Consider the following 56,592-nt stretch of genomic DNA (forward strand, 5'->3'; position numbering starts at 1 on the left):
CCCGGGCCTATGGCGCCGGTGCACTCGCCGTCCACGTCCACCTGCGCGGCGCCGACCCGTTGTATCAGAGCTTTCATTGATGCGGTTCCCGAAAAAGTCCGGATGGTACTGAGGGGAAGTCGATATTGGCAAGACGCAGCCGGGCCTGAATATGCGTAACGCGTTACGCATATTCAGGCCCGGCTGCGGGCGAAGTGGTCGGTTGCCTCGACGAGGTTGCTGATGGTGCCGGGCTCGAAACCCGAGTGGCCGGCATCGCGCACGATATGCAGTTCAGCCTGGGGCAGGGCCCGGTAGAGCGCATAGGCCTGCTCCACCGGACAGACCATGTCGTAGCGACCCTGTACGATGATGGTCGGAATTTCCTGAATCAGGTGGGCGTCGCGCAGGATCTGGTTCGGCTCGAGAAAGGCCCTGTTGACGAAATAGTGGGTCTCGATGCGGGCCATTGCCAGCGCCACATGGGGATCGGCGAAGTGGTCGATCACCTGGTGGTTCGGGTCGAGGGTCGAGCAGTGGCCTTCCCAGACCGACCAGGCCTTGGCGGCGGACATCCGGGCGATCTCGTTGTCGGCGGTCAGGCGGCGGTGATAGGCGCCGAGCATGTCGTCGCGCTCGGCTTCCGGAATCGGCTGCTCGAACTCCTGCCAGTAGTCGGGAAACAGCGCATTGGCGCCGCGCTGATAGAACCAGTGCAGATCCTGGTCGCGGCAGAGGAAAATGCCGCGCAGAATCAGGCCGCTGACGCGCTCGGGATGCGCCTGGGCATAGATCAGACTCAGGGTCGATCCCCAGGAGCCGCCGAACAGCAGCCAGCGGTCGATGCCCAGATGAATGCGGATGCGTTCCATGTCGGCCACCAGGTGCCAGGTGGTGTTGGCGGCGAGGGAGGCATGGGGCGTCGAGCGGCCGCAGCCGCGCTGGTCGAACAGGATGATGCGGTATTTGTTGGGGTCGAAGAAGCCGCGATGGGCCGGGCTGCAGCCGCCGCCCGGGCCGCCATGCACGAACAGCACCGGCATGCCGTTCGGGTTGCCGCTTTCCTCCAGGTACAGGCTGTGGATATCGTCCACCTGAAGTCGCTGTTCGGCGTGGGGCGTCGGTTCCGGGTAAAGAGTGCGCATGCGGATACCTGCTCTGTTGTTGCGGCTTTCAGCTTCATGCTGCTGACTGCCCATTATAGGGCCCGACCACTGTCACTGCATCCCGCCGCAGGCGTTTAGCCGCTCTCGCGCATCCCTGCGCCCACGGCATGACCGACAGGGATGTCGGAAACATTGTCACTGCAGGAGCAAGTGACGATGACCGTTCATCCTGAACATCGCCGTTCTCGCGCATCCCTGCGCCCACGGCATACCGTTCATCCTGAACATAAAAAAACCGGAAGGCCTTTCGGTCTTCCGGTTTCGATAGCCGGTCCCGGTCGGGACGCCATATTACTTCTTCGCGCGCTTGCGCTCGTTTTCCTTGAGCAGCTTCTTGCGGATGCGGATATGCTGCGGCGTCACTTCGACCAGCTCGTCGTCTTCGATGAAATCCAGCGCCTGTTCAAGGGTGAAGCGGACCGGCGGGGTCAGCTGGATGTTCTCGTCGGTGCCGGAGGCGCGGACGTTGGTCAGCTGCTTGCCCTTGGTCGGGTTGACCGCCAGGTCGTTGCTGCGGCTGTGGATACCCAGGATCATGCCTTCGTAGACATCGATGTTCGGGTCGATGCACAGACGGCCGCGTTCCTGCAGGTTCCAGAGTGCATAGCCCAGCGCCTTGCCGGTGACCATCGAGACCAGTACGCCGTTGTTGCGGGATACGACTTCCCCTTCCTTGACCGGACCGTAGTGGTCGAAGATCGAGGTCAGGATGCCGGTGCCGGAGGTCATGGTCAGGAACAGCGAGCGGAAGCCGATCAGGCCGCGGGACGGCATCATGAAGGTCAGGCGCACGCGACCCTTGCCATCCACTTCCATGTTGGTCATGTCGCCGCGGCGCTTGCCGAGCTCCTCGATCACAGAGCCCTGGTGCTGCTCTTCGACATCGAGCATCACCATTTCGTACGGCTCCTGAACCTGGCCGTCGACCACCTTCTGGATAACTTCCGGACGGGAAACGCCGAGCTCGAAGCCTTCGCGACGCATGGTTTCGATCAGGACCGACAGGTGCAGTTCACCGCGGCCGGAGACCTTGAACTTCTCCGGGGTATCGCCCTGCTCGACACGCAGCGCCACGTTGTGGATCAGCTCGCGCTCGAGACGGTCCTTGATGTTGCGGCTGGTGACGAACTTGCCGTCCTGACCGGCGAACGGCGAGTCATTGACCTGGAAGGTCATGGATACGGTCGGCTCGTCGACGCTCAGGGGCGGCAGCGCCTCGACGGCGGTCGGGTCGCAGAGGGTATCGGAGATGTTGAGCTCGTCGATACCGGTGATGCAGATGATATCGCCGGCCTGGGCGTTCGGCACTTCAACGCGCTCGAGGCCCATGTAGCCCATGATCTTGAGCACGCGACCGTTGCGCACCTTGCCTTCGCGGTCGATGACCTTGACCTGGCCGTTGATGGCAATCCTGCCGCGCTTGACGCGGCCGACGCCGATAACGCCGACGTAGCTGTTGTAGTCCAGTGCCGAAATCTGCATCTGGAAGGGACCGTCCAGATCGACCTGGGGCGCGCTGACGTGCTCGACGATCGCTTCGAACAGCGGCGTCATGTCCTCGGCCAGTTCGTCGGCTTCGCGGCCGGCGATGCCGTTCAGGGCGGAGGCGTAGACGATCGGGAAGTCGAGCTGCTCGTCGGTGGCGCCGAGGTTGTCGAACAGGTCGAACACCTGGTCGACAACCCAGTCGGGGCGCGCGCCAGGGCGGTCGACCTTGTTGATGACGACGATCGGGCGCAGGCCCTGGGCGAAGGCTTTCTGGGTCACGAAGCGGGTCTGGGGCATCGGGCCGTCTACGGCATCGACCAGCAGCAATACGGAGTCGACCATGGACAGAACGCGTTCGACCTCGCCACCGAAGTCGGCGTGTCCCGGGGTGTCGACGATATTGATCCGGTAATCGTTCCATGCGATGGCCGTGTTCTTGGCCAGGATGGTAATGCCGCGCTCACGCTCCTGATCGTTGGAGTCCATGATGCGCTCGGCACCCTCATCGCGGCGCCCCAGCGTACCGGACTGCTGCAGCAGCTTGTCGACCAGCGTGGTCTTGCCGTGGTCGACGTGCGCGATGATGGCTATGTTTCTCAGATTCTCGATCACCAGTTCTTACCTTCAAGAAAATCGCAAAGGCGGCATTATACGGGAGCAGGCCCGAACAAGCGATCAGTGATTGATCAGGTCGCACAAGGGCCTGCCTGCCACAAAAAAGGCATTCAGGCTCTTTTTTGTGGCAGACAGCTTTGAAGCCGTTAAAGTATGATGTGGCGGCTGATGTACGGGCAGGCATCAATCTCATCCATGCACAATCTTGGTGCATTCTCTGAGGTCGTGCTCGCTAATGGTGCGGTATGGTGGCGATTTATGGCCCTGTAATGGCCTGAAAACAGGCATCTAGGCCTTTTTCAGTGCTGGCACGGAGATTGCTGTACGTACAGCCAAGAGGTTTCGGCCGAATTTACAGTACTGCAGAACCACAGGTCTGGCAGTTTCAACAGAGTGGAGAAAGGCAAATGTCAGAGAAAACTCTGAACCTGATCAAAGAAAGCGAAGCGCGCTGGATCGATATGCGCTTTACCGATTTCAAAGGTAAAGAGCAGCACGTCACCATTCCGGTTTCCGACATGGGCGACGAATTTTTCGAAGAAGGCAAGATGTTCGATGGTTCCTCCATCGCCGGCTGGAAGGGTATCAACGAATCCGACATGATCCTGATGCCGGACGACAGCGCCTCCGTGCTGGACCCGTTCGCCGAAGACGCCACCGTCATCGTGCGCTGCAACATCGTCGAGCCGTCCACCGGCCAGGGCTATGACCGCGACCCGCGCTCGGTCGCCACTCGCGCCGAAGAGTACCTGAGGTCCACCGGCATCGCCGACAGCGCCATGCTGGGCCCGGAGCCGGAATTCTTCGTATTCGATTCCGTTGAATGGCACGCTGAAATCGGTGGCTGCGGCTACAGCATCGGTTCCGAAGAGGCCGCCTGGTCCTCCAACAAGCAGTTCGAAGGCCGCAATATCGGTCACCGTCCGCGCGTCAAGGGCGGCTACTTCCCGGTTCCGCCGATCGACTCCCTGCACGACCTGCGTGCTGCGATGTGCGACGCCATGGAAGCCATGGGCCTGACCATCGAAGTTCACCACCACGAAGTGGCCACCGCCGGTCAGTGTGAAATCGGCGTACGCGGCAACACCCTGGTGAAGAAGGCCGACGAAGTTCAGATCCTGAAATACTGCGTACACAACGTTGCCCACAGCTACGGCAAGACTGCGACCTTCATGCCGAAGCCGCTGGTTGGCGACAACGGTTCCGGTATGCACGTTCACCTGTCCATGTCCAAGGACGGCGTCAACATCTTCGCCGGTGACGGTTACGGCGGTCTGAGCGACGAAGCGCTGTACTACATTGGCGGTATCGTCAAGCACGCCAAGGCGCTGAATGCGCTGTGCAACCCGGCCACTAACTCCTACAAGCGTCTGGTGCCGGGCTTCGAAGCACCGGTCATGCTGGCATACTCCGCCCGCAACCGTTCCGCTTCGCTGCGTATTCCGTACACCACCAGCCCGAAGGCGCGCCGCGTCGAAGCCCGCTTCCCGGATCCGGCTGCCAACCCGTACCTGTGCTTCGCAGCGCTGCTGATGGCCGGTATCGACGGTATCCAGAACAAAATCCACCCGGGCGACCCGGCCGACAAGGATCTGTACGACCTGCCGCCGGAAGAAGCGAAAGAGATCCCGACCGTGGCCGAGAGCCTGACCGAAGCGCTGAACGCGCTGGAGCAGGATCGCGAGTTCCTGACCAAGGGTGGTGTCTTCTCCGACGACATGCTGGATGCCTACATCCGCCTGAAGCGCGAAGACGTAGCCCGTGTGAACATGACCACTCACCCGGTCGAGTTCGACCTCTATTACTCCGTATAAGGCATCGCGGGCCGCTCTGCGGCCCCATTCCTGCGGAATCGAACCTCCCTTCGGGGAGGTTTTTTTGTACATGGATGTACTTATCCTGCGAGCACAGGGATGTGCTGGAGCAGGGTTTGTTTTGGGGTGACGCGTAACGCGTCACCTGTCACGCCTCCCCTGACAGGTGCTCCTGCATTGTCAGGATTTCCACCATCCATGGCGGTCACGCCTCTTTACGATACATGTGCATTTATTGGTGCAATCTTGTGCACCAAAATAGTGCGACGCTGTCTATCCTTTTAGAGCGTCCCCTGGCGGCCATTTGACGCGAGCCCCGGTATGGCGCACAGAGTCAGGAATTGCTGCGGAAACAGAGAGTTGGCGCCGTTCTTGCAGTATCTTAATTGCGGTCCGGGCCTGTTGCCCGGTGACCAGCCGCATAGCTATCGGATCCCCTATGTTCAGATCGTCACAGTACAAACAGATACTCGACAACCTCACCACGGCGGTGGTCATGCTCGATGGGGCTTTGTGCATCGAGTACATGAATCCGGCCGCGGAGATGCTGTTCGAGGCCAGTATGCGCCGGCTTCAGGGGATGTCGGCCGACGAGTGGCTGGCGGCCAGTCCGGACGAGCTGGCGGTGCTGCGCGAATCGCAGCTCTCCGGTCACCCCTACACCAAGCGCGAAGCCCGGATGGTGACCATGGGCGGACGTGAACTGACGGTCGATTACAGCGTCAACTCGATCCTGCATGCCCACGGCGACCGCAGTCTGCTGGTGGAAGTGGAGGCGCGTGACCGCCTGATGCGCATCGAGCGCGAGGAAGAGTTGCTGACGCGCCATGCCTCCGCCCGCAATCTGGTGCGGGGCCTGGCACACGAGATCAAAAACCCGCTGGGGGGATCCGCGGCGCCGCGCAGTTGCTGGAGCGGGAGCTGAATGATGCCGATCTGCACGAATACACCCGGGTGATCATCGACGAGGCGGACCGGTTGCGCAATCTGGTGGACCGTCTGCTGGGGCCGCGCAGGCTGCCGCAGATGTCCGATGTGAATATCCATGCCATTCTCGAGCGGGTCTGCAGTCTGGTCAGCGCCGAAAGCGGCGGCTGGCTCTCCATTCAGCGCGATTACGACCCCAGCATCCCGGAGTTTACCGGCGATGCCGAGCAGCTGATCCAGGCGGTGCTCAACATCGTGCGCAATGGCATGCAGGCGCTGGAGCGCTCCGCAACGCCGGATCCGACCCTTTCGCTGCGCACCCGTGCTCTGCGCCAGATCACCCTCGGCACCGAGCGTCATCGGCTGGTGTGCTGTGTCTACATCACCGACAACGGCCCCGGTATTCCCGACGATATTCTCAATAACATCTTCTACCCGATGGTCACCGGCCATGCCGACGGCACCGGCCTTGGGCTCTCGATCGCGCAGTCGATCATCAATCAGCATCACGGCCTGATCGAGTGCGCCACCGAACCGGGTGAGACCCAATTCAAACTCTTTATTCCGCTGGAGCATCACGATGAGAATCTCAGGTAACGTCTGGATCGTGGACGACGACCGGTCGATCCGCTGGGTGCTGGAAAAGGCGCTGGGCCAGGCGGGGCTCGATACCCAGTCGTTCGACAGTGCCGACGATCTGCTGCGTCGCCTCAGCCGCGACTGCCCCGATGCGGTCATCAGCGATATTCGCATGCCCGGCACCGACGGGCTGCAGATGCTGGACCAGGTGCAGGAGAGTCATCCGGAACTGCCAATCATCATCATGACGGCGCACTCGGACCTCGAGAGCGCGGTGGCTTCCTACCAGGGCGGTGCCTTCGAATACCTGCCCAAGCCGTTCGATGTCGACGAAGCGGTGGCGCTGGTGCAGCGTGCCGTGGCCCATGCCCGCGAGCAGCAGCAGGGCGTCACCGAGCAGGTAATGGGGCGGGCCACCGAGATCATCGGCGAAGCGCCGGCGATGCAGGAGGTGTTCCGTGCCATCGGCCGGCTCTCCCAGTCCAATATCACCGTGCTGATCAATGGCGAGTCGGGTACCGGCAAAGAGCTGGTGGCCCATGCGCTGCACAAGCACAGCCCAAGGGCCAGCCGGCCCTTTATCCCGCTGAACATGGCGGCGATACCGAAGGATCTGATCGAATCGGAGCTCTTCGGGCATGAAAAGGGTGCCTTTACCGGGGCCGCCGCAGCGAGAAGAGGCCGGTTCGAGCAGGCTGACGGCGGTACCCTTTTTCTTGACGAGATCGGCGACATGCCGGCCGATACCCAGACACGGCTGTTGCGTGTGCTGGCCGATGGCGAATTCTACCGCGTCGGTGGTCATACACCGGTCAAGGTCGATGTGCGGATCATTGCCGCGACCCATCAGAACCTCGAGAAGCTGGTGGCCGACGGACGTTTCCGCGAGGACCTTTTCCATCGCCTCAACGTCATCCGCATCCACATACCGAAGCTGTCGGACCGGCGCGAGGATATCCCGCGTCTGGCGCAGCATTTCCTCGCCACCTCGGCCAAGGAGCTCAACGTCGAACCCAAGATGCTGAAGCCGGACACCGAGAAATTCATCTGTCACCTGCCCTGGCAGGGCAACGTGCGCCAGCTCGAGAACACCTGTCGCTGGCTGACGGTGATGGCGTCGGGACGGGAGGTGCTGATCGAGGATCTGCCGCCGGAACTGCTGGAGCAGCAGGAGCAGGGCGCCACGGTCAGCAGCAACTGGGAGCAGGCGCTGCGCCTCTGGACCGATCAGCAGCTCGGCTGCGGCCGTCAGGGAATCCTGGAGGAGGCGGTGCCGGCCTTCGAGCGCATCATGATCGAGACCGCGCTTAAGCACACCGCCGGGCGCCGCCGCGACGCCGCCCAATTGCTGGGCTGGGGCCGCAACACCCTGACCCGCAAGATCAAGGAGCTCGGCATGGACGGCGACAACGACCAGGACGAGGATGAGTAGGAGCCGCGCCCCGCGGCGAATAGGTCCGGCACGGCGGTGCCGAACATGTAGGGTGGGTTAGACGCGCCTCACGCCTGCTCTCAGACTCCTGCTGAATTCGGGCGCGTCGTAACCCACCCTACATTTCAAGTTGGCTTTTTATAAGCCCTTTTCCCGAACACTCGCCAGTGTCAGGTCGAAGCATTTGCGCACCTTGGCGCAAAGCTCGTCCACTTCGTCGCGGCTGATCACCAGTGGCGGCGACAGCACCATGCGGTCGCCGACGGCGCGCATGATCAGACCATTTTCGAAGCAGTGGTCGCGGCAGAGGGTGCCCACGGTGCCCTCGTTGTCGAAGAACTGTCGGGTCTCGCGATCCTTCACCAGTGCAATGCCGGCGACCAGGCCGGTGCCCTCGATATGACCGGCCAGCGGGTGGTCGGCCAGGGCTGCGCGCAGTCGTTGCTGGAAGTAGGGGCCTATATCGTCGGCGACATAATCCACAACCCCGTCCTGCTTCATCAGGCGGATATTGGCGATCGCCACTGCCGCCGCGACCGGATGGCCGGAGTAGGTGAAACCGTGGAAGAACTCGCCGCCTTTTGCGATAAAGCAGTTGGCGACGCGATCGCCCACGGCAACGGCCGAAATCGGCATATAACCCGACGACAGGCCCTTGGCCATCGACATCAGATCCGGTTCGATACCGAAGGTCTGGGAGCCGAACCAGCTGCCGGTACGACCGAAGCCGCAGATCACCTCGTCGGCGGCCAGCAGGATATCGTACTTGCGGCAGATGCGCTGGATCTCCGGCCAGTAGCTCGCCGGCGGCACGATGACGCCGCCGGCGCCCTGGATGGGTTCGCCGATAAAGGCGGCGACTCTCTCCGGGCCCACTTCCAGAATCTTCTCCTCCAGCGCCATGGCGGTCTTGAGGCCGAAGGCTTCCTCGTCCAGTCCGTCGGCTTCGCCATACCAGTAGGGCTGGTCGATATGCTCGATGTCCGGCAGGAAGGGGCCGCCCTGCTTGTGCATGGCACCCATGCCGCCGATGCTGGTGCCGCCGATGGTGCTGCCGTGGTAGGCATTCCTGCGTCCGATCAGCACGGTTTTCTCCGACTTGCCTTCAAGGCTCCAGTACTGGCGAATCATCCGGATCAGGGTGTCGACGGCTTCGGATCCGGAGTTGGCGAAGAATACATGGTTCAGGTCGCCCGGCGTGACGCTGGCGATCTCCTGGGCCAGCACCGCGGCCGGGGTGGTCGTGGTCTGGAAGAAATGGTTGTAGTAGGGCAGTTCGTCGAGCTGGTGCTTGGCGGCATCGATCAGCTCCCGGCGGCCGTAACCCAGGTTCACGCACCAGAGGCCGGCCATGCCGTCCAGAATGCGGTTGCCCTCCGAATCCCAGACATAGACGCCTTCGCCCCGGACAATGACGCGGGCCCCCTTGCGGTTCAGTGCCGCGGTATCGGTGAACGGATGCCAGTGGTGGCTGGCGTCGATCTGCTGCACCGCTGCGGTGAGGTTTTCGGTCCGGGTAACGACATTTGCAACCATGATGCGCTCCTCTGGTGTCGGCCGGCAGCGCGAACGGTCATCGGGCTGTCGGGCTGCTCTTTGAATTTGCATCATTTTGTGATCACAAAATAATTAAAGTCAATATATATTTGTGATCACGAAATGGAGGCAGCAAGCAACTTGTGGGTGAGGATCCCGTTGTGGGAGCCCGCTCCGCGGGCGAATGGATATGGCGGCATCGGGAGCGAGCTCCTGCGGGATTCCGGTTTCCGACTGTGGGAGCGGCGTCTCGCCGCGAAGATCTGGCTCGAGAGCTAATCGCGGCGGGGCGCCGCTCCCACGGCGGCTTTCGACTCCGTCGCCTCCTCGAGCAGGCCGGAACTGACGACGAAGGCGTTGCCGTCGCGGATGTCGGCGGCGATGGCGCGGCGCAATGCAAAGGCGTCCTTCCTGCGGATGGCGTCGAGGGCCTCGTTGTGGCGGTCGACCTGGTAGTGATCTTCGAGCTGGCGGGTGGCCAGGCGCATGAAGGGACCCAGTTGCAGCCAGAGGCTCTCGATCAGCGGCAGGGTGACCTGATGGGGGTTGGCTTCATAGAGGCGGCGGTGAAACTGCTGGTTTCGGATGCTGACCTGCTCGTGGTCGCCGGCCTCGTAGGCCGCATCGACGCGGGCGTCGATCGCCTCCAGCTCGGCCAGGCGTTCGTTGTCGATATAGGGCAGGGCGCGCTCGGCGGCATGGGACTCCAGCGCGATCCGGGCCTCGTACAGCTCCTGGAACTTCATCGCGCTCATCTTCGGCACCTGAACGCGACGGTTGCCGAGGATCTCCAGGGCGTTTTCCGCCGCCAGCTGACGCAGCGCCTCGCGCACCGGCATCGGGCTGACATCGAGGAGACCGGCCAGCTCGCGGATGGTCAGGGCGCGCCCCGGCGGGATTTCGCCGGTCATCAGCGCCTTGCGCAGGCTCTGGTAGACCTTCTGGTTCACGGTCAGCGCCGGGTCCAGCCCATCGAGGCTCAGTTTCAACGGTGTTTTCTGCTTCATTTCATGCGGCATCGGTCAGTGTTCAAGCAGGCATAGTAATGGCATCCCCGGAACTTGATACCCCTGGCAGCAGGCAGTGGAGGGTTGCAGTCGGCATAATAATGTGATCACATTGCTGTCGCAATTGTGGAGATGTCACCGATTGATGTGATCCTGATGTCATACCCCCGGCGGGGTATTCAGGTCATCGTCGGGTCGGCATTAAGGTGTTGAGCGGGGCGTGAAACGCACTGTCGATCGGCGACGGTTTCGCGTCGGATCCGCAAGCGGGTCCAGACTCCGATAAAAAAATTAGAGGAGATACACAGAAGATGAATATCAGAACACTGGCACTGGGCGTGGCACTTGGCTGCAGTCTTTCGTTCGGCGCGACCGCCGAAGATCGGGTTCTCAATATCTACAACTGGTCGGACTACATCTCGCCCGAGGCGGTCGGTCGCTTCGAAAAGGAGACCGGCATTCGCGTCAATTACGATGTCTACGACTCCAACGAGGTGCTCGAGGCCAAGCTGATGTCCGGACGCAGCGGTTACGACCTGGTGGTTCCGACCGGCGCCTTCATGGAGCGCCAGATCAAGGCCGGTATCTACGCCCGGGTCGATCGCGACCGCCTGAGCAACTATGGCAATCTCGATACGCAGCTGCTGCAGACCGTCGCGCGCCACGATCCCGATAACGCCCATGGCGTGCCCTATACCTGGGGTACCATCGGTATCGGTTACAACCTCGACCTGGTCGAGCAGCGCCTGGGCCAGGTGCCGGTCGATTCCTGGGACCTGATTTTCAAGCCGGAGCTGGCGGCCCGGGTGGCCGACTGCGGTATTGCCGTGCTCGACTCCCCGGCGGAAGTGGTGGCCGTGGCGCTGAACTATCTCGGACTCGATCCGAACAGCGAGGATAAAGCGGATCTGGAACAGGCCGAGGCACTGTTGTCCGGCGTGCAGCCCCATATCAAGTACTTCCACTCGTCGCAGTACATCAGCGATCTGGCCAACGGCGAGGTCTGCGTTGCCCTGGGCTATAACGGTGACGTGCTGCAGTCCCAGGATCGCGCCGCCAGCGCCGGCCAGGGCGTGCGGGTCGGCTACAGCATCCCGCGCGAAGGCAGCCTGGCCTGGTTCGACCTGATGGCGATCCCGGCCGACGCTCCGCACCCGGAAGCCGCCCACAAGTTCATGAACTATGTGCTGCAGCCCGAAGTGGCCGCCGGTATTTCCAATTTCGTCTACTTCGCCGTGGCGAATACCGAAGCCGAACCGCTGCTCGACGAAGCGGTCCGCAGCAACCCCGGGATCTATCCGTCGGCCGACGTGAGGGCCAAGCTGTTCTCGCAGAATGCCCACACCGCCAGGTTCGACCGTCTGCTGACCCGCAGCTGGATCCGCGTCAAGACCGGCCGCTGAGCCCCGACGGTGCCGCCCCGACGGGGCGGCCATCACTGAGGATAGTCCCATGCAATTGTCCGAGAATATTCAGAGTCCGGAGCCCGCCCGTGCCCCGGCCGAGCTGCAGGCGCCCTGGACCCGGCCCGATGCCGAGCCTTTCGTGCGGATCGAGAATGTCAGCAAGTCGTTCGGCGATTTCGTCGCCGTCGACAATATCTCCCTCGACATCTATCAGTCGGAGCTGTTCTGCCTGCTCGGTGGCTCCGGCTCCGGCAAAAGCACGCTGCTGCGCATGCTGGCCGGCTTCGAAACCCCGAGCAGCGGCCGCATTCTGATCGACGGCGTCGATATCTGTGCGATTCCGGCCTGGAAGCGGCCGGTCAACATGATGTTCCAGTCCTATGCGCTCTTCCCGCACCTTTCGGTGGCGGACAACGTCGCCTTCGGCCTGAGACGCGATGGCGTGCCCCGGGCCGAAGTGAAGCAGCGGGTCGCCGAGATGCTGGAACTGGTGCAGCTGGGCCACCTGGGACGGCGCAAGCCCCATCAGCTTTCCGGTGGCCAGCGCCAGCGGGCCGGCGCGGGCGCTGATCAAAAGGCCCAAGCTGCTGCTGCTCGACGAGCCCCTGGGCGCGCTGGACAAGAAACTGCGCGAGGAGACCCAGTTCGAGCTGATCAATATCCAGGAAAACCTCGGCGTCACCTTCATGGTCGTGACCCACGACCAGGAGGAGGCGATGACGCTGTCGACCCGCATCGGGGTGATGAACCAGGGCCGGATCGTTCAGATCGGCGAGCCCCACGATCTCTACGAGTATCCGCAGAACCGTTTCGTGGCCCAGTTCGTCGGCTCGGTGAACCTGTTCGAGGGGCTGGTGACCGAGGACGAACCCGACTACGTGCGCATCCATTCGCCGGAGGCCGGTGCCAGCTTCTACGTCAACCACGGCATCAGCTGTGCTCCGGGGCAGAAGGTCTGGACCGCCGTGCGCCCGGAGAAGATCCGCATCTCCCGCGAGCAGCCCGATTCCGCCGACAACTGTGTCAGCGGCACCGTCGACGAGGTGGCCTACATGGGCAGCCTGTCGGTGTTCCGGGTGCTGCTGCCGGGCGGCAGGCAGGTCAGGGTGACGAAGCCGAACATGGCCCGTCGTTTCGACGAGCGACTGCGTTACCGGGACCGGGTCTATCTGTCCTGGGGCGCCGACAGCTGCGTGGTGCTGACATCATGAATACCCTTTCGGAATCCGTACCGCTGACGCCGGGCCGCCTGCGCCTGTCGCTGGTCTGGCTGCAGGGGCGCCTGCGCGGCGGGCAGGCGCTGGTGGCGTCGGTGCCGACCCTCTGGCTGGGGCTGTTTTTCCTGATCCCCTTCCTGGTGGTGTTCAAGATCTCGCTGGCCGAAACCGCCATCGCGGTGCCGCCCTACAGCGCACTGCTGGATTGGGACGGCGCCATGGCGAACCTGCAGGTCAACTTCGGCAACTACCAGTTCCTGTTCGAGGACTCGCTCTATCTCGACGCCTACCTGAACTCGATCAAGGTGGCCGGCATCTCGACACTGATCGCACTGGTGATCGCCTACCCGATGGCCTACGTGATTGCGCGCGCCAGCCCGGGCCGGCGCCTGGTGCTGCTGTCGCTGGTGATCCTGCCGTTCTGGACCTCCTTCCTGCTGCGGGTCTACGCCTGGATGGGCTTCCTCAAGAAGAACGGCGTGATCAATGACCTGCTGATGTCGCTGGGACTGATCGATCAGCCGCTGACGATGCTGCAGACCGATTTCGCGGTCTATATCGGCATTATCTACACCTATCTGCCGTTCATGATCCTGCCGCTCTACAGCGCCCTGGAAAAGCTCGACGACAGCCTGCTGGAAGCGGCCGAGGATCTCGGCTGCCGGCCGCTGCAGCGTTTCTGGCTGGTGACGGTGCCGCTGTCGCTGCCGGGCATCGTCGCAGGCTGCCTGCTGGTCTTCATTCCGGCGGTCGGCGAGTTCGTGATTCCGGCGCTGCTCGGCGGTTCCGATACGCTGATGATCGGCCGGGTGCTATGGGACGAGTTCTTCCTCAACCGCGACTGGCCGATGGCCTCGGCGGTGGCGATCCTGATGCTGCTGTTCCTGGTGGTGCCGATCATGCTGTTCCGCAACGCCCAGGGCCGCAAGGAGGCTGCATGATGCTGCGCAATCCCGGTTACATGAAGGTGTCGGCCTGGCTGGGCTTCCTGTTCCTCTATGCGCCGATCGTTTCGCTGATCGTCTACAGCTTCAACGCATCGAAGCTGGTCACCGTCTGGGGTGGTTTCTCGCTGAAGTGGTACGGTGCGCTGCTGGAAAACGACCAGATCATCGATGCCGCCCTGGTCAGTCTCAAGGTCGCGGTGACCAGCGCCACCCTGGCGGTGATTCTCGGTACCCTGGCCGGCTTCTGCCTGTCGCGTTTCGGTCGCTTCCGCGGCCGGCTGGCGCTGTCGGGCATGATCACCGCGCCGCTGGTGATGCCAGAAGTCATTACCGGCCTGTCGCTGCTGCTGCTGTTCGTGGCACTGGAGGGGATGTTCGGCTGGCCGGCCGGTCGCGGCACCACTACAGTGATCATTGCCCACACGACCTTTTGCATGGCCTATGTCGCCGTGGTGGTGCAGTCGCGCCTGGCCAGTCTCGACGAGTCGCTGGAAGAGGCGGCGATGGACCTCGGCGCCCATCCGTCGTCGCTGTTTTTCCTGGTCACGCTGCCGCTGATCGCACCGGCACTGATCTCCGGCTGGCTGCTGTCGTTCACGCTGTCCCTCGACGACCTGGTGATCGCCAGTTTCGTCTCGGGGCCGGGCAACAGCACCCTGCCGATGGTGATCTTCTCCAAGGTCCGCCTCGGCGTCACGCCGGAGATCAATGCGCTGGCGACCCTGATGATCGCCGTGGTGGCGCTGGGCGTACTGGCCGCGGCCTGGCAGATGCGCCGCCAGGCCGCCGCACCCCGGCGATGTGATATTCGTCAGTTTGTCTATGTTGTAAAAAACTTAGCTTCGTAGGTTGGGTGTAGCGAAGCGAAACCCAGCACCTTAACAGGAGCCTGCACCAATGTTGGGTTGCGGCCATCGTTGGATTTCGCGCCTTCGGCGCTCCACCCAACCTACGATCTGCCCAAACTGCATTTGGAGTAAGCATGAAATGAAAATAGGTATTCTCGAAACCGGCACCAGCCCGCAGGAGCTGGCGGCCGACTACGGCAGTTACGCCGACCTCTTCGTGCGCCAGCTCGGTGCCATCGATCCGCAGCTGCAGTTCGAGTGCTACCGCGTGGTCGATGACCGTTTCCCGACCTCGGCCGCCGACTGCGACGGCTGGCTGATCACCGGCTCCCGCCACGGCGTCTACGAGGGCCTGCCCTGGATGCGCCGGCTCAAGGATTTCATTCTCGAGCTCTGGCAGGCGGGTCGGCCGCTGGTCGGTATCTGCTTCGGCCACCAGATCGTCGCCGAAGCCCTGGGTGGCCGGGTCGAAAAGTCGCACCGGGGCTGGGGCGTCGGCCTGCATCGCTACCAGCTGGTGGGGGATTGCAACGGCCTCGGCGGGCGTGGCGGGAGCCTGACGCTGAATGCGCTGCACCAGGATCAGATCCTGGACAAGCCGGCCGGGGCGCGGGTATTCGCCTCGTCCGACTTCTGCCCCTACGCCGGGTTGCAGTACGACGACCGTATCCTGACATTCCAGGCCCATCCGGAGTTCAGCGTCGACTACACGGCGGCACTGCTCGAGGTGCGAAAGGGGCAGCCGATCACCCTGGAGCGGGCCGAAGCGGCGATCGCAGGCCTGCGCCAGCCCGGCGTCGCCACCGATGCCGAGCGCACGCTGCGGGCGATGATCGACTTCCTGCGCGGGCCTGCAGTCGAGGTGCCGGCAGCGGCCGGACTCTGAGGAGCAAACCATGTGCCGGGACGACAGCGGGGCGGGCAACTGGCAACGGGAGATTGCGACCCTGATCGACCATATTCGCCAGCCCGGCTTTCCCCGCCTGCTGGCCGGGGTGCTCGGGCGGTTGGTGCACAACGATACCATGCTGCTGGCGGTCTACCGCGAAGGCGAGCGGCCGGTCGTGCTCTATTCCGAGAGCGACGATGACCAGAGCCCGGCGATGCAGCGCTATCTCAGCGAAGCCTATATGCTGGACCCGCTGTTCAACGCCGTGCGCCGCGAGATCCGCCCCGGCGTCCAGCGCCTGGCCGAGATCGCGCCGGACTCCTTCGAGCAGAGCGAGTACTACCGCAGCTGCTACCGCGAGTTCAATCTTGCCGACGAGGTGATCCTCTTCATCTATCCCGAGCCCGGTGTCGCCTTCACCGTCTCGATCGGTCGCGGCCCGGAACTGGGCTCGGTGACCCGGGCCGAACGCCAGGCGCTGCAGGGGCTCTTCCCGATCATCGAGGCGCTGGTCAACCAGTTCTGGCTGGTGCAGTCCGCCAGCTATCTGCCGGAGCGGCGTGCCGGCGGCGCCCTGACCCAGGCGCTGGACACCTTCGGCAGCGGCGTCCTGACCGCCCGCGAGCGGCAGATCGCGGGTCTGGTGCTGCGCGGCTTCTCGACCGAGGCGATCGCGGCGGAGCTCAGTATCAGCACCGGCACCGTCAAGGTCCACCGGCGCAACATGCACGGCCGCTTCAACACCTCGACCCAGTCCGAGCTGTTCGCACTCTTTCTCGATCATCTCGGCACCCTGGCGCCGTTATAGCAGGGTGTGCCTCTAAAGGATGGCTCTGGGGGCTGAACCGTTCTGGCGTAGAAGAGTGTTCTGGTCGATCATATATTCCGTCGATATTTGGTGAGCCGCAGCACCGAGCGCCCGGGCGATGCTGCCGAAATGGCCCGGCTTGATCTCGGGTCGAACGATCCCCTGCATGTCCAGTCGATCGAGCTGTCTTTCTACCTCGCCAACAAGGCGATCCCGGATGTTGGGTGGAAAGGCTCCATCGATTATCACGGCCTCGAAGTCGATGACCGCCAGGGTGGAGATTATGGCATGGGCCAGGCTTCGCCCCGCCCGGCTCATCCAGGTCTGTACAAGCGGTTCAATTGCGCCCCAGTCGCTGTCTTCGGAGTAGATTTGCAGCAATGGATCGCCGCCACTATCGGCTATCATGCGTTCGAGGACGACGAGAGAGGCGTGGTCGACCAGGCGGTCACCGCCGGGTTCGTCTGGCACGCGCAGCGGGCCGAAGCCTCCCGAGCTTCCGCGTCGTCCGGGAAAGACGCTGCCGTTCAAGACGACACCGCCACCTATGAAGGTGCCCACGAAAAAATAGACCAGGTCCTGTGCATCAATAGGGGGGCGAAAACGAGCTCGGCTCTGCACGCGGCGGTGCCGTCGTTTTCGACGGTGATCGGCCAGGGAACGAGGTGTTTTAGCTCAGCCTCCAGGTCGAAATTCCGCCATCTATCCATTTCGCTCTTCGGTGCTCCAATTTCGGCAGTCCAGCTCCACAGCTCGAACGGCATGGCCACATTCAGGCCGGCGATATCGTTCTGAGAGGTTCCGGCCGATTTCAGAAGAGATGGCAACGTCTCTTTTACGAAACGCAACGTGTCGGCTGGCGTTGGATACGAATGTAGTTCAGTTTGCCGAGCGAGCACTTCGCCCACGAAGTTGACAACGATAAGGTCGAAGGTATGTCGGCCGATCTTGAGCCCCAAATAATACCGGGCATCCGGGTTCAGCTTCATGGGGACAGAGGGCTGTCCGATACGCCCGCGAATCGGATTACACCTGAGAAGGAGTCCCTCTGCTTCCAGTGCCCGGAAGATGACTGATACTGCGTTTGGCGACAGTCCCGTTATCCTTGTCGCCTCCGCCTTAGTGAGCTTGCCATGGGTGCGGACCAGATGCAGGATCAAGCGTTCGTTGATCCCTCTTACTGTCGTCAGGTTGGATCCCTTCAGCGGATGAGCACGCAGGGAGCCTTTTTCATTACTAGCCATCTTCTTCACTCTGAACGCTGCAACTGTCGGGAACCGACACCAATTGTCACCGCTTTCACCGTTGCAGATAAGAGGGCCTGCGAACAATTTTCAGAGGCCTGCTTGGACCTGGCCCTGATGTGCCCCTCTGCTGTGTTGCAGGGCTTGGAAAGGGCTGCGGCCTAGTACTCATCCAGCTTTTTAAAGCTTCGTTTGGCATCGTTTCCAGCGTAATGACATGGAAGATGGTAGCAGAGTGACTGGATCCGACCAATACTTAATTCATTTGAAAGTACTTATTGACGGTCTATCGACTCATGTCTATGATGCGAATGGCGTGAAGTTGAAGACGAAATCGCGGTATGGCTGCTCGACCTGACGTGCGAACTGTCTGTTATGCCGCCTGGGGTAAAGTCGCGTCCCTGATGACTTCTTCTGATTGTCCATTTAATTACTTCAAAATGAATTAATTATATGGCTGGTGAAAAGACCTGTATTCCACAAGGAGAATAATAATGACCACAGTCAACGCCGGTGTTGCCGCACTGGTCACCGCTACCGCATTGATGGGCGCTGCGCTCACGGGTACCGCAATGGCAGACGAGCATAAAACAAGTGCTTGCCTGATCACCAAGACCGATACCAATCCTTTCTTCGTCAAGATGCGGGAGGGTGCCGCTGCCAAGGCCGAAGAACTTGGTATTGAGCTTAAGGCATTCGCAGGAAAGATCGACGGCGACCATGAGACTCAGGTTCAAGCCATTGAAACCTGCATTGCCGACGGCGCCAAGGGTATTCTACTCACCGCCTCGGATACTTCCTCGATAGTATCTGCCGTCCAGCAAGCCCGTGACGCAGGCGTTCTCGTCATCGCCCTAGACACACCTCTCGATCCACCTGAGGCAGCCGACGCTACCTTTGCCACGGACAACTTCCGCGCAGGTGAGCTGATCGGCGCCTGGGCTGCTGGCAAACTCGGTGATGGCGCGAAAGACGCACGCATCGGCCTTCTGAATATCAATGTCAGCCAGCCTTCCGTGGGGGTGCTGCGAAACCAGGGTTTTCTTCAGGGCTTCGGCATCGAGCTCGTCGACCCGAAAAAGTGGGGTGACGAGACCGATCCGCGCATCGTTGGCCAAGACATCTCCGAGGGGAACGAAGAAGGTGGGCGTAAGGGGATGGAAAACCTTCTCGCCAATGATCCAATGATCAATGTGGTCTACACCATCAACGAGCCGGCTGCGGCAGGGGCTTATCAGGCGCTGAAAGCCATCGGACGCGAGGACGATGTGTTGATCGTGTCGGTTGACGGTAGCTGTTCCGGCGTGGCGAATATCAGGGATGGCTCACTCGGTGCTACCGCACAGCAATATCCGCTGCTCATGGCTTCGCGCGGCATCGAGGCGATCAAGAAATGGGCCCAGGATGGCGTTAAGCCCGAGCCGACCCCGGGCAAGAGCTTCTTCGATACTGGTGCTTCTCTAGTCACGGATGAAGCTGTCGAAAACGTCCAGTCGATCTCGGTTGCAGAGGGTGCCGAACGCTGCTGGGGTTGATCATCTGCTCTTGAAGGACGGGGCTGCCGGCACGGCTTTAAATAAGCCGCGCCGATAGTCACTCCTGTCGCTCAAAACCAAATAAGTAAAAACTTCAGAGAGGACCCCCATGTCCAAAACTGATTTGAAAGGGCAAGATTACGAATCCGTTCTTGCCAATGCCAGCCAGTCCGTTGCCGTTTTCGAGCATCGCCGTTCCAGTTTCGCCCACAGGCTGCAGCACGCGCTACATATGAACCCCTCGATCGTGCCTTTGATCGTGCTCGTTCTCTCGATAGTCATCTTCAGCGCATTGCTTGGTTCCAAGTTCCTTTCGCCCTTTGCGCTTACGTTGATCCTGCAGCAGGTTCAGATCGTGGGTATCGTCGCCGCGGCCCAGAGCCTTGTCATTTTGACTGCAGGCATCGATCTCTCGGTGGGCGCGATCATGGTGCTGTCCTCAGTCGTGATGGGCCAGTTCACCTTCCGCTATGGTATCCCCGTCCCCATCAGCATCCTGTGTGGCCTTCTCTGCGGCACCTTATGCGGTTATATCAATGGCCTGCTGGTGTCGAGGGTCAAGTTGCCGCCCTTTATCGTTACTCTTGGCATGTGGCAGATCGTTCTTGCCACGAACTTCCTGTACTCCGCCAATGAATCCATACGGGCGCAGGATATCGAAACCCATGCTCCGCTCCTGCACTTCTTCGGTACGAAATTCAGCATAGGCGGTGCAGTCTTTACCGCGGGTGTTGTTTTTATGATAGCGCTCGTACTGGTGCTCTCCTATGCGCTGCGCCACACCGCCTGGGGTCGTCACGTTTATGCCGTGGGTGATGACAAGGAGGCCGCTGAGCTCTCGGGTGTCAAGACGGACCGGGTGCTCCTTTCGGTCTACATGCTTTCCGGTCTCATCTGCGCCTTCGCGGGTTGGGCGATGATCGGCCGAATCGGATCCGTCTCGCCGACAGCGGGCCAGCTCGCCAACATCGAATCCATCACCGCCGTGGTAATCGGGGGGATCTCGCTCTTCGGTGGTCGCGGCTCAATTCTCGGTACCCTGTTTGGCGCGCTCATCGTCGGGGTCTTCACACTCGGATTGCGGCTTCTCGGAGCCGATGCGCAGTGGACCTATCTCCTCATTGGCGTACTTATCATCGGCGCGGTTGCCGTGGATCAGTGGATCAGAAAGGTGTCAGTCTAATGCAAACTCCAACTCCCATTCTAGAAGCGAAGAACCTTGTAAAGCGCTACGGCCGCGTAACCGCCCTGGATCATTGCGATTTCGAACTCTACCCGGGTGAGGTTCTGGCAGTAATCGGCGACAACGGCGCAGGCAAGTCCTCCCTGATCAAGGCGATCTCCGGCGCGGTGATCCCTGAGGAGGGTGAGATTTACCTGGAAGGCAAAAGGGTTAACTTTTCTTCACCGCTTGATGCACGAGAGCATGGAATCGAAACGGTCTATCAGCAACTCGCGATGTCGCCGGCGCTATCGATAGCAGACAACATGTTCATGGGGCGCGAGCTGTTGAAACCCGGCATTAGGGGCAGGTTGTTTCGGCAGCTGGATCGCCCGGCGATGGAGAAATTCGCCCGCGAGAAGCTCAGTGAGCTGGGCCTCATGACGATCCAGAACATCCGGCAGGCAGTCGAGACGCTTTCTGGCGGCCAGCGCCAGGGGTGGCCGTGGCCCGGGCTGCCGCTTTCGGTTCCAAGGTAATCATCCTGGACGAGCCGACGGCCGCCCTCGGCGTCAAGGAAAGCCGCCGAGTGTTGGAACTCATTCTCGAAGTGAAATCTCGTGGCATCCCGATTGTGCTCATCAGCCACAACATGCCGCATGTCTTCGAGGTGGCCGATCGCATACACATTCATCGGCTCGGCAAGCGACTTTGCGTGATCCGGCCAGAAGACTACACCATGAACGACGCAGTGGCCTTCATGACCGGCGCGAAGGAACCGCCTCAATTGGCACAGGCAGTCTAAGCGATGGTGCATGCTGATATCGAAGCCGTCATGGCGCTGATAGATACTGTGGCGCGGCCCGGGCAGCGAATCCTGATCGCCATTGCGGGCCCGCCCGGTTCGGGGAAGTCAACACTCGCCGAAGCTGTAGTCGAACAGCTGAATTCGAAAGTCGGAAGTCAGTCCCAGGCGGCCCTTATTCCGATGGACGGCTTTCATCTCGACAATCAGGATCTGGACAAACAAGGACTACTGACACGGAAGGGTGCGCCAGAGACTTTCGACGCGAAAGGGCTGGTTCGACTGGTTCGTCGTATCAGGAATGGTGGTGCCGATATTCACTACCCACTGTTCGATCGAACGAGTGACCGATGTCTGGTTGACGCGGGCCTTTTGAAGGCAGGGACCCCCATCGTCGTGGTCGAGGGTAACTACCTGCTTCTCGAGGATTCACCATGGAAGGCTCTTGCTGGTCTATTCGACGCTACTGTTTTCCTGGCACCGCCCGTCGAGACTCTTGAAGAGCGGCTTATCCTGCGTTGGCTGAATTATGGACTCTCTCCGGAGATGGCTGCGGAAAAGGCACGTGGCAACGACCTTCGGAACGCACGCCTAGTCCTTGAAAAAAGTGTCACCGCCGACCTGTTACTGACTTAGGAGGTAGATGAAAGCGAAAACCTTCCTCAATGGTCTGCACAGGTGCCGCTTATATTAAAAATTCGCGATGCCGCTGAGTCAGCTGTTATCTCGAGGCTTTTCGAAGCGAGCGGGAGTACGGCCACCCCTTTCTCTGAGTTCATGGGTCTCATGTGAGCGTCCAGCTGTAACGCGCCAGCCAGGAAGCCTTGCATTCACTTCTGTCGGGAAGCGTCAGCTGACACGCCCAGGGCTCTTGCAGCCTGAAGAACGGCTTCGATGCCTGCTGAGCAACTGCTCGGTCTTGGGGGGCCTGGTAATCCGCATGGACAACCTGAAATTGCTAAACGAGCCGGAATGTTCCTCTCAACACCGACTTTCCAGGAGAGATTATGTCTACATTATTAGAGCAACTGAGACAATACAGCACCGTAGTCGCCGATACCGGTGACCTCGAGGCCATACAGCGATTCAAGCCCGAGGATGCCACCACCAATCCGTCGTTGATTCTCAAGGCGGTGCAGTCGGGCCAGTACGATGCCCTGCTCGACGAGATCGTCGCTGTCGCGCGGGACCATAACGGTACACTGGAGGACGCTATCGACGAGGCCTGCGACCGCCTGGTGGTGGCGATGGGCTGCCTGATCCTCGATCATGTGCCGGGGCGGGTTTCGACAGAGGTGAGTGCGCGCCTGTCGTTCGACAAGGAGGCCAGCATTGCCAAGGCGCGCCGGCTGGTCGAACTATACGAAGAGGCCGGCATCGGCCGCGACCGCATCCTGATCAAGCTCGCCGCCACCTGGGAGGGCATCCGCGCCGCCGAGGTGCTCGAACGCGAGGGCATCGAGTGCAACCTGACACTGATCTTCAGCTTTATTCAGGCCCGCGCCTGCGCCGAGGCCGGCGCCTACCTGATCTCGCCGTTCGTCGGCCGCATCCTCGACTGGTACCGCAAGGCCGATCCCGCAACCGACTACGCGCCCGACGAGGAGCCGGGGGTGCTGCAAGTGCGGGAGATCTACCATTACTTCCGTCGCCACCAGTACCCCACAGTGGTGATGGGCGCGAGCTTTCGCAACAGCGGCGAGGTCCTGGCGTTGGCCGGCTGCGACCGCCTGACCATCAGCCCGGCGCTGCTCGAGGAACTGGCCGGTAGTGACGGCCCGGTCACGCGGGTGCTGTCCGACAGCGGCGAGCGCGCCGGACGGCCGGCACCGATCACCGAAGTTGAGTTCCGCTGGCAGCTGAACGAGGACGCGATGGCGACCGAGAAGCTGGCCGAGGGTATCCGCGGCTTCGAGGCGGATCAGCTCAAGCTCGAGGCGCTGCTGCGCGAGCGCCTGGCAGGAGGTGCCGCATGAACGCCCCCGCAGCTCACAGCGAACTGAGCCGCCGTACCCTGGCCAACGCCGTCCGCGCCCTGAGCATGGATGCCGTGCAACAGGCCAACTCCGGTCACCCCGGCGCACCGATGGGCATGGCCGATATCGCCGAAGTGCTCTGGCGCGACCACCTGCGCCACAACCCGGCCAACCCGGACTGGCCCGACCGCGATCGCTTCGTGCTGTCCAATGGCCACGGCTCGATGCTGCTCTACAGCCTGCTGCACCTGAGCGGCTACGACCTGCCGCTCGACGCGCTCAGGCGCTTCCGCCAGCTGCTCTCGAAGACCCCCGGGCATCCCGAATACGGCTATGCCCCCGGCGTCGAGACCACCACCGGCCCGCTGGGGCAGGGGCTGGCCAACGCCGTCGGCCTGGCGCTGGCCGAACGGACCCTGGCGGCGCAGTTCAACCGGCCGGGCCATGCCATCGTCGACCATCACACCTACGCCTTCGTCGGCGACGGCTGCCTGATGGAGGGGATCTCCCACGAGGTCTGCTCGCTGGCCGGCACTCTGGGCCTGGGCAAGCTGATCGTTGTCTACGACGACAACGGCATCTCCATCGACGGCGAGGTCGAGGGCTGGTTCAGCGACGACACCCCGGCGCGCTTTCGCGCCTACGGCTGGCAGGTGATCGAGGCGGTCGACGGCCATGATGCCGCCGCCATCGATCGGGCTATCCGCGATGCGAAGGCCGAGACGCAGCGGCCGAGCCTGATCTGCTGCAAGACCACCATCGGCTTCGGTTCGCCAAACAAGGCCGGTACCCACGACTGCCACGGTGCCCCTTTGGGCGACGACGAGATCGCCGCGACCCGTGACGCGCTCGGCTGGCCCCATGCGCCCTTCGAGGTACCCGACGATATCCGGGGGCCTGGGATACCCGGGATGCCGGTGCGGCCCGCGAGCGGGACTGGCGGCAGCGCTTCGAGACCTATCGCGCCGCGCATCCGGCGCTGGCTGCCGAGTTCGAACGTCGCCAGGCCGGCGAACTGCCGCCGAACTGGAAGGCATTGAGTCTGGAGCTGTTGCAGCGCTGCCAGCAGCAGGGCCGCACCCTGGCGAGCCGCAAGAGTTCGCAGCAGGTGCTGGAAGCCCTGGGGCCGGCCTTGCCGGAGCTGCTCGGTGGCTCGGCGGACCTGGCGCCGTCCAACCTGACGCAGTGGTCCGGCTCGAAAGCCGTTTCGGCCGAGGCCGCAGACGGCAACTATATCCATTATGGTGTGCGCGAATTCGGCATGAGCGCCATCATGAACGGCCTGGCGCTGCATGGCGGTTTCATCCCGTACGGCGGCACCTTCCTGATGTTCATGGAATACGCCCGCAATGCCGTGCGTATGGCCGCGCTGATGGGGATCCGCAATATCTTCGTCTATACCCACGATTCCATCGGTCTCGGCGAGGACGGCCCGACCCATCAACCGATCGAGCAGCTCGCCAGCCTGCGTCAGACGCCGAACATGGAGACCTGGCGCCCCTGTGACGAAACCGAAACCGCGGCCGCCTGGTGTGCCGCGCTCGAACGCAGCGACGGCCCAAGTGCCCTGGCGCTGTCGCGACAGAACCTCCCGGCCCTGGAACGTAGCGAGGCGCAGATTAATGACATTAGCCGCGGCGGCTACATTCTACGGGATTGTGCCGGTACGCCCGAGCTGGTTTTGCTGGCCACAGGCTCGGAGGTGGCGTTGGCCATGAAGGCGGCTGATCGGCTAAGTGCTTCGGGTGTGGCGGTGCGGGTGCTGTCGTTGCCCTGCGTCGAACGTTTCGCCAAACAGGACGCGACCTATCGCGATACCCTGTTGCCGCCGACGGTGCGGGCACGGGTTGCGATCGAGATGGCACAACCGGACGGCTGGTATCGCTGGGTGGGTCTCGACGGTGCCGTGATCGGCATGGAGACTTTCGGCGAATCGGCGCCGGCCGAGGCGTTGTTCCACCATTTCGGCTTTACGGTCGAGCGTGTGGTCGAAACGGCCCGAAACGTCATGCGCAGGTATTGAAGTGCTGGCCGGGTACCGGATTGCCCGGCCATACCTGTATGGGCAAGCCAATAGCCTGCAACTTTTACAGAGCCGACCGAGATGCGGCACGTGATATCGCCCTTACATCGGAGCGCCTCACGATTTCGTGGCAGGCTGTATCCAGCTCCTGCCTTCCGCTATGCGGTGCGGTTCGTTGCATTCGCCAGGCCGGAGAGCCCATGGAGTGCCGGTAAGCGAAGCGACCGCCATGGATGGCGGGAGGCCGCCCCGCGGGAAGCCTGGCATTGCAGGAGCGAATGCCAGCGTACCGCACCGATTGTTTGCCGGTTTCGTGGCGTTTCAGGCACACTTAGCCTCTTTGAAAAAACGCCGAACCTCAAATCCATGCTCAACGTCGTGCTCTACCAGCCGGAAATTCCGCCCAATACCGGCAACATCATCCGCCTGTGCGCCAATACCGGCTTCCGGCTGCATCTGATCGAGCCGCTGGGGTTCGATTTCGACGACAAGAAGCTGCGCCGCGCCGGACTCGACTATCACGAATTCGCCGCGGTACGGCGCTGGCATGACCTCGAGGACTGTATAGCGGCGCTGCAGCCCGCCCATGTCTGGGCCCTGACGACCCGGGGCAGCCGCTGCTACAGCGAAGCCCGGTTCGCGCCCGGCGATGTGCTGCTGTTCGGCCCCGAGACCCGTGGGTTGCCGGCCGAGGTGCTGGATGCGCTGCCGGCCGGGCGGCGCCTGCGGTTGCCGATGAGGCAGGACAGCCGCAGCCTGAATCTGTCGAACTGCTGCGCCGTGGTGGTCTACGAGGCCTGGCGGCAGCTTGGCTTCGTGACGGGAGAATGAATTAGCATGAGTAAATTTCACGCCGAGCTTGGGGTTGGGTGCCGCTGTTGGCAAAGGGATGTGACTTAATGACCTGTATGTTATGGGGTTTTTAGTACTTGCGCTCTTTTCCGTATTAAATCTATTCACGGAAATGACCCGTGCTTTAAACCCTGAATCGGCCTATTCGAAATCCTTATTGACGCTTACGTAAAGCATTACTAGTATGTCCGGACTCTCTCCCCACAAGGGAGCGATGTTGGAAATCGAATCATCCGGCCCGCGCTACGTCGTGCCGGACAATAACAACAAGGCGTTTCTCCCGTGCCGCGATCCGGCTGGGAAGGTCGAGGATTTCAACATGGTCATCTGGCAGCATCTGCTCAAGGCGCGTCGCTGCGCCCACCTCTCCACCGGCGGCCCCGCCCGCACTCCCGACTCGTACCGAATCTCCATCGGCGCTATCGCACGGCTCTAAAACCGTCACTGCGCTTTTCCAGTTTTTTCATCAGTTTCAGCCTGTAACGCTTTTTGCGCGGACAGTGCGCGCGTGTCTGCAGGCAAGGATATCCGTATGAGTCAGGACATCAGTCTCAACGACAAGTGGGAACTCGACGCCGGCCGCGTCTATCTGACCGGCAGCCAGGCGCTGGCGCGTCTGCCAATGCTGCAGGCCCAGCGCGACAAGGCCGAGGGCCTGAGCACCGCCGGCTTCATCTCCGGTTACCGCGGTTCGCCGCTCGGCGGCTTCGACAAGACGCTGTGGCAGGCGAAGAAATATCTCGCCGAACACCATATCCATTTCCAGCCCGGTATCAACGAGGACCTCGGCGCGACCGCGGTCTGGGGTTCGCAGCAGGTGAACCTGTTCGAGGGCGCCAAATACGACGGTGTCTTCGCCCTCTGGTACGGCAAGGGACCGGGCGTCGACCGTACCGGTGATGTGCTCAAGCATGCCAATGCCGCCGGTAGCTCGACCCACGGCGGCGTACTGGCGATCGCCGGCGACGACCATGCCTGCAAGTCCTCGACCCTGCCGCACCAGAGCGACTACGCCTTCATCGATGCGATGATGCCGGTGCTGCATCCGAGCGGTATCCAGGAGATGTTCGACTACGGCCTCTACGGCTGGGCCATGTCCCGCTTCAGCGGCTGCTGGGTCGGCTTCAAGGCGCTGGCCGAGGTGCTGGATTCCTCGATATCGGCGGATCTCGACCCGAACCGGGTGCAGATCCGGCTGCCGCAAGACTTCGAACTGCCGGCCGGGGGCTCAATGCCCGCTGGCCCGACAAGCCGCTGCAGCAGGAGGAGCGGCTGCATCGCTACAAGCTCGAGGCCGCCAAGGCGTTCTGCCGCGCCAACCGCCTGGACCGGGTGGTGCAGGACAGTTCCAATGCCCGCTTCGGCATCGTCACCACCGGTAAGTCCTACCTCGATGTGCAGCAGGCACTGGTCGATCTCGGCCTCGGCGAAGCCGAGTGCGCCGCCATCGGCCTGCGGCTGTACAAGGTCGCGATGCCCTGGCCGCTGGAGCCGGAAGGGGTGCGCGAATTCGCCACCGGACTCGAGGAGATCCTGGTGGTCGAGGAGAAACGTGGCCTGATCGAGGAACAGCTCAAGGAGCAGCTCTATGGCTGGCAGGACCAGGTGCGTCCGCGCATTGTCGGCAAGCGTGATGACCAGGGCGCCGAGCTGCTGCCGTCGATCGCCGAGCTGACCCCGGCGATGGTGGCCCGCGCCATCGCTTCGCGCCTTCAGGGCAAATATGACAGCGACAGGCTGCGCCAGCGTCTGAGCTTCCTCACCGACAAGGAAGCGAGCCTGGCGCAGCCGCGGGAACTGCTCGAGCGCACACCGCATTTCTGTTCCGGCTGCCCGCACAACACCTCGACCGTGGTGCCGGAAGGCAGCCGCGCCCTAGGCGGCATCGGCTGTCACTACATGGCCACCTGGATGGACCGCGACACCGACACCTTCACCCAGATGGGTGGCGAGGGGGTGACCTGGGTCGGCCAGGCGCCGTTCACGAATGAAAAGCATGTATTCCAGAATCTCGGCGACGGCACCTATTTCCATTCCGGCCTGCTGGCCGTGCGCGCCGCCATCGCCTCGGGTGCCAACATCACCTACAAGATCCTCTACAACGATGCGGTGGCGATGACCGGCGGCCAGCCGGTGGACGGCACCCTGACGGTGCAGCAGATCAGTCATCAGCTCTATGGCGAGGGCGTGCGCCGCATCGCCGTGGTCAGCGACGATCCGCAGAAATACCCGTCGCGCGCCGATTTCGCCGATCGCACCACCTTCCACCACCGCGACGATCTCGACGCGGTGCAGCGCGAAATGCGCGAGATCGAGGGCTGCTCGGTGATGATCTACGACCAGACCTGCGCCGCCGAGAAGCGTCGCCGCCGCAAGCGCGGCACCATGGAAGACCCGAACCAGCGCGTGCTGATCAACCCGGAGGTCTGCGAGGGCTGCGGTGACTGCGGCGTGCAGTCCAACTGCCTGTCGGTGCTGCCGCTCGAGACCGGGCGCGGTCGCAAGCGCACCATCGACCAGTCCGCCTGCAACAAGGACTTCAGCTGCGTGCGCGGCTTCTGCCCGAGCTTCGTCACCGTCAAGGGCGGCAAGTTGCGCAAGCCCGCCGGTGTCGGCCAGGTCGAGTTCCCGGCGCTGCCGGAACCGGTCTTCGTCGGCGAGAACAACCCCTACGGCATTCTGCTGACCGGCGTCGGCGGCACCGGCGTGGTGACCGTCAGTGCACTGCTGGGCATGGCCGCCCATATCGAAGGCAAGGGCGTGGCGGTGCTGGACCAGGCGGGCCTGGCGCAGAAGTTCGGCGCGGTGGTCAGCCATGTGCGCATCGCCGAGCGTCAGCAGGATATCCATGCGGTGCGCATCCCGGCCGGCGAAGCCGATCTGATGATCGCCTTCGACCTCATGGTCGGCGCCAGTGCGGACGCGCTGGCCAAGCTCGACAGCCGCTTTTCCCGCGCCGTGGTCAACACCCAGAAAGCGATGCCGGCGGCCTTTACCCGCGAGCCGGACCTGAAGTTCCCCGGCGAGTCGATGGAGCGCGCGATCCAGGATGCGGTCCGGGCCGACGGCGGCTTCTTCCTCGATGCGTCGGATCTGGCGCTGGCGCTGATGGGCGACGGCATGGCGGTGAACCTCTTTACCCTGGGCTTTGCCGGCAGCAGGGACTGCTGCCGCTCAAGGCCGAGTCGATCGAGCGCGCCATCGAGCTCAACGGCGTGGCCGTCGAGAAGAACAGGCAGGCGTTCCTCTGGGGGCGCCGCGCCGCCCACGATCTGGTGCGGGTACAGGAGCTGGCGCATCCGACCGCACAGCCCCTGAAGATCCTCGAGACGCCGGAGCAGATCATTACCCGCGAGAAGGCACACCTGAGTCGTTACCAGAACGCCGCGCTGGCCAGGCGCTACGAGGACCTGGTGCGCAGGGTCGAAGCGAAGGCGAAAGAGGTGCTGGGTGGGGATTCGGTGTTGCTCCGGACCGTAGCCGAGAACTATTCGAAGGTGCTGGCCTACAAGGACGAGTACGAAGTGGCGCGTCTGTACAGCGATGGATCCTTCCGCAAGCTGCTGGCCGAGCAGTTCGAGGGCGAGGTCGAACTCGAATTCAACCTGGCGCCGCCGCTGCTGAGCCGTGCAAAGAACGGAGAACGGCCCCGCAAGCGCAAGTTCGGTCCCTGGATGGAGTCCGCCTTCGGCCTGCTGGCGAAGGGGAAAGTCCTGCGCGGCACGCCGCTGGACCCGTTCGGCTACAGCGCCGACCGTCGCCTGGAGCGTCGCCTGATCCGTGAATACGAGGCCGATATCGCCTGGCTGCTCGACCACCTGCGTCGCGACAACCTCGAGGACGCCCGTGCCCTGGCGGCACTGCCTTCGCAGATCCGCGGCTACGGCCCGGTCAAGGATGCCGCCTACGAGCAGGCAGCCGGCCAGCGCAAGCGGCTGCGCGCCCGCCTCGATGCGCCCGAAATGATCGACGCCGTTTCCGGCGCCGCTGTTTGATCCACGAATGATTACGTGATCCGGCCTCTCCGGAGGCCGGCAGGCACTTTACGCATAAAAGGAACAACAACAATGTCCGTTTTCAGCCACCCGGAATTCGACAACCATCAGCACCTGTCCTTCTTCAGCGATCCGGAAACCGGCCTGCGCGCCATCGTCGCGGTGCACAACACCAATCGCGGCCCGGCCCTCGGCGGCTGCCGCATGTACCCCTATGCCAGTGACGAGGAGGCGCTGCGCGACGTGCTGCGCCTGTCGAAGGGCATGACCTACAAGTCGGCGCTGGCCAACCTGGACCTGGGCGGCGGCAAGTCGGTGATCATCGGCGATCCGCGGGCGCACAAGAGCGAGGCGTTGCTGGAAGCCATGGGCCGTTTCCTGGAACAGCTCGGCGGTCTCTACATCGCCGCCGAGGATTCCGGCACCAGCGTTGCCGACCTCCAGGTGATGGGGCGCCAGACCCGCAATGTCGCCGGCGTCGCGGCGCGTCTGGGCTTCGACGGACAGCCGAGCAACGGCGACCCGTCGCCGGCCACGGCCTACGGCACCTTCGTCGGCCTGAAAGCCGCAGTCGCTCACAAGCTCGGTCGCAGCGACCTGGAAGGACTGACCGTGGCGGTGCAGGGCATCGGCAACGTCGGCTATCGCCTGGCGCGCCATCTGAGCGAGGCGGGCGCGAAACTCTGGGTGCACGACGTCCATGGCGAGTCGGTCGAGAGGGCGGTCGACGAGCTGGGTGCCACCGCCGTCTCCGGCGATGAGATCCTCAAGCTCGACGTCGATGTGGTGGCGCCCTGTGCCCTGGGGGCGGTGCTGAACGACGACAGCATCGGCCAGCTGCAGGCGAAGGTCGTCGCCGGTGCCGCCAACAACCAGCTGGCACTGGCGCGCCACGACGAGGCGCTGGTCGAGCGCGGGATTCTCTATGCGCCGGACTTCGTCATCAATGCCGGCGGCATCATCGATGTCTGCTACGAGCGCAATGGCCACGATGCCGCGACCGTGCGCGAGCACGTCGAAACCATCGGCGACACCCTGAGCGAGATCTTCGCCCGCTCCGAGCACGGCAGGCAGCCGACCGGCGTCATCGCCAACCGCCTGGCCGAAGAGCGCTTTATGGGCGTTGCCCGGTAAACCGCTGATCGTAGGTTGGGTGGAGCGTAGCCTGGAATGAGCTTGCGAATTCCGGGTTTCGTGGCGGCGCGTCGGAATTCGCCCCTTCGGGGCTCATTCCAACCTACGAAAAGCGAAACAGTCTCTATCCATAAAAACAACATCTGGAGAGAAACGTGACTCAGTCTACGTCCAATACCGCGGCCGTCGGTGCCGTATCCGGGGCCTCCGCCAAGCGCGGTTTCTGGTCCTCCCGCATGGCCTTCGTGCTGGCCGCCACCGGTTCCGCGGTCGGCCTCGGCAACATCTGGAAGTTCCCCTACATCACCGGCGAAAACGGCGGTGGCGCCTTCGTGCTGGTGTACCTGCTCTGTATCGCGGTGGTCGGCATCCCGATCATGATGGCCGAAGTGATGATCGGCCGTCGCGGCGGCCGCAGCCCCATCAACAGCATGCGCATCCTGACCGAGCGCGACCGGGTCTCGAGTCGCTGGCGCTGGCTGGCTATCGTCGGGGTGCTGGCGTCCTTCCTGATCCTGTCGTTCTACTCGGTGATCGGCGGCTGGGCGGTGTCCTATGTCGGCACCGCCGCCAGCGGCCAGCTGAGCGGCCAGAGCGCCGAGGTGATCGGTGCCATCTTCTCGGGACTGCTGGGCGACCCCGGCAAGCTGCTGATCTGGCACTCGGTCTTCATGGCCCTGACCATGCTGGTGGTGGCGCGGGGTCTGCGCGGCGGTCTCGAGCGTGCCGTGACCATCCTGATGCCGGCGCTGTTCGTGCTGCTGCTGTTGCTGGTGGGCTACTCGATGACCACCGGCCATTTTGGCCAGGCCGTGACGTTCCTGTTCCAGCCTGACTTCTCCAAACTGACCACCGAGGGCGTGCTGGTGGCCCTGGGGCATGCGTTCTTCACCCTGAGCCTGGGCATGGGCGTGATGATGGCCTACGGCTCCTATCTCAACAAGAATGTCTCGATCGCCAAGACCTCGATGCTCGTTTCGGTGATGGATACCGGCGTGGCACTGCTGGCCGGTCTTGCGATCTTCCCGATCGTCTTCGCCAACGGCCTGGAGCCCGGCGCCGGCCCCGGCCTGATCTTCCAGACCCTGCCGCTCGCCTTCGGCCAGATGCCGCTGGGCAGCCTGTTCGGCACCCTGTTCTTCGTGCTGCTGGTGTTTGCGGCCTGGACCTCCGCGATCTCGCTGCTCGAGCCGCTGGTGGAATGGCTCGAAGAGCAGAAGGGCATGAACCGCCTGGTCAGCACCCTGGGTGCCGGCGGTGCCTGCTGGCTGCTGGGGATCGGCTCGATCCTGTCCCTCAACGAGTGGTCCGGCTTCGCGCCGCTGGGCATGTTCGCCGCCTTCGAGGGCAAGACCATCTTCGACCTGCTCGACTACCTGACCGCCAATATCCTGCTGCCGCTGGGCGGTCTGCTGGTCGCCGTCTTCGTCGGCTGGTTCATGGCCCGTCAGGCACTGGAAAACGAGCTGTCGCTGCGCGGCCCTGGTTCGGCCTCTGGTACGGCGTGCTGCGCTACGTCACCCCGGTCGCCGTGGCCATCGTCTTCATTTACAACCTGGTGTGACGGGTTAAGTGTCACCGTAGGGTGCTGCTGAGCGACAGCGAAGCGCACCGAGACCGATGGTGCGGTTCGCTCCGCTCACCGGCACCCTACAATCCTTCACGCCGTTGCGCGTCACCCGTCACGCGTCACCCCAGTCACAGCCACCCCTTGCGCTTGAAGTACGTATAGGTCCCGGCAGCGCTGGCGACCATCAGTCCGATCGCCATCGGGTAGCCCCAGCGCTGGCTCAGTTCGGGCATCACCGCGAAGTTCATGCCGTAGATGCTGGCGATCAGCGTCGGCGGCAGGAACATCACCGCCGCGACCGAGAAGATCTTGATGATCTTGTTCTGCTCGAGATTGGTGAAGCTCATGGTCGCGTCGAGCATGAAGTTGACCTTGTCGAACAGGAACTGGGTGTGGGGCAGCAGCGACTCGATATCCGCCAGCATCTGCTTGATCTCGCGGCGGTTGTCCTTGCTCAGGCGTTCGGCATCGTAGCGCTGCAGGAAACGCAGCGAGCGCTGGGTATCGAGCAGGCTCAGACGGATCTTGCCGTTGGCATCCTCCTGGCGGGTGATCAGCCTCAGAATGGCGTCGAGCTGCTCGGTCTCGAACACCTGGTCCGAGACGTTTTCCAGGATGGTGTAGACGTCCTCGATGGCGTCGGAGAGATAGTCGACCTTCAGCGCGAACAGCTGCAGCAGCATCTCCAGCGGCCCGGTGGCCTGGATGCGCTCCTGGCGCAGGTACTGGCGCAGCAGCCGGAACAGGCTCAGATCCTCCTCGCGGACGCTGATCAGCAGGTTTTCGCGCAGGTTGAAGGAGACGTTGAAGGTGCGCAGGTCCTGACCGACCTTGTGCGGGAACAGGGAGTTGATATGGATGCCGTCCTGGTCGACGAAGAAGCGGGACGAGGCTTCGATCTCGTCGATATCCTCCTGCCCCGGCAGTTCTCCGACGAACTGGTCATTGAGCCAGCCGCGCTCGGTTTCGTCCGGCTCCAGTGCATCGACCCAGACCGCGCCCTCGGGCAGCCGTTCATCGGCCCCGATCGGCGTCTTGCGCAGACGGTTGTGTTCCAGTTGGTAGGCTGCCAGCATCGCGCGACCAAGCTCCCTGTCGTTCGTTTCGACAGATTATATAAACCCGGCCAACAAATTGCCGGGTTTATATCGCCGCCGCGGCCTGCACCGTCGCTTCTACCGGTGTAGGGTGCTGGTGACCGCCATGGATGGCGGAAGGCCGCCCGGCGGAAATCCTGAAGTTGCAGGAGCAAACTTCAGGGAAGCGAAGCGCACCGCAGAAGCGCGCCGCACCGCAAAGGTGCGCCGCTTACTTGCCCTGGGTTACGTAACGCAGAATCTCGACCACCTGTTCAGGCTCCTGGGCCCAGGCCATGGCCGCCGCGTCGACTTCCTTCAGCGGGTGGATAATATCGGCATCGTGCAACGTGATATAGGGTGTCCCCAGCGCGGCGAGATAGCCGGCATCGAAGGCGGCATTCCACTGCTTGTACTGGCTGCCGAAACGCACGACGGCGATATCGGCGCTTTCGATCAGGGTCTTGGTGCGGATGGCGTTGACCTTGGAAGACTTGTGGTCGCGCCAGAACGGCTTGTCCTCGGCGCCGAGGTGATCGCCGGCGGCATCGGAGGAATCGTGGTCGGTGTTGGGGCCGACGAACTCGACCGGCAGATCCAGCTTGTGGCAGCCGTCCTGGATGCGCTCGCGCCAGTCGGTATGGATTTCACCTGAGAGATAGACGGTCCAGATCATCGGAAACCTCCTGAATGGGTTTGTGTATACAAAATGTTGGCGTTTTGTGCATTGTCCCGGACATGGCCGGCAACTGCAACCCGAGGGCCGGTCACGCAATCCCGGAATCTGGGCTAAGCTCGATTAACGGTGGGCGCCTGTGCCATATTCAGGTTTCCCCGGACGCACAGCAGCATGGATGGACAGAGATGCAGTCGTTACTGATCATTACCGAAGTGTTGGGCTACGACGACCAGGCCGGATGTCTGCACGCCCTCTGTCACGATGGCCGTCAGTTGCAGGTGCAGTCCGAGCCCGGCCAGCGGGTCAACTGCGACACCCTGCTGGCCCAGCGCTGCCCTTTCTTCCTGCTCTGCGACCGCCCGCCCGAAGTCCTCGGCGATCTGCTGATGCTCTCGCCCCGCGCCCTGATCAGCGTGCCGCCGTTTTCGACCGAGGAGGTCGCGGCGATGCTCGACAGCGGTCAGGCGGAACAGGTGCTGGAGCAGGTGCTGGGACGCTAGTCCAGTCGCCCGAAATAATAAGTGCCTGCCGGGCCGGCGCATCGGGAAAACTGGCCTTTCAGGCTTCCATACAGGCGTTGGGCGTCTATGCTTCGCAACGCCTGAACCTGGACATGAGGAACGCGAGATGAACCTGGCGAATATTGTTCAACGTGGTTGGGACGCGGTTGCGGCTGCGGATTTCGATGCCCTGGTCGCCGACTATGAGCAGGACATGACATTCATCATGCCCGGGCAGGCCAACGTGCTTGAGGGAAGGCAGGCGTTTCGCGCTGCACTGGACGGCTTGGATCGGATTCTTCCGCCGGGCTTCGAAATAACGGGCCTTCGTCAGCTCGAAGGTGCCAACGAAGTCGTCTCGATAGTCGAGTGGAAGTCCGAGAAGGTAGCGGGCTCACAGCTTTCGGTTTTGTTCAGGTTCAGGGGTGACAAGATCTTTGAAGAGCGCTGGTTCATCGACACCGAGCAGTGGAAGAGTGCGTTTTAAGGTTGCCGCGATATGCCAGACCCTTCGTTCATACGTGGGTACGTTCGGGCCAGGCGTTAGGGTGCCTGGCTGGCTATAGAAAGTCGGCGCAACAGCAGGTCAGCGAAAATCAAACAGGGACGGAGAATTGAAGAGTCCGAAAAAGTTCTGGGACAAGGCCGCGCCCCGTTACGCCAAAAGTCCGATTCGGGACGAGAAAAGCTATAAAAAGAAGCTGGCAATCACGCAGGAATACTTCCGGCCCGACTGGTCCGTGCTGGAGTTCGGCTGCGGTACCGGCAGCACGGCCATTATTCATGCGCCCCACGTCAAGCATATTGTCGCGACCGATATATCGGAAAAGATGCTGGATATCGCCGGCCGGAAGGCGCGGGATGCAGGCGTTGAAAACATCAGCTTTCGCCAGGGCACCCTGGAGAGCCTGGAGTTGGAAGCGGAAAGTTTTGATGCCGTGCTGGGACTCAACATCCTGCATCTGCTGGAGGATGTGGAGGCGGCCATTGCCAGAGTATATGAATTGCTGAAACCAGGCGGCATCTTTGTTTCCAGCACCGTGCTGATCGCTGAGGTGAAGCTCCGCTGGCGGTTGTTGATTCCGGTGATGCAGTTCCTGGGCTTCGCCCCCATGTGAGTCGTTTCGACAGGCAGGAGCTGCTGTCCATGCTGACCCATGCCGGCTTTAGCATCGATTACGAGTGGCAGCCGGGGGCGGAATCGGTTTTTGTGATCGCCAGGAAGTGAAGAGCAGCCGCCCCGGGCGTTCACCCCCGCGGCGGTTGCCCTCAATGCATCAGGAAGAAAGGCATCGTCAAAGCGCGCGCATCGGGGCGCCTGCGGGGTGTACAGGGTTCCTGTTCGGCTATCCTGTATGAAAATCCTCTGATACCGGTCGAGAGCGCAATGTTGAGTCTGGAAAACCCGGTGTTCGCCAGCTACCTGCTGGCCGCTTCGATCATGTTGCTGAAGCTCATGCTGCAGCCATGGATGACCGTCGTTCGAATGATGACAGTACGGGGCGGCTTTCGCAGCCCGGAAGACGCCAGGCGGAGCCCGCTCAACCCGACGCCCGATGCCGCCCAGCTCGAGCCGAACGAGTATGTCGAACGGTCTCGGCGCATGAACCTGAATGACCTGGAGAGTATCCCCGGCTTCCTGATTGCCGGGTTTCTGTTCGTGCTCACCGATCCGCCACTGTTACTGGCACAGGTATTGATATGGGTGTACGTCCTGGCCCGGGCCGCACACTTTATTGCCTATTTGACCGCACAGCTGCATGACGTCCGTGCAACCTTCTGGACCTTCAGCTCCCTCCCGGTCATCGCCATGGTCGTCTACATGCTCTTCCGGGTTCTTGCTGCCTGAATCCCTGCCTTCGGGTATGACGGGCGCAGAGCCGCTCAGCCCAGGATGATGTGGGGCAGGAAGCGGGACAGGTCCTGGGTGATCAGGCTCTTGTCCTCGCGAATGGAAATGCCCGCCGGTTTGTCGTCGACCAGCCAGGACCCGATCAGGGTGTAGTTGTCGCCGAACCGGGGCAGCGGGCAAAAGCCCTGGTAGATAAAGCCCTCCTCGCCGTAGGGGCCGTCACTCTGATGGACCACTTCGCCGCCCTGCAGCACGCTGATATTGGCCCCTTCCCGGGAGTAGACCGGCTTCCTCACCAGGCGGGTTTCGGCGGCGCCGCCGACTTCATCCTCGAAATAGGCCGGCAGCAGGTTGGGGTGATTCGGAAACATCCGCCACAGCATCGGCAGCAGCGCCTTGTTGGACAGGATGCACTTCCAGACCGGTTCGAGGAAATTGACGCCCGACGTCATGATCAGGTCGCCGTAGGCTTCGCGCTGCATGAACTCCCAGGGTAGAGCTTGAACATCCAGGTGATGACCCGGTCATCGAGATCGGTCAGCCAGCCGCCTTCGCCGTGGCCGAGGTCTTCGACGAAGATCAGCCGGGTGTCGATACCGGCCTCTTTGGCGCAGTCCTGCAGATAGGTGATGGTGCCGAGGTCCTCGTCCGTGCCCTTGCAGCAGCTGAGGTGAAGCCGCTGGCCCGGGTAACGCGTCTTCAGCTCGGCGAATCGCTGCACCAGTTTCTCCTGCAGCGAGGTGAACTGGTCGGCGGCCCGGGGCAGGGCGCCGCGGTCCACCTGCTGCTGCAGCCAGAGCCAGGACCAGAAGGCGCTTTCGTAGACGGAGGTGGGGGTGTCGGCGTTGTTTTCCAGCAGTTTCGCCGGCCCGGTGCCGTCGTACGCCAGGTCGAGGCGGGAGTAGAGGCTGGGCTCCTGTGCCTGCCAGGAGCGGGCGATGTGGTCCCAATAGGTTTCGGGAATGCAAAAGCGCTGCATGAGCTCTTCGCTGCGCACCACCCGGTCCACCACCTCCAGGCAGAGGCCGTGCAGTTCGGCCGTCGGCGTCTCGAGGTGATCCTCGATCTGCTTCAGGCTGAACTGGTAATAGGCGCTTTCGTCCCAGTAGGCCTCCCCGTACAGGGTATGAAAGTGGAAACCGAACTCGTCGGCGGTACGCCGCCAGTCCGGGCGTTCGGCGATCGGGATTCTCAGCATCGATCAGCCACCCCAGCTCGAGCGGCTACTGCCCCAGGAGGCTTTGGCGGCAGCCTTGGAACCGAAGCCGCCGCGGGACAGTGTCCGGGTGACGGCCGGTTTGGGCTTGAAGGCGTCACGATCGACTTTCACCGTGGTGAACTTGCCCGGACGCACCTTGCCGTACAGGGTGCCGTCGCTGCCGTAGTAGCCGCCGTAGAGGCGTCCGTAGCCGGTAAACACCGGTGTCGAGTAGCGGCAGCCGCCGTAGCTGGCGTAAGCGCCCGGCGGGCAGCGGCGACGGTCGTCGAGGTCATCCAGCACGTTGGCGAGCATGAAGCCGGCCAGCGCGGGCATGAACCAGTTGTTGCCGTTGCTGACGCACTGGCCGAACTCGGCCTCGCAGTCGTTTTCGGTGCGAAACTTCGGCGCCGTTTTGGCCGCTTCGGCGACGGCCTGCCGGTAGGCCGCCTCGCAGACCTCGACATGCTCCGGGTAGTCGGTCTTGCAGGCATCGGTGCTGGGATAGATTTTGGCTTCGGTGTTGTCGTTGCCGCACCCGGTCAGGGCGATGGCGCCGCCGACCAGGGTGGCGAGCCGGGTCAGCTGGAAGGCCGGTTTCTTGCGCATCCGGTTCAGGTCGATGAATGCTGTTCTCTTCATGTCCTTGCCCCTCCCCAGATCAGTAGGACATGCAGGCGGCATTGAGCAGGCCGATCGATACCGACACGAAGCCGACCATGATGCCGGCCGGGACCTCGTCCTGCTCGATGCGCTCGACGATCTTCGGCATAAAGCCGAAGCGCACGATGGCGAACGCCAGCAGCTGGGCGACCAGTGCCACCAGCGCCCAGATGGCGAAGTCGATCAGGCCGACGGAGTTCGAGGCCGCGCCGGCCAGTGCGATCGAAAAGCCCAGAATGGCGCCGCCGAAGGCCCAGGACGCGGCCGTGCTTTTCTGATCCTTGATCAGCTGCCATTCGTCATGGGGCGTGACCAGGGCATAGAGGAATTTGAACAGCAGCAGCGCCACCAGGCTGAGGCCGAAATAGAGTGCAAAGGCGGCCAGACCGGCCAGCGACTGGGTGATAGCATCCATGACTTCTGTCTCCTTCTGTTAGCTGATCACTTCGAAATCCGCCTGGCTGAGGTTGATTCCGGTGCTCAGGACCAGGCAGCGATCGGGGTGGTTGTCGATAATCTTTTCTTCGCCGCTCACCAGCAGGAATTCGAACAGGTCGTCGCCGAGATCCAGTTCGTAGAGCATGACGAACTGATCGGTTTCGCCTGCGGGCTCGTCGAGGGTATGGGTTCGCTCGGTCATGGCGACCGGCGGATTTTCCCCGTGGCCTGCCAGACACGCTTGAACCTTTTGCCTTCGCATTCGAACTCGGGCTTGCTGATGCCGGCGGCGAGCAGTGCATTCCAGTCCGCTTCAGTGCCGACGCCGCGGGTGTCGTAGAAGTGGAAAAGTTTGACGTCGCTGACGTGCTCATCGCCCATGCCGCCCGAGAGGGCGACCTGAATGAAGGCATCGTCGTCGGTATAGTAGCGCAGCAGGGTGCTGGACTGGTCCAGCCTGACGATCCCCAGCGCCTGGATCATCTGGACCCGGGCGATATTGTCGGTGATCAGGCGGTCGTCGAGCAGTCGCAGGCGCAGCTCGTTGAGCTCGACGCTGCCGCCGAGCCTCAGCCCCAGCACTTCGGGGTACTCGGACGCCGCCGCTTTGCCGGGGCGGGACTTGGATTTTAGCCAGCTGAACATCTTGGTGTCTCCCGGTTACTAACCTGGCATGCAAATAGGTTCCCTACCTATTTGCATATCACGCCACGGAAACGGGCGCAGGTGCGCGAACATGCTGGTTTCCGTGGCGTTCGCATTGGCCTGCGGCCAATGATGAAGCATCCCTGCTTCATGTATTAACCCGCCAGGTCAATAAATGACAGCGGGGCCCGAAAGGGGCCCCTTTTCCGCAACGACGGCTGTTGGCCTCGCCGGCCGCAAGCCGTGCGGCGTTCTCCGCGTTCATCAGGACGACTGCTGTTTCGCCTTGAGGCGGGCCAGGATGTCGCTGGCGCCGCCGCTGTTGCCGGTAATGCCGGCACTTTTCAGGCGCGCCTTGAGATCGCTGCCGTCTTCTGCGGACGCCATGTCCCGTGCCGCCTCGATTTCCGCGCCGCGCTGGGCCTGGTTCTTCTTGATGCGTTCCAGCGACTCGGACGCGGTTTTCATCTTCGAGTTCGCGCTCAGGTGACGGGACGAGAGGCTTTCCTGGGCTTTCTGCACCGACGCGGTCGCCTTGACGGTATCGACCTGCTGCTGCATCAGCCGCAGGTTGTTTTTCGAGTCCTTCAGATCCTTGCGCAGCTGCGCCACCGAAGCGGAGACCTGGTCGAGAAACTGCTTTTCGGTCTCGAGCTGGGTTTCGAATTCGGCTATTTTCTCGGCCACTTCCAGTGCCAGGGCCTCGTCGCCCTTTTCCATGGCCTGAACGGCATAATGCTCGTGCTCGGCGATGGCCGCGTTGAGGTCTGCGATTTTCCCCTGGGCCAGTTTTTCCTTGGCGACGATCGTCGTCAGTGCCTGTTCCGACTTGCGGATCTCGCCCTTCGTCTGGCGCATCTCCTCGTCGAGAATGGTCAGGGCCTGGGAATCCGCGGCCGCTTCGGCAGCGTGATTGATATTGCCCCGCAGGGCTGTGAACAACTTGGTCCAAACGCTCATGGAATGTCTCCCTGTATCGTTAAAGCAGATGCGGTTCAGCCGAGGTATTCCTGGTAGAACTCCAGCATCCCCTCGATGTTCAGGAACAGCGTGCCGATCTCGATCAGTATCGCGTCGGGCCCGGACTCGGCCGAAAGCGCGCCGAAGGCGACATAGAACTCCTCGGTACCGATGCCGGTGATGCCGATAGTGGTGAGGGGGAACATGTTTTTGTGGGTGCGCAGGATCAGATCGTTGAAGGTCGCGCGATCGGATACCCGGGACAGCGGGCACAGCAGCGCCTCGACCAGGATCTGTTCGCCGCTGACGGTGACGAAGGCATCGATGCCGTCGTCGTTACTGATCAGGATGGTATCGTTTTCCTTCGATGCGGTCAGGTCTTCCTGCGACTCCAGCAGGCTGTACAGGTCGTGCAGACTCCAGGGCATTGCGCTTTCCTCGCTTCCTTGGCTCAAGGGCTTGTTCGAAACTAGTAACAATATTCTCGATTGTCAAAGAAAAATATTGTGTGTTAACTATAATTCACAAACTGATGGGGCTGGCCGGTTGTCCGGCCCCCTGTGAATCTAACATGTCACCGGTTGCAGAAACTATGAGAGAGGCGTCGACCCGGAGAGTTCAATTTGTCAGCAGCCCGGAATGGGCCGCCAGCGTGCGTTTCCTGATCCGCTCCGAGATGCAGAAAAAGGGTGTCGACTACAGCCAGCTCAGCGAGCAGCTGAATGCGATCGGCACACAGCAGACGCCCGACAACCTGCGCCAGAAGGTGAACAAGGGCATTCTGGGCGCGCAGCTGCTGCTGCAGATCCTCTATGTGCTGAAGGTGCGGCATGTTGGCTGGGAACTGATCGAGGAGCTGCTGGAGGCGGGGAAAGCGGGGGCTGAACGACGGGGCGTCCTGACGCAAAAGGGGCCGTCGTGACGGCCCTTTTTGCGTCTCAGGTCAAGACTCTCCCGCCCTTCGGTGGCGTGCAGTGCATCCGGGCGGCGCCTTGGAGCTTCCGCACGGCCTGCTGCCGCAGGCGGCGGCAGATCGGTTCGCGGCGGATCAGAAGATGCCGGCTGGCGGCCAGTTCGGATTGTCGGTCTCGTCCTCGCCGACATCGGCATCGAGACCCGCCGCGATCGCCGCCGGGACGTCGGTTTTGGGCAGCGTCACTTCGACGATAAAGTTGTGCTGCGGATTCTGCCGGATCTCCGCCATCACCGAGGCCAGGTCGTCGGGGCTGCAGACCTTGCGCCCCGTTCCGCCGAAGACCCCGGCCAGCTTGCTGTAGTTCCAGGCGGGCAGGTCGTTGTAGGGATAGACCTTGTTTTGCAGCGGGTCCGGATAGTCCCGTTTGCCGCTACCGGTCCTGAACGGGTTGGGGTTGACCAGCTTCTGCTCGATACCGTAGATGCCGTTGGCGAGCACGAAAACCACGGTATTCTGGCCGTAGGCATGATGGTCCGAGAGCGCCTGGCAGGTCTCGTGGAAAGCGCCATCGCCGACGACCACGACGGCGCGCTTGTCCGGACAGGCGCATTTCACCCCGGTCGCGGCGGCCACCGAGTAGCCGATGGACAGCCAGGCCGCCTGGGCGACGAAGCCGTTTTGCGCGGCGATCGGGACGCTCTGGGCGCCGATCAGCGGAAAGCCGGCATCCACGACCAGCACGTCGTCGGGCGTCAGCCAGCCGCCCAGTGCGTCGAAGAAGCTGTCGTAACCCAGTTGCACCGGGCTGGCCAGCGCCTGCACGGCGGCGGCCCCGCGTACGCGCAGGCCCAGCAGGTGACGGCTGGCAGCATGCTGTTCGAGGGCCTCGGTCAGCTTCCCGATAAAGGGCCCCAGCGCGACCCCGGGGTAGAAGCCGGCGCCGGCAAACAGGCTGTTCTGGCAGGCCAGCAGGGTTCTGTCGCCGCGGATGTTCTGGTTGCCGGTATCCTTGCCGATGGTATTGGCGCCGATGCCGAGCAGCACGCCGTCCGCGCCGATCAGTTCGTCGATCTCCTCCGTCGTCAGGGTATGGCAGCCCTCGAAGAACGGATGCCGTTCCGACAGCACCGATTTGCTCCAGGCGCTGGTGACGAAGTGGATCGGCTGCTCCGGGCGCCCCAGGGTCCGGTTCAGGACATCCATCAGGCGGGCGAAGCTGTCCTGCAAGCCGTAGCGCTGCAGTTCGATACCGGCCCAGACGATCGCCTTTTTCGCATCGACCAGCTTGTCGAGCGTCGCCGCGACCGCGGCATCGACCTCGCTGACCGTGACGATGTCGTCCCGTCCGGAACTCAGGGTGCCGACCGGCGCCAGGCAGGGCGCGCGCCAGACGTCCTCGCAGATCTCCAGGTAGCCGGGCCTGTGCTCCGTCAGCATGGCGGTCAGCACCGAGTCGATCTGGTGGGTTGCCTGGCGGGCGTTGGTGACGCGCTCCGCCGCGGCCGTGATCGGGCGGAACATGTTGATGTCGACGAACTGATAGCCGGTGGTGTGGGAGTAGAGCAGCCCGGTGTGCTTCTCGATGCTGTCCTCCTTGTTGGTCGGCGCACCGTTGATCAGCAGCACCGGTACCTGTTCGACGAAGGAACCGGCGATGCAGTTGAGCATGCTGAAGGCGCCCACGCTGTAGGTCACGTAGGCAGCGGCGAATCCCGTCAGCCGGCCGTAGGCGTCGGCGGCATAACCGGCGCAGAACTCGTTGGCATTGCCCGAGATGCGTATCGGCGAGTTGTCGTCGGCCAGAATGGTATCGAGCAGCGGCGCGGTATAGTTGCCGGCGACGCCGAACATCTGCTTCAGCCCCAGCTGCTCGAGCCTGAGCTTGAGGTACCGGGCGACCGTGATTGTCTGTTCCATCCTCGGCTCCTATTGCTTGACCAGGGTGTTGATGGTGACGTGGGGCCAGGTGATCAGGTTGCCCGGATCGTCCTGGCCGAACTTGAGATGGAACACCAGGTCGATGATCTGGGTGTACTGCAGCTGGTCGAACTCCTGGCCCGTTTTGGTGTTGCGGACCTTTTCCAGCCAGAACACCGCCTGCATCCGGGTCGCGTTGGCGTGGCGGACGATGAACGGGATGTTGTTGATCGCCCCGGCATTACCGGAGTCCAGCGCCAGCGTCCGGGTCTGCAGGATCTCGAAACCCTCGCCGGCCTGCAGCTCCAGGTCTTTCCTCAGGGTCGCGTTCGGGTTGCGGATATTGATATCCGGGTTCGGCACCAGGTAAGGGTCAAGATAGCCGAGCGGGGCATTCTGGCCGATATCCGGTGGCACGCTGGAAATGTCCGGGATGTTCGGGGCGCCCTTGTCGACGAACGGTGGCTTGCTCAACAGCAGGATGGAGTCCCCGTGGGGAATGGTGCCGCTGCGACCGACATTGAACTCGGGAAGGGGCTGCGTCTGGTTGTCGTTGTCCAGGATCGCGGACAGGTTCATGAACATGCCGTTCTCGACGTGCAGCGCTTCGCCGCTGTCCTTGTTGAACACCCGCTGCTGGTATTCCAGCGCCGCCACGAACTGGTCGACGCTGCCGCCCCGGTTGCGGGCCGGGGCGCCGGCATTGTGCACGCTCAGGGTTTCGGCATAGGGGATGACCAGCAGCCTGAAGTCGCCCTGGCTCTGCGGCGTCGAGCCCCGGGACGGCAGGGCGATCAGGTTCCAGCCCTTGTTGCCGAACCAGTCGCCTTCGAGGTCGTTGAAGAAAAGCGTCGTCTCCTGCGCGGCGGTGCGTTTCCCGGCCGGGGCCTTTTCCAGCAGCTCCTGTGCCGGATCCTGGTGCAGCAGTTTGCTCGAGATGCCGCCAAGGCGCTGAAAATCGTTGATATCGAACTTTTTCATGGCCGGCTTCCTATTCCTGGTCGAAGTAGCTGAGGTCGGTGGCACCCACCAGGCACTCGGCATCGGCGACGGGCTCCCGGCGCTCGCTGAGCGGGCGCTGCCCCGGGTCGAATCCGGGATCGATATATTCCTTGATCAGGACAGCTGCCCGCTTGCGGTACGATGCCTTGACGGCGTCGGAAGGCGACTGGCCGCTTTGTTCCTCGTAGACCTGGCTGACCGGCGCGAGGCCGAAGCCCTTCTCCAGCACCCGGTTGGCCGAGCGCAGCGCCCCTTCGACCCAGCCCTGGTAGTCGGAGAAGGCTTCGCCGCAGCAGTAGATGTTCGGGATGGGTTCGCTGAGGAATTCCATCACCTCCCGGTCGTCGGCTTCCACGGCCCACTGGTGGACGCCAAAGCCGAACTCCTGGCTGTCGTCGACGTTGAACCGGGTCGTGCCGCTCCAGATGCGGGCGCTGGTCAGGATCGGCTCGGGTACATAGTGGGTATTGAAGAGCTCCCTGAAGTAATGGGTGGCGCGCGCGACCACGGACTGCGACGCCGCATACAGCGTCTGCGGGTTGCGTTCGCTGTACTCGCGCTGCAACGGCGAGTCGAAACGTTCGCCGTTGTTTTGCAGCGTCTGCCAGTAGTTGATGTTCAGGTAGTCGCAGTAGATGGTCAGCGCCGCGGGTTTGCGATACCGGGACTGGTTGATCGTTTCAAGCTTGTCCGCGACCTCGGGCGAGGGTTTCTTGTCGTTGTTGCGCAGCCAGTCGCCGTATTCCAGGGCGGCGAAGCTGGGCTGATCGATGGCATAGAAGGGGTAGACGGAACCCAGCGGCGAGTCGGAAAAGTTGGGACCGAACGCCACTTCGGGCTGGCCGCTCATCTTGTTGCCCCACCAGGCTTTGTCGTAGTAGAGGTTGATCTTCAGCAGCGGCTGGTTGGTTGCCGTCTGCAGGCTGTCCCAGAGTTTTTCCGATTGCTCCGTCGGCAGCTCGTTGAGCAGGTTGGAGCCGACGAACAGTTTTTCCAGCGCCAGGCGGGGCAGGCCCAGCACGATCTTGTTGGCGGTCATTTCGCCGTAACGCACCCGGTTGCGGGGATCGATGATCTGGTATTTCAGGCGGTAGCCCTGTCCCGGCTCCGGCCGGTGGATGCTCAGCAGCTGGGTCTTGAGATAGATGCGCTCCTTGCCGATCCGCTTGACCAGCGCATTGGGCAGCGTGCTGAAGCCGTTTTCCAGGGTGCGGAACTGCGGATCGGCGGGAAACTCCTCCAGCAGCTGGTAGGCGACGCCGGCGTTCATCTGGGACAGGAAGGTGCCGTTGAAGCCGGAGGCCCGGTACAGCATGGTGATGCACTCGGTGGAGTAGCCCATATCGCTGAACAGGTTCCAGAGCGTCCAGTCCTTCATCAGGATGCCCTTCCACTGGCAGTCCAGGCGGAACCGCTGCCAGAACTCGGGGCCCCGCTGCTCCGGCCTCTCGGTGAATTCCGGATTCGCTTCGAGGATGCGGTTGAAGACGGTGTTGATGATGGCGTTCGGGCTCATGCCCTGTTCGGCCGGCGCCAGGTTGTAGAGCTCGGACCAGATGGCGAAGTCGTCCTCGGCCGCGATGGCGTTGTTGAAGCTGTGGCCGCGGAACAGCAGGCGGTTGTTGCCGCCGCTGTTCATCGGGAAGGGCACGATCTGCTCATCGATGTTCAGCAGCATGAACAGACTCATCAGGTTGTCCATCTGGTCGAAGGTGAAGCGCATGCCGCCCTCCTCTTCCTTCACCTCGGCGTCGCCGATGGTCACGACGTCTGAATCGAGACGTCCGCCGGTGCGGTTCGACTTGTCGATGATCAGTACGTCCGCGTTGGGGTCGTCCTCGAGAAGGCGCCAGGTCGTGTACAGCCCCGCCATGCCGGCACCGACCACCAGGGTGTCGGTATGAGAGGGCATCGGGTTGCGGTGGAGGAGGTCGTGCAGCGTGAGATGGGCCATGGATAAACTCCTTTTTTATAGTTCAGGCCTTGCTCTGAAAAACGTTAATCTCGCCGTCAATCATGGGGCCGAGCGCGCCATCGGAAATACCGGTTTTCCGGGGACTGTATTGAGAGCACGGCGGGACGGGCCATGGTGTCGAAAGCGGACCACGGCCTATCCGTACGCTATCAGGAGGAGGGATATCCATTGATCGTGGAGCAATAGTGGCGGCCTCTCCCTGGACGCTACACAGGTATAGGTGGAAGATCCGATAAATTCAAACGGCTGTTTATATCAAACAGCTATATAAACGACCTCGGAACGGGTATCGGTAATTTATCGGAAAAACAAGAAAAACAGAGCGCGAAAAATATAGTGGGCTTGCCGATGCTATTCAGCTGAAGGTTACCCCTCTTCAGGTCATTGCGTACCGCGTATCAGTTGCCGCTAGACAGAAGCTTTCGGCAGGAACCCTTCATATTTCCGGGTAGCAGATACTGCCTGCCGGGTACAAGCGCTTTGGCTGGTCGGTATGTGCCCCTAGCGGACATGCACGCATCGCCGTAACGGGGTGCTCAGTTCTTACTGGCATCAGGACCTGAAATAGTACAATATCAAGGCATTAGGAGCTGAAGGTTGTCGGATACTGCGGGCAGCCTTGCAACGAACGCGCATGCGCATTATTAAAATCTTATGAATTCACGCTGATTTTTGGATTACTGAGTGATAAACTAACTTTGTCCTAGGGTGTGCCAGCTTAGGCTGTCCACTCACTTGTGAGTGCAACTAATATTGAAGAGATTCGTCTCTTAGCCCTCGTGGCTAGCCCTTTATTGGGTGTTAACTCTATGTAACTCAATGACACCCTAGGACGCCTTTTTTTGGGGGGGTGAATGGCATTTTCAGACAATGTCTGGTGGACGAGAAAAGCAAGAATTCAGAGCGAAAAACGTCTGCTATCTAATGCTTTTCAAGCCCAAGCTCTATTGCTTTGGTATTCCTTTTTCAGCGTGTCTTCGGCTGTTTATTATCTAAACTTAGGTGAGACCACTTCTAATCCGGAGTTTAGTGGAATAGCTTGGGTGGTTTTCTCAGTCCTTGTGCTATGTATTTCGGGTTTCATTAATGGTCTTTCATTTAAAGAAAGAGCGAGCCTGATAAAAGAATGTTATGAAACGTTGAGTGGACTCTATCATAAGTCCAAGCATAGCAATGCTGATTTCGCCAAATTAAGCTCTGAATATGATCAGATTTTAGGTGTGTGTGAAAACCATACGGACAGAGACTATTATTTAGCTTTGTGCATTGAGCACGTTACTAAACATGGCAAGGTGGATGCAACTACGGGATTTAAAAATGGTTTGGACAGATGTCCGACATGGTACCACTGGTTATTTCTCGCGTACTGGTATGTACGTCGCTGGCTGATGCTTATATTCCTATACCTGTTGCCCATTCTAATTTTTACTGTTTTGGAATATCCAAGTGACCGTTAGTGATATATTTTTACAGCATTTCTCGATTGAGAAACTGAAGGAAACGTTTTCTGATCATATTGTCTATTCGAGGGCTACAGGGATAGACAATCTAGATCAATATGCGTTTAGGTCTCAATTGGATGAGCAAGTTGAAATCCTAAATAGAAAGGCTATAGCTGGTAACTATAGGTTCACAAAGTATAAGCTAAAACTTGTAAGCAAGGGACGGAATAAAGTTCCAAGGGAGATCTCTATCCCAACGGTACGTGATCGTATAGCTTTACGTTCATTGTGTAACTTTCTTACTGAAATATATCAAGATAGCATTGAGTTTGAGCTGCCCCAAAATATCGTTAAGAAAGTTAAAAACGATTTAAATCACGGACAGTATGATGCGTGCATAAAACTTGATGTAACGAATTTTTATCCGTCGATAAAACATAAAGAACTGCTCTCTCGCTTAGGTAGAAAGATTCGGGTACCTAGCATAAAAAATATAATATTATCTGCGATTTCGTCACCAACCGTTAGTGCTTCAAAATCCTCTGACCTGCCATCTTCAAGAGGAGTCCCACAAGGGCTTGCTGTCTCTAATATTTTAGCGGCAATATATTTATCAAACATTGATAATCATCTTAGTTCGATGCACTCTATTAAATACTATCGATATGTTGATGATGTGTTGATTTTCTGCAATTTATGTGAAGCAATAGAAATTGCAGAGCAAGTTATTAAGATGTTCAGGAAGATTGGATTAAAAGTCCATGATCCAATCAAAGCCCCCGAAAAATCTAGCATTGGCCCTATAGTCAACGGCTTTGACTACTTGGGATACCAATTTACTAGCAATAAGGTTACCGCCAGAATTGGGTCGGTAGAGCGTTTAAAACATTCACTGGTATCAATCTTTACGAGTTACAAGTATTCTAAGCAAAAAAGTGAGTCGTTCTTGTTGTGGAGGTTAGACCTTCGGATTACTGGTTGCATTTATGAGAACAAGAGCAAGGGCTGGCTTTTTTCTTTGCAGAAATTAATGATGAAAGTCTTTTGCATGCGCTGGATCATTATGTCATGAAGCTAACAAAAAGATTTGACGTTAAAGTCACCCCCAAAAAATTTGTGAGAGCTTTCAAGGAGTTGAGCCATAGAAAATATGAAACAAACTATATTCCAAATTTCGATGGTTACAATTTAGAGCAGAAGAAGGCTGTGCTTGTTGATTATTTCGGGCTAGTAATAGATAAGTACGAAGATAATGAGATAGAGTTTGAGTTCAGAAAGCGCATGAGCAAGCAGGTTAAGGATTTGCAAGTAGACGTAATGGACTTTTCTTATTCGTAGCATGGTTGCTATATGCCAATAATTGGTATATAGCGTTTGCAGGGTGCCGGGAACCTGAAGCGAGCGTTAGGGCTGAGAATCGAACCATGCCTATACAAAAACTAGATCTTGGGTCTATTGAGTCTTTATCAAAAATCTTAGGTGATACGGTCGAAGGACTCAGTGGCAGCGAGATAACCAAGTTCCTTGGTGAGTGCGATATAGAAGACCCAGGTCTCAACTCAACTAAATGGCGACGCCTCTACGATTCGCTTAGCATAAAGCAGGAGTCGGACCGGTGTGCGAACAATGTGCTCAGATTCTTACAGCATGTGATGAGACCCTCAAGACACTTCGATAACCATGCTTGGTTCGAAGACACTCGGCAGAGGCTTAACCGTGTACTCTGGTTCGAGGGACTCGAGCTTGAAGAAAACGGGGTCGTTCGGAAAGTATCTAAAGTAAACACACTTTCTGAGGCTGCGGAGCGTGCAACAAAGCTCAAAAAGAGCCTTTTGGCTAGAAAGGTTCACCAAGACGTGCTTCTATTTTGCAGAGAGGAGCTGCTGGTCGATAACTACTTTCACGCAGTTTTTGAAGCCACGAAAAGTATCGCAGATAAGATTCGAAACAAAACAGGGTTAACGCTTGATGGTGCTGCTCTCGTTGATGAAGCTTTCTCATTCAAAGGAAAGGTACCTCACCTCGCATTGAGCTCGCTCGAAACTGAGAGCCAGCAGAGTGAGCAAAAGGGTTTCTGCAATTTGCTTAAAGGAGTTTTCGGTACATTTAGGAATACGGCGGCACATTCACCGAAGATAACCTGGAAAATTGAGGAGCAGGACGCATTGGACATTCTGTCTACCATATCCCTTATTCATCGACGGCTTGACGATGCGATTGAGGCCAAGAAGGTTTATCTAGGAAGGCCCTAAAAAACCTAAACAGAGGAATTCCGGGGCAGTATATCTATAGCTGATACCTGACTTAATTTTTGTCATGAAAAATCCATCATTGGACAAGGAAGTAGCATATGGCAGGATATCTCGAACTGTTGCACCAGAATACAAAAATTACCTAGTCCAAGCGGTAATGATGTCCGTGTCAAAAAGGAAATGGTGTTCATCGAAATCGTATGCTACCCCCAAATTCATTACACTGATATATTGGTTTAAACATGGGCAGAAATGATCCGTTTATCAGGAAGTGGCAACTGGCTGATAAATACATACGAAATTATAAACATGCGTGTACAATTCCAGGTGAGTTCCGTTGATAGTATACCTAATTCCGTGCTTATCAATGTCGGCTTTGTGCCGTATGCGACGCCACTTGGTTGCTCCGTGCCTGTTACTACTCTGAGCGGAGATGCAGGCACTATCTGATGTGAGCTTTGAATAGCGATTTCTATCTGCATGCAGATATTGTTGAAATCGTGTGATCAGCTCGTGCTGGAATTGTTCCTGAAATGGTCTAATATTAACAAGTATTTGTCGACAGTACGTAGGACGATAGATAAATGCTGCTTTGCTATTAGTAGCGCCAAAATCCAATCTAGAAGGAGTTAGACATGGCTGTTAAACACAAGCCTACTGGAGAAGTTCACAGAGGAACCAAAGGCGGTACAACAGGATGTGGTTTTAATACTAATGACCATCCGGATCACTGGGTAAACAGCTCTGAGAAAATCACCTGTGATAAAAATGGGTGCAAAAATTAGCACGTATACGTAATTTCACCCATCCAATGCTGTTCATGAGATGGTGAAATTAAGTGCACAATTAGTAATTCAAACTTCTCGGGAGTCACCGGTCAGGTCTTTCATTTCATATTCTTATGAAATTCATCAGGCTAAGGTGAATTGTGAGACCTGACCCTTCTCACATATAGTCAACTTCGGCATAATTGATGGCTAGCGTTAAACACAAATGAAAAAGTCGTGGAACCTCAAACAGCTTCGGGATGAGATCCGGGCAAGACGGTCAGACAGCGAGGAGTTACTTGAAATAGTTAACTCGATTGACCGGTACATTCAGATTTTTCTCTTTCATATGGAAAGGGCTAGAGATGCAATGAACGAAGTGGTAGATACCGAGACGCCGAGCAGTAAAGAACATTTGAATTACGTATTCGGTATTTCTGATCGACAAGATGATTACTATTTAGCTAAACTGGCTAGTGAGGCTCACATTTTGGGGATCATTCATACCACAAGGGCTGTATTTGATGTTTTCGCTTTTTTGGTTAATGGTGTTCTTTTAAATGGTGCTATCCCGAAAAATAAATGTGATATTAGAGCGGTGGTCAAAGTCTTGCAGCCATCGCCTCTTAAGAGTGAATTGAAAACGCTAATAGAATCATACTGGTTCAAGTATATTTCCGCTTTTATAAACATATCAAAACACCGGATGCTTGTGAAGCACTCTTTCCACGTTGGTTTCCAAGATTCATATACTGGAATTCGTGTCGGAGCATTCGATTATAACAACCAGCAGTATCCACGCTACAAAGCAAACGAGTTGCTGAAAGGAGTAGTTGAAGTTAAAAACAAGATAGTTGATTGTGGGCAATATTTAAACAATCAAGTTATTTCTAGAGATGCTTAAAATCTCAACTTGCCTGACAGGCTCTCCGCTGAGCTTCGTCCCTGCCATAAGCGTAACATGGATAGCTTAATGTCGGCTTTGTGCCGATAGAAACAATGTGGATATGTAATTCAATAACCTTTGGTAGGTGTGCACTGAGTTGTTGACTAAACTAAAGTTTAGTCGTTTATAATAGATTAGGCACATTGTGATACTTTTGACTTTACGATCGGAGGCGGCGAGGCAGCTTAGGCCGATGAATGACTTAAGTGACGTAAATCAGACTCAAAAACGGTATTGGCATGGTGCTCATCTTCCTTGGGACTACAGGCCCTATGCCTTTCGCTGGATAGCAACGAGCGGGGGTAAGGTCTTGTCTTTTGCTCTGTCCTCTTACCTGAAAGACAAAAGGCAAAACCTGACTCCGCACTCCAATGATCCCGTATTATGGCCTCCACCGGACGGTCTTTCCTCCGCTTCGCTGCGCAAAGGCCGCCGCTGAATTTTGGCATTAGGACTCGAGATGAAGTATGTACCAATAGTTATTTCTTTACTTGCACTTTGTTTAAGTGTTTTCACATTTTATTGGGTTCAGTTAAGGATTAAACATAAACTTCATCTTGTGCGAATTGACAAAGTCGAGGAATTTGACATTCCAATATTTGCTTTAGTTAATAGTGGCACGAAAGATGTTTTGATAACTTCAGTTGTCGGCTGGTTCAAGCATAGCGATGCCCAGGGAAGCACATCTCCCTCACAACGAGTTGAAATCGGGGAGAAATCATCAATGCTGTTAAAAGCAAGTACCGCAGTACAATGCAGAATTACCTTTTTAGAAGAGTTTACAAAAAGTTTTGTCACGAGTGGAAAGTTGCGTGAGGGGTCTACACCAGATATTTATGAATTTAAATTCATGGTTGAGATAGGTTGGGTTGATTCTCAAGCGCATAGTCACAAGGCGAGAGCTGAAATTGCAAAATACGGATTTAGTGAAGATCGAGGCATTCGTATGTTTTCTCCGTTGGAGGCGAAGCACGATTTGTACAAAAAGTCCTAACAAACTCAAGCATACGGAACAGTTTTGAGCTGCGCTCAAAATTGTCCGGTGTTGCGGATGTTAAGCTTCATTCATCCTGAGGGAGAGAAAAATGCCAGAGTAATATGCATTGGTAAAGTGGAATAGTTAATTCCGGGGGCAGTATACGTTTTTCCAGTTCATCAATGTCTCCTTTGTGCCGTTAGCCGACGAAGCGTTCAATGCTGCAGTTCGCTTCGCTCTACTGTAAACCGCTCCTGCGTTTACAGCATTTCCACGGGGTGGCCTTCCACCATCCATGACGGATAGTGCACCCTACGTTTTTTGGGGGTTCCATTATCCCGTTAGGGCAGGTGGGCACTGGAAGTGCTTTTAGACAAGGCCCGTCAGTGGCGAGGCATGGATGCTTTCCGCTAAAGTGCGAATAGCTTTTTTCACGAAAGGTGATGTTCATGGAAGAACTGATCGAATCGGCCCTCAGGGGCCTGCTGTCCATTGTCGGCCTGTTGTTTCGCGCATTGGTCTGGCTGGTTGTCGACGTCTGGATCGGACACATTCTTTGGTACCTGGGCTGGCCGGCCGTTCGAGTTTTGACCTGGGGTCGGTACCCGGAGGTCGCGATCGATGAATATGACAAGGCGGGTATCTTTGCTGTTGCCTGTGTGAGCGTGGCGGGAGTGGCAGTTCTGATGCTGCCGCTGTTCGTGTTGGAACCGCTCTTTTTCACGGCGTGACCCCGTACCCTATGCTCGACAGAAGCCAGGCCGGGCTGGTGCTGGAGCAGGTGCTGGGGCCTTGAATCGAGCAGGGGAGGACCTGTCGTGGCAAGTTGCGAGTTAAGGCTGGCGGTGCCGGCCGATCTGGAGGCGATCACAGTCCTGCTGGGCCAGCTCGGCTATCCGGCTTCGGCCACCGAGGTCGCGCGACGGCTGCAGCCTGTAATCGACTCCAGTGAGCATGCCCTGCTGGTCGCCTGTATCGACGGAAGGGTGATCGGCTGGATCCATGTCCTGCTGATATCGAGCCTCGATGCCGGCCGCTACGCCGAGATCGGGACCTTCGTCGTCGACGAAGACCACCGGGGACAAGGGCTCGGCCGGCGCCTGCTCGCTGCTGCGGAGGACTGGTCCCGCCGCCAGGGGTGGACAAGCTGCGGGTGCGCAGCCGTATCGACAGGATCGAGACCCTGGCCTGGTACCGGCAACAGGGATTCGCCGACACCAAGGTCCAGCAGGTGTTCGACAAGCGACTGGAAGGCTGAGTCGATCAAAACGCGATTTCTCGAAAGTACCGCGTCAACTGCTCCGTCACCAACCGGATCCGCTCGGTGCGGCGCAGGTCCGGGTGGATCAGCAGCCAGAGGTCGCTGCTCCTGCCGGGCGGGAACCCGGCTAGACAGACGATCCCCTCCCGCGCCTGATCCAGCGGCAGAAAAGCCAGCCCCTGTCCCTGTTCGGCGAAGTGAGACATCGCCGTCAACTCGTCGCAGCGGGTGGCAATCTGCGCCGGGTAGTGCTGCTCGAGCCAGCTGAATGCGGGTAGATTCAGCATCTGCCCCGCACCGCCGATCAGCCGGTGTGCCGCCAGATCGTCCAGCGAAGCGAGCGGCGCCCTCCCCGCCGGATGGACGGGCGCGGCAAAGACTCCCCAGGGGATGGATACCAGCTTACGACCGATCAGATGTTCCGGCGGATTGGCGGTGGCGCGGATCGCGATATCGGCGATCCGGCTGTTCATATTCACTTCCAGATTGCCGGCAAGCACCTCAATCAGGATCTCCGGATAGGCCTCGCGCAGGGGCCAAGCGCCTGCGGAAGAAAGCGGTTGGCGATATTGTAGGGGGCGGTGATCCTGACCCGCCCCTTCGGCTGCACATCCTTGCCGACAAGGCGGCGCTCGATCTCGTCGAACCGGGCGGCGATCTGCCGGCCCTGCTCGAGCAGGCCCTCACCCAGCGGGGTCAACACATAACGGTTGTCTATCTTGTCGAACAACCGTCCGCCCAGTTCCGCCTCATACGCCTGCAGCCGTCGGAACATGGTGGAGTGGTTGACGCCCAGCTCCCGGGCCGCTCCCGACAGCGAACCCGACTCGGCGATCGCCAGAAAACTCTTCAGCCCGTTCCAGTCCATCGTTCACTCCCACCTTTCGCCTTGCATATATGCAAACCAGGTTTGGCGCAATTCGCAATTTACCACCACTGATGCACAACTAATACTGTTGCTGTCTGCACAACAGGAGCAACCGTCATGAGTACCGAAATCGGCCGCAACCCGGCAACGGCCGGCATCAACACAGCGCATCTTCACCTGATCAGTCATAAGCTCTGCCCCTATGTGCAACGCTCGGTGATTACGCTGATCGAGAAGGGGATCCCCTATACCCGCACCGATATCGACCTGGCGGCCAAGCCCGAGTGGTTCCTGCAGCTGTCGCCGACCGGCAAGGTGCCGCTGTTGCGGGTCGATCAACAGCATACGCTGTTCGAGTCCGCTGTGATCTGTGAGTATCTGGACGAGATCACCGATGGGCCGCTGTTGCCGCATGAACCACTGGAGCGGGCTCGGCACAGGGCCTGGATCGAGTTCGGTTCCGCCATCCTGAACCTGATCGCCCGGCTCTACAGCGCGGACGACGAGGCGGAGTTCGATGCGGCACGGCTGGCATTGAGGGCGCGTTTCCAGCGGCTGGAGCCGGTCGTCGTGGCCCCCTATTTTACCGGTACCGCCTTCGGCCTGGTCGACGCGGTGTACGGGCCGATCTTCCGCTACTTCGATGTGTTCGAATCGGTGACCGATCTAAGGATCTTCGAGGGTCTGACCAACGTCCAGTGCTGGCGCCAGGCACTCGGGGAAAGGGCGTCGGTCCGGCAGGCGGTCAGTGCCGATTATCCACAGGCGCTGCTTGCTTTCGTGCATGCCCGAAACAGTTGGCTTGCAGGTTTGTGTCGCGGGTGACCTGGGATTCCGGGGACAGGGGATTCCGGGGACAGTATACCTATTACTTACCTCATCAATGTTTGCTTGGTGCCGTTAGCGACGTCGAGTTAGAACGATGCAGTTCGCTACGCTTAGTGCTCCCTACGTCTGAAGGTGGTACCACAGCCCCGTTAGGGCAGGTAAAGGCTCCTGCATTTCCGGTACGCCGGACCGCTGCATACACGCGGGGCGGCCTTCCGCCATCCATGGCGATAAGCCGGCGAGCACTGGGAGTATTTTTTGACAAGGCTCGCCAACGGCCCGTCAGGGACGAGGCATGGATGCTGAGCCTGAGATCCGGTACAGGGATGTGCCGTTAGCTCGGTGCGACGCTCGCAGCCCGGAAAATACTCCCAGCGTGCAGCAGTCACGGCTTCTTCGGGCGTCGTCCCGCGTTTTTGGCCTGTTCCCGGTGGCCCGAATGGGCGGCAATGCGAATCACAGGCGGTCCGCCTATGG

At 60.1% G+C, this 56,592-nt stretch carries 51 protein-coding genes and 7 pseudogenes (2 of these 58 cut by a window edge); 38 read left to right on the plus strand and 20 right to left on the minus strand.

The genetic code is table 11. The annotated features are described in order from the left end of the window. The 3 genes from dtd to typA form a co-directional block, all read right to left on the minus strand. A protein-coding gene (gene dtd, locus ACFQDL_RS14165) for a D-aminoacyl-tRNA deacylase (RefSeq protein ID WP_379909591.1) crosses the window boundary here: on the minus strand, nt 1–77 show its 5' end (the start). 361 nt of this gene lie to the left of the window's left edge; only the first 77 of its 438 coding nucleotides appear in the window; it begins with the start codon at nt 75–77; its stop codon lies beyond the left edge, outside the window. Between the two features lie 96 nt (nt 78–173). Then, complete coding sequence (gene pip, locus ACFQDL_RS14170; protein ID WP_379909592.1) at nt 174–1,124, minus strand: prolyl aminopeptidase; 951 nt, start codon at nt 1,122–1,124, stop codon at nt 174–176. 312 nt (nt 1,125–1,436) lie between these two features. Continuing rightward, on the minus strand, nt 1,437–3,245 hold the full coding sequence (typA, locus tag ACFQDL_RS14175; protein WP_379909593.1) for a translational GTPase TypA: 1,809 nt from the start codon (nt 3,243–3,245) through the stop codon (nt 1,437–1,439). 410 nt (nt 3,246–3,655) lie between these two features. Between typA and glnA the strand changes: the two genes are divergently transcribed. The 3 genes and pseudogenes from glnA to glnG all read left to right on the plus strand — a co-directional run bounded on the left by glnA (nt 3,656) and on the right by glnG (nt 8,000). Further along, entirely contained in the window at nt 3,656–5,062 is a 1,407-nt protein-coding gene (gene glnA / locus ACFQDL_RS14180; protein ID WP_379909594.1) for a glutamate--ammonia ligase, read from the plus strand. Nucleotides 5,063–5,501: 439 nt separating this feature from the next. Beyond that, nucleotides 5,502–6,586 (plus strand): annotated as a pseudogene (gene glnL / locus ACFQDL_RS14185) (nitrogen regulation protein NR(II)). After that, nucleotides 6,570–8,000 carry a nitrogen regulation protein NR(I) gene (gene glnG, locus ACFQDL_RS14190; RefSeq protein ID WP_379909595.1) on the plus strand — a complete coding sequence of 477 codons (1,431 nt, stop codon included), beginning with the start codon at nt 6,570–6,572 and terminating at the stop codon, nt 7,998–8,000. The pseudogene glnL and the gene glnG overlap by 17 nt, the downstream one beginning before the upstream one ends. A gap of 138 nt (nt 8,001–8,138) precedes the next feature. Here the strand turns inward: glnG and ACFQDL_RS14195 are convergent, their stop codons facing one another. Then, nucleotides 8,139–9,536, minus strand: coding sequence for an aspartate aminotransferase family protein (locus ACFQDL_RS14195; RefSeq protein ID WP_379909596.1), 1,398 nt, complete (start codon nt 9,534–9,536; stop codon nt 8,139–8,141). 275 nt (nt 9,537–9,811) lie between these two features. Next, on the minus strand, nt 9,812–10,543 hold the full coding sequence (locus ACFQDL_RS14200) for a GntR family transcriptional regulator (RefSeq protein ID WP_379909597.1): 732 nt from the start codon (nt 10,541–10,543) through the stop codon (nt 9,812–9,814). 311 nt (nt 10,544–10,854) lie between these two features. Between ACFQDL_RS14200 and ACFQDL_RS14205 the strand changes: the two genes are divergently transcribed. The 7 genes and pseudogenes from ACFQDL_RS14205 (at nt 10,855) to ACFQDL_RS14235 (ending at nt 16,658) form a co-directional block, all read left to right on the plus strand. Beyond that, on the plus strand, nt 10,855–11,946 hold the full coding sequence (locus tag ACFQDL_RS14205) for a polyamine ABC transporter substrate-binding protein (protein ID WP_379909599.1): 1,092 nt from the start codon (nt 10,855–10,857) through the stop codon (nt 11,944–11,946). A gap of 49 nt (nt 11,947–11,995) precedes the next feature. Next, a pseudogene (locus ACFQDL_RS32955) lies at nt 11,996–12,445 on the plus strand (ABC transporter ATP-binding protein); the annotation flags it as partial. Between the two features lie 40 nt (nt 12,446–12,485). Continuing rightward, nucleotides 12,486–13,160, plus strand: a complete 675-nt coding sequence (locus ACFQDL_RS32960; RefSeq protein WP_379913082.1) for an ABC transporter ATP-binding protein — start codon at nt 12,486–12,488, stop codon at nt 13,158–13,160. Next, nucleotides 13,157–14,107 (plus strand): ABC transporter permease subunit, encoded by a 951-nt coding sequence (locus ACFQDL_RS14220; RefSeq protein ID WP_379913084.1) that lies wholly within the window; start codon nt 13,157–13,159, stop codon nt 14,105–14,107. Before ACFQDL_RS32960 ends, ACFQDL_RS14220 begins: the two co-directional genes overlap by 4 nt. Continuing rightward, a complete protein-coding gene (locus tag ACFQDL_RS14225; protein WP_379909600.1) occupies nt 14,104–14,961 on the plus strand; it encodes an ABC transporter permease subunit in 858 nt (285 codons plus the stop codon). Before ACFQDL_RS14220 ends, ACFQDL_RS14225 begins: the two co-directional genes overlap by 4 nt. Nucleotides 14,962–15,100: 139 nt before the next feature. Then, the gene (locus tag ACFQDL_RS14230) at nt 15,101–15,847 is read left to right on the plus strand and encodes a glutamine amidotransferase-related protein (RefSeq protein WP_379909602.1); all 747 of its coding nucleotides are present in this window, start codon (nt 15,101–15,103) and stop codon (nt 15,845–15,847) included. A gap of 10 nt (nt 15,848–15,857) precedes the next feature. Further along, nucleotides 15,858–16,658 carry a helix-turn-helix transcriptional regulator gene (locus ACFQDL_RS14235; protein ID WP_379909603.1) on the plus strand — a complete coding sequence of 267 codons (801 nt, stop codon included), beginning with the start codon at nt 15,858–15,860 and terminating at the stop codon, nt 16,656–16,658. A 12-nt stretch (nt 16,659–16,670) separates the two neighbouring features. Here the strand turns inward: ACFQDL_RS14235 and ACFQDL_RS14240 are convergent, their stop codons facing one another. Then, a complete protein-coding gene (locus ACFQDL_RS14240; RefSeq protein WP_379909604.1) occupies nt 16,671–17,189 on the minus strand; it encodes a hypothetical protein in 519 nt (172 codons plus the stop codon). Nucleotides 17,190–17,203: 14 nt separating this feature from the next. Then, nucleotides 17,204–17,902, minus strand: coding sequence for an ROK family transcriptional regulator (locus tag ACFQDL_RS14245; protein ID WP_379909605.1), 699 nt, complete (start codon nt 17,900–17,902; stop codon nt 17,204–17,206). 494 nt (nt 17,903–18,396) lie between these two features. On the opposite strand from ACFQDL_RS14245, the gene ACFQDL_RS14250 reads away from it, so the two are divergent. The 13 genes and pseudogenes from ACFQDL_RS14250 to ACFQDL_RS14305 all read left to right on the plus strand — a co-directional run bounded on the left by ACFQDL_RS14250 (nt 18,397) and on the right by ACFQDL_RS14305 (nt 32,948). Next, nucleotides 18,397–19,437, plus strand: a complete 1,041-nt coding sequence (locus ACFQDL_RS14250) for a sugar ABC transporter substrate-binding protein (RefSeq protein WP_379909606.1) — start codon at nt 18,397–18,399, stop codon at nt 19,435–19,437. A gap of 109 nt (nt 19,438–19,546) precedes the next feature. After that, nucleotides 19,547–20,620, plus strand: coding sequence for an ABC transporter permease (locus ACFQDL_RS14255; protein ID WP_379909607.1), 1,074 nt, complete (start codon nt 19,547–19,549; stop codon nt 20,618–20,620). Beyond that, nucleotides 20,620–21,138 (plus strand): ATP-binding cassette domain-containing protein, encoded by a 519-nt coding sequence (locus tag ACFQDL_RS14260; protein ID WP_465263961.1) that lies wholly within the window; start codon nt 20,620–20,622, stop codon nt 21,136–21,138. The genes ACFQDL_RS14255 and ACFQDL_RS14260 overlap by 1 nt, the downstream gene beginning before the upstream one ends. Further along, the gene (locus ACFQDL_RS32965) at nt 21,105–21,404 is read left to right on the plus strand and encodes a P-loop NTPase family protein (RefSeq protein WP_465263962.1); all 300 of its coding nucleotides are present in this window, start codon (nt 21,105–21,107) and stop codon (nt 21,402–21,404) included. Before ACFQDL_RS14260 ends, ACFQDL_RS32965 begins: the two co-directional genes overlap by 34 nt. A gap of 3 nt (nt 21,405–21,407) precedes the next feature. Then, complete coding sequence (locus tag ACFQDL_RS14265) at nt 21,408–22,040, plus strand: nucleoside/nucleotide kinase family protein (RefSeq protein ID WP_379909608.1); 633 nt, start codon at nt 21,408–21,410, stop codon at nt 22,038–22,040. A 371-nt stretch (nt 22,041–22,411) separates the two neighbouring features. Then, entirely contained in the window at nt 22,412–23,380 is a 969-nt protein-coding gene (tal, locus tag ACFQDL_RS14270; protein ID WP_379909609.1) for a transaldolase, read from the plus strand. Then, a pseudogene (gene tkt / locus ACFQDL_RS14275) lies at nt 23,377–25,403 on the plus strand (transketolase). The gene tal and the pseudogene tkt overlap by 4 nt, the downstream one beginning before the upstream one ends. Before the next feature lie 366 nt (nt 25,404–25,769). Next, on the plus strand, nt 25,770–26,234 hold the full coding sequence (gene trmL, locus ACFQDL_RS14280) for a tRNA (uridine(34)/cytosine(34)/5-carboxymethylaminomethyluridine(34)-2'-O)-methyltransferase TrmL (RefSeq protein ID WP_379909610.1): 465 nt from the start codon (nt 25,770–25,772) through the stop codon (nt 26,232–26,234). A 235-nt stretch (nt 26,235–26,469) separates the two neighbouring features. After that, entirely contained in the window at nt 26,470–26,691 is a 222-nt protein-coding gene (locus ACFQDL_RS14285) for a hypothetical protein (protein ID WP_379909611.1), read from the plus strand. 818 nt (nt 26,692–27,509) lie between these two features. Beyond that, on the plus strand, nt 27,510–29,573 hold the full coding sequence (locus tag ACFQDL_RS14290) for an indolepyruvate ferredoxin oxidoreductase family protein (RefSeq protein WP_379913086.1): 2,064 nt from the start codon (nt 27,510–27,512) through the stop codon (nt 29,571–29,573). Next, nucleotides 29,471–30,250 carry a DUF6537 domain-containing protein gene (locus ACFQDL_RS14295; protein WP_379909612.1) on the plus strand — a complete coding sequence of 260 codons (780 nt, stop codon included), beginning with the start codon at nt 29,471–29,473 and terminating at the stop codon, nt 30,248–30,250. Before ACFQDL_RS14290 ends, ACFQDL_RS14295 begins: the two co-directional genes overlap by 103 nt. 72 nt (nt 30,251–30,322) lie before the next feature. Next, entirely contained in the window at nt 30,323–31,384 is a 1,062-nt protein-coding gene (locus tag ACFQDL_RS14300; RefSeq protein ID WP_379909613.1) for a Glu/Leu/Phe/Val family dehydrogenase, read from the plus strand. A 236-nt stretch (nt 31,385–31,620) separates the two neighbouring features. Further along, nucleotides 31,621–32,948 (plus strand): annotated as a pseudogene (locus ACFQDL_RS14305) (sodium-dependent transporter). Between the two features lie 134 nt (nt 32,949–33,082). Here ACFQDL_RS14305 and corA read toward each other — a convergent pair. Then, nucleotides 33,083–34,030 carry a magnesium/cobalt transporter CorA gene (corA, locus tag ACFQDL_RS14310; protein WP_379909614.1) on the minus strand — a complete coding sequence of 316 codons (948 nt, stop codon included), beginning with the start codon at nt 34,028–34,030 and terminating at the stop codon, nt 33,083–33,085. Nucleotides 34,031–34,262: 232 nt separating this feature from the next. Beyond that, a complete protein-coding gene (locus ACFQDL_RS14315; protein ID WP_379909615.1) occupies nt 34,263–34,706 on the minus strand; it encodes a YtoQ family protein in 444 nt (147 codons plus the stop codon). Nucleotides 34,707–34,894: 188 nt separating this feature from the next. Here ACFQDL_RS14315 and ACFQDL_RS14320 point away from each other — a divergent pair, with 188 nt between their 5' ends. The 4 genes from ACFQDL_RS14320 to ACFQDL_RS14335 all read left to right on the plus strand — a co-directional run bounded on the left by ACFQDL_RS14320 (nt 34,895) and on the right by ACFQDL_RS14335 (nt 37,058). Further along, entirely contained in the window at nt 34,895–35,209 is a 315-nt protein-coding gene (locus ACFQDL_RS14320; protein WP_379909616.1) for a hypothetical protein, read from the plus strand. A gap of 127 nt (nt 35,210–35,336) precedes the next feature. Then, entirely contained in the window at nt 35,337–35,696 is a 360-nt protein-coding gene (locus ACFQDL_RS14325; RefSeq protein WP_379909617.1) for a nuclear transport factor 2 family protein, read from the plus strand. A 253-nt stretch (nt 35,697–35,949) separates the two neighbouring features. Beyond that, the gene (locus tag ACFQDL_RS14330; RefSeq protein ID WP_379909618.1) at nt 35,950–36,327 is read left to right on the plus strand and encodes a class I SAM-dependent methyltransferase; all 378 of its coding nucleotides are present in this window, start codon (nt 35,950–35,952) and stop codon (nt 36,325–36,327) included. A 290-nt stretch (nt 36,328–36,617) separates the two neighbouring features. Then, complete coding sequence (locus ACFQDL_RS14335) at nt 36,618–37,058, plus strand: MAPEG family protein (RefSeq protein ID WP_379909619.1); 441 nt, start codon at nt 36,618–36,620, stop codon at nt 37,056–37,058. A 35-nt stretch (nt 37,059–37,093) separates the two neighbouring features. Here ACFQDL_RS14335 and ACFQDL_RS14340 read toward each other — a convergent pair. The 6 genes and pseudogenes from ACFQDL_RS14340 to ACFQDL_RS14365 all read right to left on the minus strand — a co-directional run bounded on the left by ACFQDL_RS14340 (nt 37,094) and on the right by ACFQDL_RS14365 (nt 41,393). Continuing rightward, nucleotides 37,094–38,259, minus strand: a pseudogene (locus ACFQDL_RS14340) (glutathionylspermidine synthase family protein). A gap of 3 nt (nt 38,260–38,262) precedes the next feature. Further along, nucleotides 38,263–38,901, minus strand: coding sequence for a DUF1190 domain-containing protein (locus ACFQDL_RS14345; protein ID WP_379909620.1), 639 nt, complete (start codon nt 38,899–38,901; stop codon nt 38,263–38,265). 19 nt (nt 38,902–38,920) lie between these two features. Further along, complete coding sequence (locus ACFQDL_RS14350; RefSeq protein WP_379909621.1) at nt 38,921–39,337, minus strand: DUF350 domain-containing protein; 417 nt, start codon at nt 39,335–39,337, stop codon at nt 38,921–38,923. An 18-nt stretch (nt 39,338–39,355) separates the two neighbouring features. Then, nucleotides 39,356–40,005: pseudogene (locus tag ACFQDL_RS14355) on the minus strand (YjfK family protein). Nucleotides 40,006–40,269: 264 nt separating this feature from the next. After that, complete coding sequence (locus ACFQDL_RS14360; RefSeq protein WP_379909622.1) at nt 40,270–40,965, minus strand: PspA/IM30 family protein; 696 nt, start codon at nt 40,963–40,965, stop codon at nt 40,270–40,272. Nucleotides 40,966–41,000: 35 nt separating this feature from the next. Continuing rightward, on the minus strand, nt 41,001–41,393 hold the full coding sequence (locus ACFQDL_RS14365) for a DUF2170 family protein (RefSeq protein ID WP_379909624.1): 393 nt from the start codon (nt 41,391–41,393) through the stop codon (nt 41,001–41,003). A 164-nt stretch (nt 41,394–41,557) separates the two neighbouring features. On the opposite strand from ACFQDL_RS14365, the gene ACFQDL_RS14370 reads away from it, so the two are divergent. Next, entirely contained in the window at nt 41,558–41,887 is a 330-nt protein-coding gene (locus ACFQDL_RS14370) for a DUF6471 domain-containing protein (RefSeq protein ID WP_379909626.1), read from the plus strand. 126 nt (nt 41,888–42,013) lie between these two features. Here the strand turns inward: ACFQDL_RS14370 and ACFQDL_RS14375 are convergent, their stop codons facing one another. From ACFQDL_RS14375 to ACFQDL_RS14385, 3 genes are read right to left on the minus strand one after another with little or no spacing between them, the layout of a single operon-like run. Next, on the minus strand, nt 42,014–43,798 hold the full coding sequence (locus ACFQDL_RS14375) for an alpha-keto acid decarboxylase family protein (RefSeq protein WP_379909627.1): 1,785 nt from the start codon (nt 43,796–43,798) through the stop codon (nt 42,014–42,016). 9 nt (nt 43,799–43,807) lie between these two features. Further along, the gene (locus ACFQDL_RS14380; RefSeq protein ID WP_379909628.1) at nt 43,808–44,779 is read right to left on the minus strand and encodes a heme-binding protein; all 972 of its coding nucleotides are present in this window, start codon (nt 44,777–44,779) and stop codon (nt 43,808–43,810) included. Between the two features lie 10 nt (nt 44,780–44,789). Continuing rightward, the gene (locus tag ACFQDL_RS14385) at nt 44,790–46,754 is read right to left on the minus strand and encodes a flavin monoamine oxidase family protein (protein WP_379909629.1); all 1,965 of its coding nucleotides are present in this window, start codon (nt 46,752–46,754) and stop codon (nt 44,790–44,792) included. 875 nt (nt 46,755–47,629) lie between these two features. Between ACFQDL_RS14385 and ACFQDL_RS14390 the strand changes: the two genes are divergently transcribed. The 8 genes and pseudogenes from ACFQDL_RS14390 to ACFQDL_RS14425 all read left to right on the plus strand — a co-directional run. Further along, a complete protein-coding gene (locus tag ACFQDL_RS14390; RefSeq protein ID WP_379909630.1) occupies nt 47,630–48,232 on the plus strand; it encodes an SLATT domain-containing protein in 603 nt (200 codons plus the stop codon). Next, nucleotides 48,222–49,289 carry a reverse transcriptase domain-containing protein gene (locus tag ACFQDL_RS14395; protein ID WP_379909631.1) on the plus strand — a complete coding sequence of 356 codons (1,068 nt, stop codon included), beginning with the start codon at nt 48,222–48,224 and terminating at the stop codon, nt 49,287–49,289. The genes ACFQDL_RS14390 and ACFQDL_RS14395 overlap by 11 nt, the downstream gene beginning before the upstream one ends. Next, complete coding sequence (locus ACFQDL_RS14400; protein ID WP_379909632.1) at nt 49,286–49,555, plus strand: hypothetical protein; 270 nt, start codon at nt 49,286–49,288, stop codon at nt 49,553–49,555. Before ACFQDL_RS14395 ends, ACFQDL_RS14400 begins: the two co-directional genes overlap by 4 nt. Before the next feature lie 86 nt (nt 49,556–49,641). Further along, nucleotides 49,642–50,469: a TIGR02391 family protein gene (locus ACFQDL_RS14405; protein ID WP_379909633.1), complete on the plus strand. Its 828-nt coding sequence runs from the start codon at nt 49,642–49,644 to the stop codon at nt 50,467–50,469. A 1,137-nt stretch (nt 50,470–51,606) separates the two neighbouring features. After that, the gene (locus ACFQDL_RS14410; protein ID WP_379909634.1) at nt 51,607–52,140 is read left to right on the plus strand and encodes a hypothetical protein; all 534 of its coding nucleotides are present in this window, start codon (nt 51,607–51,609) and stop codon (nt 52,138–52,140) included. Nucleotides 52,141–52,642: 502 nt separating this feature from the next. Continuing rightward, entirely contained in the window at nt 52,643–53,176 is a 534-nt protein-coding gene (locus ACFQDL_RS14415; RefSeq protein WP_379909635.1) for a hypothetical protein, read from the plus strand. 431 nt (nt 53,177–53,607) lie between these two features. Beyond that, nucleotides 53,608–53,889, plus strand: a complete 282-nt coding sequence (locus ACFQDL_RS14420; RefSeq protein ID WP_379909636.1) for a hypothetical protein — start codon at nt 53,608–53,610, stop codon at nt 53,887–53,889. A 114-nt stretch (nt 53,890–54,003) separates the two neighbouring features. Then, nucleotides 54,004–54,240: pseudogene (locus ACFQDL_RS14425) on the plus strand (GNAT family N-acetyltransferase); the annotation flags it as partial. Nucleotides 54,241–54,421: 181 nt separating this feature from the next. Here ACFQDL_RS14425 and ACFQDL_RS14430 read toward each other — a convergent pair. Continuing rightward, entirely contained in the window at nt 54,422–54,919 is a 498-nt protein-coding gene (locus ACFQDL_RS14430) for a substrate-binding domain-containing protein (protein ID WP_379909637.1), read from the minus strand. A gap of 5 nt (nt 54,920–54,924) precedes the next feature. Continuing rightward, a complete protein-coding gene (locus ACFQDL_RS14435) occupies nt 54,925–55,287 on the minus strand; it encodes a LysR family transcriptional regulator (RefSeq protein WP_379909638.1) in 363 nt (120 codons plus the stop codon). A gap of 117 nt (nt 55,288–55,404) precedes the next feature. Between ACFQDL_RS14435 and ACFQDL_RS14440 the strand changes: the two genes are divergently transcribed. After that, nucleotides 55,405–56,112: a glutathione S-transferase family protein gene (locus ACFQDL_RS14440; protein ID WP_379909639.1), complete on the plus strand. Its 708-nt coding sequence runs from the start codon at nt 55,405–55,407 to the stop codon at nt 56,110–56,112. A 298-nt stretch (nt 56,113–56,410) separates the two neighbouring features. After that, nucleotides 56,411–56,592 carry the start of a DUF6544 family protein gene (locus tag ACFQDL_RS14445; protein WP_379909640.1) on the plus strand. Its footprint extends 283 nt past the window's final position, so 182 of the gene's 465 nt are visible here — the first part of the coding sequence; the start codon lies at nt 56,411–56,413; the stop codon falls past the right edge of the window.

The organism is Marinobacterium aestuariivivens, assembly GCF_042661465.1.
GTDB classification, from domain to species: Bacteria; Pseudomonadota; Gammaproteobacteria; order Pseudomonadales; family Balneatricaceae; genus Marinobacterium_A; species Marinobacterium_A aestuariivivens.

What these genes read in the sequence shown, in the direction of transcription:
- ACFQDL_RS14360 (WP_379909622.1), bottom strand. Translation starts at nt 40,965, where the DNA reads ATGAGCGTTTGGACCAAGTTGTTCACAGCCCTGCGGGGCAATATCAAT.
- trmL (WP_379909610.1), top strand. Translation starts at nt 25,770, where the DNA reads ATGCTCAACGTCGTGCTCTACCAGCCGGAAATTCCGCCCAATACCGGC.
- ACFQDL_RS14380 (WP_379909628.1), bottom strand. Translation starts at nt 44,779, where the DNA reads ATGAAAAAGTTCGATATCAACGATTTTCAGCGCCTTGGCGGCATCTCG.
- ACFQDL_RS14255 (WP_379909607.1), top strand. Translation starts at nt 19,547, where the DNA reads ATGTCCAAAACTGATTTGAAAGGGCAAGATTACGAATCCGTTCTTGCC.
- ACFQDL_RS14325 (WP_379909617.1), top strand. Translation starts at nt 35,337, where the DNA reads ATGAACCTGGCGAATATTGTTCAACGTGGTTGGGACGCGGTTGCGGCT.
- ACFQDL_RS14440 (WP_379909639.1), top strand. Translation starts at nt 55,405, where the DNA reads ATGAGTACCGAAATCGGCCGCAACCCGGCAACGGCCGGCATCAACACA.
- ACFQDL_RS14385 (WP_379909629.1), bottom strand. Translation starts at nt 46,754, where the DNA reads ATGGCCCATCTCACGCTGCACGACCTCCTCCACCGCAACCCGATGCCC.
- ACFQDL_RS14315 (WP_379909615.1), bottom strand. Translation starts at nt 34,706, where the DNA reads ATGATCTGGACCGTCTATCTCTCAGGTGAAATCCATACCGACTGGCGC.
- ACFQDL_RS14400 (WP_379909632.1), top strand. Translation starts at nt 49,286, where the DNA reads ATGAAGCTAACAAAAAGATTTGACGTTAAAGTCACCCCCAAAAAATTT.
- ACFQDL_RS14405 (WP_379909633.1), top strand. Translation starts at nt 49,642, where the DNA reads ATGCCTATACAAAAACTAGATCTTGGGTCTATTGAGTCTTTATCAAAA.
- ACFQDL_RS14225 (WP_379909600.1), top strand. Translation starts at nt 14,104, where the DNA reads ATGATGCTGCGCAATCCCGGTTACATGAAGGTGTCGGCCTGGCTGGGC.
- ACFQDL_RS14260 (WP_465263961.1), top strand. Translation starts at nt 20,620, where the DNA reads ATGCAAACTCCAACTCCCATTCTAGAAGCGAAGAACCTTGTAAAGCGC.
- ACFQDL_RS14420 (WP_379909636.1), top strand. Translation starts at nt 53,608, where the DNA reads ATGGAAGAACTGATCGAATCGGCCCTCAGGGGCCTGCTGTCCATTGTC.
- ACFQDL_RS14300 (WP_379909613.1), top strand. Translation starts at nt 30,323, where the DNA reads ATGTCCGTTTTCAGCCACCCGGAATTCGACAACCATCAGCACCTGTCC.
- ACFQDL_RS14320 (WP_379909616.1), top strand. Translation starts at nt 34,895, where the DNA reads ATGCAGTCGTTACTGATCATTACCGAAGTGTTGGGCTACGACGACCAG.
- corA (WP_379909614.1), bottom strand. Translation starts at nt 34,030, where the DNA reads ATGCTGGCAGCCTACCAACTGGAACACAACCGTCTGCGCAAGACGCCG.
- ACFQDL_RS14375 (WP_379909627.1), bottom strand. Translation starts at nt 43,798, where the DNA reads ATGGAACAGACAATCACGGTCGCCCGGTACCTCAAGCTCAGGCTCGAG.
- ACFQDL_RS14220 (WP_379913084.1), top strand. Translation starts at nt 13,157, where the DNA reads ATGAATACCCTTTCGGAATCCGTACCGCTGACGCCGGGCCGCCTGCGC.
- ACFQDL_RS14250 (WP_379909606.1), top strand. Translation starts at nt 18,397, where the DNA reads ATGACCACAGTCAACGCCGGTGTTGCCGCACTGGTCACCGCTACCGCA.
- ACFQDL_RS14200 (WP_379909597.1), bottom strand. Translation starts at nt 10,543, where the DNA reads ATGAAGCAGAAAACACCGTTGAAACTGAGCCTCGATGGGCTGGACCCG.
- ACFQDL_RS14345 (WP_379909620.1), bottom strand. Translation starts at nt 38,901, where the DNA reads ATGAAGAGAACAGCATTCATCGACCTGAACCGGATGCGCAAGAAACCG.
- ACFQDL_RS14285 (WP_379909611.1), top strand. Translation starts at nt 26,470, where the DNA reads ATGTTGGAAATCGAATCATCCGGCCCGCGCTACGTCGTGCCGGACAAT.
- tal (WP_379909609.1), top strand. Translation starts at nt 22,412, where the DNA reads ATGTCTACATTATTAGAGCAACTGAGACAATACAGCACCGTAGTCGCC.
- ACFQDL_RS14235 (WP_379909603.1), top strand. Translation starts at nt 15,858, where the DNA reads ATGTGCCGGGACGACAGCGGGGCGGGCAACTGGCAACGGGAGATTGCG.
- ACFQDL_RS14435 (WP_379909638.1), bottom strand. Translation starts at nt 55,287, where the DNA reads ATGGACTGGAACGGGCTGAAGAGTTTTCTGGCGATCGCCGAGTCGGGT.
- ACFQDL_RS14205 (WP_379909599.1), top strand. Translation starts at nt 10,855, where the DNA reads ATGAATATCAGAACACTGGCACTGGGCGTGGCACTTGGCTGCAGTCTT.
- ACFQDL_RS14370 (WP_379909626.1), top strand. Translation starts at nt 41,558, where the DNA reads ATGAGAGAGGCGTCGACCCGGAGAGTTCAATTTGTCAGCAGCCCGGAA.
- ACFQDL_RS14265 (WP_379909608.1), top strand. Translation starts at nt 21,408, where the DNA reads ATGGTGCATGCTGATATCGAAGCCGTCATGGCGCTGATAGATACTGTG.
- glnG (WP_379909595.1), top strand. Translation starts at nt 6,570, where the DNA reads ATGAGAATCTCAGGTAACGTCTGGATCGTGGACGACGACCGGTCGATC.
- ACFQDL_RS14410 (WP_379909634.1), top strand. Translation starts at nt 51,607, where the DNA reads ATGAACGAAGTGGTAGATACCGAGACGCCGAGCAGTAAAGAACATTTG.
- pip (WP_379909592.1), bottom strand. Translation starts at nt 1,124, where the DNA reads ATGCGCACTCTTTACCCGGAACCGACGCCCCACGCCGAACAGCGACTT.
- ACFQDL_RS14230 (WP_379909602.1), top strand. Translation starts at nt 15,101, where the DNA reads ATGAAAATAGGTATTCTCGAAACCGGCACCAGCCCGCAGGAGCTGGCG.
- ACFQDL_RS14365 (WP_379909624.1), bottom strand. Translation starts at nt 41,393, where the DNA reads ATGCCCTGGAGTCTGCACGACCTGTACAGCCTGCTGGAGTCGCAGGAA.
- ACFQDL_RS14350 (WP_379909621.1), bottom strand. Translation starts at nt 39,337, where the DNA reads ATGGATGCTATCACCCAGTCGCTGGCCGGTCTGGCCGCCTTTGCACTC.
- glnA (WP_379909594.1), top strand. Translation starts at nt 3,656, where the DNA reads ATGTCAGAGAAAACTCTGAACCTGATCAAAGAAAGCGAAGCGCGCTGG.
- ACFQDL_RS14390 (WP_379909630.1), top strand. Translation starts at nt 47,630, where the DNA reads ATGGCATTTTCAGACAATGTCTGGTGGACGAGAAAAGCAAGAATTCAG.
- ACFQDL_RS14245 (WP_379909605.1), bottom strand. Translation starts at nt 17,902, where the DNA reads ATGGCTAGTAATGAAAAAGGCTCCCTGCGTGCTCATCCGCTGAAGGGA.
- ACFQDL_RS14415 (WP_379909635.1), top strand. Translation starts at nt 52,643, where the DNA reads ATGAAGTATGTACCAATAGTTATTTCTTTACTTGCACTTTGTTTAAGT.
- ACFQDL_RS14195 (WP_379909596.1), bottom strand. Translation starts at nt 9,536, where the DNA reads ATGGTTGCAAATGTCGTTACCCGGACCGAAAACCTCACCGCAGCGGTG.